The following is a 55,276-nucleotide window of genomic DNA, read 5'->3' on the forward strand; positions in this document are numbered from 1 at the left end:
CCGCCCCGCCCGCCACGGACGTACGGTTCGACCATCCGGCCACCGAGCCGGACGAGTACCCGCTGCAGGCCCCCGACCCGCGGGTGGCGGAGCTAGGCGGGCTGGGCGACGAGCCGACGCTGTGCGTGGCCTGCCGGGCGGGCCGGGTGGACGGCGACGGGTACTGCGAGAACTGCGGGCACGCCCAGCCGCGGGAGCGCGACCACATGGAGCAGGAGTGCGGCCCGATCGCCGCAGTCAGCGACCGCGGTCTGCGCCACCACCGCAACGAGGACGCGTTCGCCGTGGCCACGGCCGCGCTGCCCGACGGCACCCCTGCCGTGCTGGCCGTCGTCTGCGACGGCGTCTCCTCCGCGACCCGCCCCGACGAGGCCTCGCTGGCGGCGTCGCAGGCGGCGAGCGAGTCCCTGCTCGCGGCGCTGCCGCGCGGCACACACCCGCAGACGGCGATGCACGAGGCGATCGTCGCGGCCTCGCACGCCGTCAACTCCCTCGCCGACGAGCCCGAGACGGCCCGCGAGCACGCCCCGCACCAGAACGCCCCGGCCTGCACCATCGTCGGCGCGGTGGTGACCGCCGGGCTGCTGGTGGTCGGCTGGGTCGGCGACAGCCGCGCCTACTGGGTGCCGCTGGACCGCTCCGCGCCCGCCGCCCGGCTCACCGAGGACGACTCCTGGGCCGCGCAGATGGTCGCCGCGGGTCTGATGAGCGAGGCCGAGGCGTACGCCGACGAGCGGGCCCACGCGATCACCGGCTGGCTCGGCGCCGACGCGTACGAACTGGAGCCGCACACCGCGTCGTTCAAGCCGGACCGGCCCGGCGTGGTGATCGTCTGCACCGACGGCCTGTGGAACTACGCCGAGGCGGCCGAGGAGATGGCCGACGCCGTCCCGCAGGACGCGGCCGTACGCCCGCTGCACAGCGCCCGCGTTCTGGTCGGCCACGCCCTGGACGGCGGTGGCCACGACAACGTAACAGTGGCCGTCGTGCCGTTCCCCGCACCGCCCCAGGGGGCAGGATCGGCCTGAGGCTCGAAGGAGCCCGCAAAGCGCCGCACCACGCGTCACAGCACGTCACAGACAGACACCACAGACACAACGGGGAAGCAGCGGCGGGCCGGAGGGGACCGGCCCGCCCACAGTCATCGGCCCCGCCGCGGTGGGGCCGTCGAGGGGGATTCACCACGCATGGCCAATTTCTCGAAGTCGAACGTGCCGCAGTTCTCGGTGGACGTGTACCAGAACGAGTACCTGCCGGAGGACGGCCGGGAGGTCAACGCGATCGTCACCGTCACCGCGACCGGCGGCGGCACCATCGGCACCGCGGTGACCGCGTCCCACGTCTACACGCACGGCCACGGCCCGTCCGCCGCGGTGGCCCTCATGGTCGACTGCTCGGGCTCGATGGACTACCCGCCGACCAAGATGCGCAACGCCCGCGACGCCACGGCCGCCGCGATCGACACCCTGCGCGACGGCACGCACTTCGCGGTGATCGGCGGCACCCATGTCGCCAAGGAGGTCTACCCGGGCGGCGGGCGCCTCGCGGTCGCCGACGCCACCACCCGCGAGCAGGCCAAGCAGGCGCTGCGCCGGCTCTCCGCGGGCGGCGGCACCGCCATCGGCACCTGGCTGCGGCTCGCCGACCGTCTGCTGTCCTCCGCGGACGTCGCCATCCGGCACGGCATCCTGCTCACCGACGGCCGTAACGAACACGAGTCACCGGAGGATCTGCGCGCCGCGCTGGACGCCTGCGCCGGGCGTTTCACCTGTGACGCACGCGGCGTGGGCACCGACTGGGAAGTGAAAGAAGTCACAGGGATCGCCTCGGCCCTGCTCGGCACCGCCGACATCGTCGCCGACCCGGCGGGGCTCGCCGCCGACTTCACGCAGATGATGGAGACGGCGATGGGCAAGGAGGTCGCGGACGTCGCCCTCAGGCTGTGGACGCCGGTCGGCACGACCATCAAGTTCGTCAAGCAAGTCGCGCCCACCGTCGAGCAGTTGACCGACCGCCGCACCGAGGCGGGACCGCGCGCCGGGGACTATCCGACGGGTTCCTGGGGAGACGAGTCCCGTGACTACCACGTGTCCGTCGAGGTGCCGTCCGCCGGCATCGGCCAGGAGATGCTGGCCGCGCGGGTGTCCCTGGTGATCCCGCAGCCCGACGGCAGCGTGCAGAACCTGGGCGCCCAGGGCCTCGTACGGGCCGTGTGGACCGACGACATGGCCGCCTCCACGTCGATCAACCCCCAGGTCGCCCACTACACCGGCCAGGCAGAACTGGCACAGGTCATCCAACAGGGGCTGGATGCGCGCAAAGCGGGCGATTCTGATGGAGCAACGGCCAAACTGGGCCGCGCCGTTCAGCTCGCGAGCGCCTCCGGGAATGCCGATACTGCGAAACTGCTTGCGAAGGTGGTGGACGTGGTCGACGCGGCGACAGGTACTGTGCGACTGAAGGCGAAGGTCGCGGAGGCCGATGAAATGACCCTCGAGACCCGGTCCACAAAGACTGTTCGTGTAAAGAAGTAACGCCGTACGACCCTGTACGGCCCTTGTTGGACCCTTGCAGGACACGGAAGGAAAGGGGGACGCGCCGACATGCCGACCTGCCCGAACGGACACCAGTCGGGTTCCGACGACTGGTGCGAGGTCTGCGGTCACCGCATGGCCGGTGCCGTACCTCCGCCGCCGCCCCCGCCGCCCGCGCCGACCAGCGGCTACGGCTTCCCGCCGCCGCCTCCCGCACCGGGCGGCCCCGGCGGCGGGCCCGCCCCGCACCCGGGCGCGGTGCCGAACCGTGAGCCGGAGCTGTGCCCGCAGTGCCGTACGCCCCGTGAGGGCGGTGCGCCGTTCTGCGAGGAGTGCCGGTGGAACTTCCTCACCAACACGGCCACCTCGTACACCCCCGCGGCACCGCGCCCGCCGGCCGGTGGCCCGGGCGCGCCCTTCCAGCGGCCGCCCGCGGGGCCGTCGTACGGCGGCACGGACTCCTTCGACTACCAGGGCTCGCGCCCGTCCCAGATGAACCGGCCCGCCGAGCCGATCCCGCCCGGCCCGCCGTTCGGCTCCGACCCCTCGCGACCGGTACCGCCTCCGCCGGGACCGACGCCGGGGGCGCCGGGTATGCCCGGCGGTCCGGGGATGCCTGGTGGTCCGGGGATGCCTGGTGGTCCGGCCTCGGGTCCCGCGTTCCCGGGTGCGCCGGGGACGGGACCGGGTGGTCCGGGTGGTCCGGGTGGGCAGGGGGGTCCCGGTGGTCCGGGGGCTGCTCCGGGCGGTCCTGGCTCGGGTCCGACGTTCCCCGGGGCTCCGGGTCCCGGCGGCCTCGGCGGTCCCGGTGGTCCGGGGGCTGCTCCGGGCGGTCCTGGTTCCGGTCCCACGTTCCCTGGGGCTCCGGGTCCCGGAGGTCCCGGCGGTCCGGGCGGTCCCGGCTCAGGTCCCACGTTCCCCGGCGCTCCGGGTCCCGGCGGCCCGGGTGGCCCCGGCGGCCCCGGTGCTCCGCAGGCCTTCCACCGGCCCGGTCCGCCGCCCGCGCCTGCGTTCCCTCAGGAGAACGGCCAGCCGCACCCCGGTGGCGCCCCCACCGGCGGTGACGACGACTGGCTGCTCCCGCCGCCGTCCTCCACCGGCCCGGGTGGCCCCGGCGCCCCGCAGCCCGGCGGTTACGGCTACCCGCAGCCCGGCCAGGCCCAGGCCGCGCCGCCGCGACCGGCGACCTGGACGGCGACGATCGGGCCGGACCGCGAGTACTTCATGGCGATGATGCAGCGCTCCGGGCCCGAGGCCGCGGGGCTGAACCTGCCCGCGTACTCGCCGGAGCAGCAGCGCACGCTGACCGGCAACCAGCTCACCATCGGCCGGCGTCGGCACTCCACCGGGGAGACGCCCGACATCGACCTGTCGGTGCCGCCGGAGGATCCGGGTGTCTCGCATCAGCATGCGGTGCTGGTGCAGCAGCCGGACGGCGGGTGGGCCGTCGTCGACCAGAACTCGACGAACGGCACGACCGTGAACAACTCCGAGGAGCCGATCCAGCCGTTCGTGCCGGTGCCGCTGCAGGACGGCGACCGGGTGCATGTGGGCGCCTGGACCACCATCACGGTGCGCCGCGGCTGAGCTCCGAGCGCCATAGCCCTGCCGAATGGCCCCTTCAAGGGCGATTCGGCAGGGGCCAGCCGTACGGCCCCGTCGGATCGTCCAGCCACGCCCAGGCGTGTTCGCCGGACACGGTGATGCCGTAGCGCTGCCTCCCCGGCCGGCCCTCCCTCTCCCACAGGGCGTACGCCTCCTGCGGGTCGAGGGCCCCCAGGGTCAGGGCCAGCAGGAAGCGGAACAGGTCGTCCTCACGGGCATGCCTCGGGACGCCCGCCAGGGAGGCCGGGTCGGGGACGGGCCGGGTGCTGCCCCGTAGGGGGACGAAGTAGGCGGGGGTGTTCAGGAAGCCGCCCTCTGCGTGTGTGGCGTCGGTCACCTCCAGCAGGACGAGGCCGGTGGCGAGCGGGGTCAGTACACGGCCGCCGGGCCGGCACTGTTCCAGCCACGCCCCGGGGATGCTCGGCAGCGCGCAGGTGGCGATGATCCGGTCGAAGGGGGCGCGCCCCGGCACCCCGCGAGCCCCGTCACCGGTGACGACGAGCGGGTGATGGCCGGCCGCGTCGAGGTGCCGGCGCGCGGACTCGGTGATCTCCGGGTCGAGGTCGATGGTGGTGACGAGCGCGTCGTCGCCGAGGCGGTGGGCCAGCAGCGCGGCGTTGTAGCCGGTGCCGGCGCCGATCTCCAGGACCCGGTCGCCGTCGCGTACGCCGAGTGCGGCGAGCATCTCCGCCATGAGCGAGGGCTGGCTGCTGGAGGACAGCAGCTCCCCGTCGCGCAGCCGGGTGGCCAGCGGCTCGTCGGCGTACGCGCCGCGCAGCCAGCGCCGGCGTGCCGCGGGGTCGGGATGCTCGGCCCAGCGGCGTTCGTATCCGCCGGCGACGGTGACGTAGTAGAACGGCACGAACAGATGGCGGGGGACGGCGCGGAACACCTCCCGCCACACCGGGTCGGCGTCGAACGCCCCGCTCGCGTCGATCTCCCGCACCAGGTCCGCCCGTGCGACGGCGGCGAGATCCTCCAGGTTCACGTCGGCAGTGCCCATGCCTCCACTGTCCTGCGCATCCCGGCCGGGGGCGAGCACCGCGGGTCCTAAGCCTCGAGTCCTCGGTCCCCCCGTCTGAGACCATGGGGGACGTGAGAGAGATTCGGCGCGGCACGCTTCAGGAGCAGACCTTCTACGAGCAGGTCGGCGGGGAGGAGACCTTCCGCCGCCTGGTCCACCGTTTCTACGAGGGAGTCGCCGAGGACCCGCTGCTGCGGCCGATGTACCCGGAGGAGGACCTGGGTCCGGCCGAGGAGCGCCTGGTGCTGTTCCTCATGCAGTACTGGGGCGGCCCCACGACGTACAGCGAGAACCGCGGCCACCCGCGGCTGCGGATGCGCCACGCCCCTTTCACCGTCGACCGCGCGGCGCACGACGCGTGGCTGAGGCACATGCGGGTGGCCGTGGACGAGCTGGGCCTGTCCGAGGAGCACGAGCGGACGCTGTGGAACTACCTGGAGTACGCGGCCGCGTCGATGGTCAACACCGCGGACTGAGTCCGAGGGGCCCTCACGCCTGCCCGACCCTGAACTCCGAATTCCGGTCCCTCTGCGCCGATTTCCGGTCACAATCCGGTCAAGCCTGATCCACAAGCGCTTACCCCGGTCGCCGCCCTCTGACAGCATCGCCCGAAAGTCTGGCAACGGCGGGGGGCCGGGTGACGGGGTTCACGGGGGCTGCGGGATTCGTGCTGCTGCGCGCACGCGCGCACCGGCTGCTGCTGGCCGCCGCCCTGCTGACCGTCCTGCTGACCACCGCCGTGCTGGCGACCCTCACCGCCTACTCGGGCGCGATCGGTGACGCCGCCCTGCGGCACGCCCTGCGCGATCCGCGCAACGCCGCCGACACCGCCCTGATCGTCAAGGCGGACGTCCCGCGCGAGGACCGCGCCGCCGCCGACACCGCCGTACGCGACGGTGCGCGCCGTACCTTCGGCGGCCTCCCGGTGACCGTGCGCACCCTGACCCGCTCCGGCCCCTACGGGCTGCCGGGCGCGGCCGAGGGCGCGGAACCGGATCTGACGTACTTCGCCGCGCTGGACACCGCCCAGGTACGGCTCGTGTCCGGGCGGCTGCCGGGGCCGGCCGGCGGCGGCACGGTCGAGGCGGCCGTGCCGCAGAGCGCCGCCGAGCGCCTGGGCCTGGAGCCGGGCGACCGCCTCACCCTCACCGACCGGCTCGACGGCCCCGACGCGCGCGTGACCATCACCGGCGTCTACCGGCCCGCGCAGGCCGACCACCCGTACTGGGAGCTCGACGACCTCGGCGGCCGAGGCGTCAAGCAGGGCGGCTTCACCACGTACGGGCCGCTGCTGACGACCCTCGCCACCGTGACGGGCGGCCAGGTGAGCGAGGGCCCCATCGGCTGGCTGGCCTCGGCGGACTTCTCCACCCTGACCACCGACCGCGTCGACGCCCTGCGCGAGGCGGCCCGCGCCCACAGCGGCTCCCTGCGCGAGGAGCCCGCGCTGCGCGGCACCACCGCCGCCTCCACCGACCTGCCCGTGGTCCTGGACCGCGTCGAGCGCTCCCAGCTCGTCTCCCGCTCCACGCTCCTGATCGTCGCCCTGCTGCTGGTGCTGCTCGCCCTGTACGCGCTGCTGCTCGTGGCGCGGCTGCTGAGCAGCGAACGCGCGGGCGAGACCCGGCTGCTGCGGGCCCGCGGCGCCTCACGCGCCCGGATCGCCGGGCACGCCGCGCTGGAGGCGCTGCTGCTCGCCCTGCCCGCGGTCGTCGCGGCTCCGCTGCTGGCCGGGCCGCTGACCGAGCTGCTCGCCGGGCAGGGGGCGCTGGCCCGGATCGGGCTGCACCTGGACGCCCCGGGCGGTGGCGACCTCGGGGTCTGGCTGGTCGCGGGCGGCACCGCCCTCGGGTGCGCCCTCGCGGTGACGCTGCCCGCGCTGACCGCGCAGGGCTTCCGGGCGGGCCGGGCCCGGACGCTGCCCGCCCCGCTGCGCGCGGGCGCGGACCTGGCCCTGGTGGTCGTGGCCGGTGTCGCGTACTGGCAGCTCGACCAGCAGGGCTCCGGCGCGGTGACCGACGACGCCTCCGGCACCCTCGGCATCGATCCGCTGCTGGTGGCCGCGCCCGCTCTCGCCCTGCTCGCCGGCACCGTACTGACGCTGCGGCTGCTGCCGCCGATGGCCCGGCTCGCCGAGCGCCGCGCGGCCGGCGGCCGGGGCCTCGCGGCGGCGCTGGCGGGCTGGCAGCTCAGCCGCCGCCCGATGCGCGGCGCGGGCCCGGTGCTGCTGCTGGTGCTGGCCATCGCGCTCGGCATGCTGGCGCTCGCCCAGGGCGCCTCCTGGGAGCGCTCGCAGGACGACCAGGCCGACTTCCGCGCCGGGGCGCCGATCCGGGTGCTGGCCGCCGGGGACGCCGGGCTCGGCCGCACTGAGAGCTACGCGGGCGCCCCGCACGTCACCGGTATCGCCCCGGCCGTCCGCCAGACCCAGACCCTGTCCGGCGACCGCTCGGCGACCGTGCTCGCGCTGGACACCGCACACGCCGGCGACGCGGTGCTGCTGCGCCCCGACCTCTCCCCCGCGCCGGTACGCCGCCTGCTGTCCGGGCTCGGCCCGCGGCACGACCCGGCCGGGACCGTGGTGCCCGCGGGCACCACCCGGCTGCGGCTGACGCTGAGCCTCGGTGCACGTCCCGGCTCCGGTACGGCGGCTGATGTGACGGTCGGCCTGGTGGACGGCCACGGCGTCCCCTACCGGCTCCCCGCGCCGGCCGCCCTCCCCGCCGACGGCCGCCCGCACACCGTCACCGTCGACCTGCCCGCCGTACCCGCCGAGGTGCGGCTCACCGCCCTGGAGCTGGTCATGCCGCAGCCGGTCGGCGTCAGCGAGCAGCACCGCGTCATGCTGCGGGAGATCACCGCGCAGTCCGCCGACGGCACCGTACGGCCACTCGTACTGCCCCCGGCCTGGGACGCCACGGTGGCCACCGACGAGGAAGACCCCTTCCCCGACTCCCTCACCATCCCCACCGATCCGCAGGTGACCTCCGAGCGGCCCTTCACCGTCGAGTACGGCACCGGGCACACGCCTGCGGAGCAGTACGTCCTGCCCTTCACGCTGACCGTCCGGCTGGCCGTCCCTCAGCCCGAGGCACCCGAGCTGACCGCCGTCGCCACCGACGGCTACCTCACCGCGACCGGCGCCCACACCGGCGACCAGGTCGACCTCCCCTTCGGCGGCGACACCCTCCCGGTGAAGATCGTGGCCGCGGTACGGGCCCTGCCGACCACGCCCGCCGAGCACGACGGCGCGGCGATCCTCGTCGACCTGCGCTCGGTCAACCAGGTCCTCGCCGACCGCGACAACGGCATCACCCCCACCGAGTGGTGGCTCACCTCCGACAGCCCCCGCGCCGCAGCGGCCGCGCTGCGGGCCCGCCCCGACCTCGATCCGGCCCAGGTCCTGGTGCGCGACGAGATCGCCGCCGAACTGCGCGACGACCCCTTCGGCGCGGGCCCCGGCGCCGCGTTCGCGGCCGCGGCGATCGTCGCGGCGGCACTGGCCGCGGTGGGCTTCGCGGTGAGCGCGGCCGGGTCGCTGCGCGAGCGGGACGCCGAGTTCGCGGTGCTGCGCGCGCTCGGCGCGAGCCGCCGCCGGCTGGCCCGGACGATCGCCGCCGAACAGGGCGTCCTCGTCGGCCTTGCGCTGCTGGCGGGCGGGGCCCTGGGCGCCGTGCTGACCCGGGCGGTGATCCCGCTGATCGTGCTGACCGCGCAGGCCACCCGCCCGGTCCCGGAGTTGCTGGTGGAGCTCCCGCCCGGCCGGGTGGCGCTCCTGCTCGCGGCGGTGGTCCTCACCCCGCTGCTGGTCACGGCCGTACTCGCCCTGCGCCGCGCGGATCCGGCGACGGCGCTGCGGCAGGGGGGTGAGTGAGATGCGTTCCCTGTACGCCCCCTGGGTGCGCACCCGGCTGCGGGCCGCGCCCGGTGCCGCGTGGGCGCTGGCCGTGCTGGTGGCGCTGACCGCGTGCCTGGCGGCCACGTTCCCGCGCGCCCTGGACCGCTACCAGGACGCGGGCCTGCGCCGGGCGGTCGCGGACGCCCAGCCCGACCGCAGCACCCTCCGGCTGGACGCGCCGCGGCCCGGCCCGGACATGACGCCTGTGCAGCAGGAGAAGTCCATGCGGCCGGCCCGGCTGGCCACGGAGTACTCCGGCATCCTGGACAGCGTCCCCGCCCCGCTCGCCGTCGACCCGGCCCAGTCGTCGTACGGCGTGCGCACCGATGTCCCCATGGAGGTCCCGGACACCTTCCTCGCCCGCCCGCACGGAGTGCCCGCGCGCGTCACGCTGGCCGCCCAGAGCGGGCTTGCCGGCCACTCCCGGCCGGCCGAGGGCCGGCTGCCGCGCGCCGCCGCCGGGACCGTGCACCGCACCACGGCCGAGGTCGAGGCCGCGGTGACCGCCGAGACGGCCGAGAAGCTGCGCATCGAGGTCGGTTCGGTCGTCCACGTCCCCGGACTGGTGCGCGGCCCCGTCGCCGTGCGGGTCACCGGCATCGTCACCCCGCGCGAGCCGTCCGGCGCCTACTGGTCGACCGCGTCGCTCCTGCGCACCCCCGCCCTGGTCCACCTCCCGGGCGACCCCGACCGCCGGGCCTACTGGCTCGGCGCGCTGCTGCTCCCGCCCGAGGCCGGCCCGGTCCTCCTCGGCACCGCGGGAGACCCCGTCCGCTACTGGAACCTGGCCCCCGACCCGGGCGGCCTGCACGGCTACGACATGGACCGTCTGAAGTCCGCCCTGGCCTCCCTGGAGAGCGGCCCCGCCCTGCGCGAGGCCCGCCTGCACACCGACGAGCGCACGGAGGTCACCACCGACCTCGACGCCGTCCTCGGCTTCTACGAGCGGCTCGACGACGGCATCGCCCCGCTGATCGCCGTCGCCGCGTTCGGCGCGGGCACGGTCGCGCTGGTCGTGCTGCTGATGGCGGGCGGTCTCGCCGCCGACCGCCGCCGCGCCGAACTCGCCCTGCTGCGCGCCCGCGGCGCCTCCCTGCGCGGACTGACCGCCCGGCTGCTCGGCGAGACCGCGACCGTGGCGCTGCCCGCGGCCGCCGTCGGCCTCACCGCCGCGGTGCTCGCGGTGCCCGACGCCCGCCTCCTGCCCGCCGCGCTCGCCGCCCTCGCGGTCACCGCCGTCGCCGCGCTCGCCCTGCCGCTGCGCGCCGCGGCCGCCCACCGCACCGTCGGCGTCCACAGCGCCCGCACCGACATCACCGCCGTACGGCCCTCCCGACGCCGTACGGTCGCCGAACTCACCCTGCTGGTGCTGGCCGCGGGCGCGGTGGAGACGCTGCGCCGGCGCGGCACGGCCGACGGTGACGCGCTCATGTCCGCCGCACCCGTGCTGGTCGCGATCATCGCCGCGCTGCTGCTGGTGCGCCTCTACCCGCTGCCCCTGCGCGGCCTGGCCCGTCCGGCCGCCCGGCTGCGGGGCGCGATCGGCCATCTGTCCCTGGCCCGCGCGGGCCGCGGCGCCACCTCCGCGATCCTGCCGCTGCTCGCCCTGTCGACCGCCCTGACCACCGCCGCGTTCGGCGGCTCCGTCGTGGCGGGCGTGCGCGAGGCCCGGGACGCCGCCGCACTGCTCGCGGTCGGCGCCGACGCCCGCGTCGAGGCCGTCGAGGGCCTGCCGTCCGCACTGCCCGGCCAGGTCCGCCGTACGCCCGGCGTGTCCGGCCTGACCGAGCTGAGCATCGCCTACCAGGCCCGGCCGGGCGGCCGCCAGCAGACCCTGCCGGTCGCGGGCGTCGACCCCACCGCGTACGCGGCCCTCGCCGACCGCACGGACCTGGGCGCCTTCGACGTGGAGCAGTTGCGGCGGCCGGCCTCCGCAAAGGCCCCGCTCCCCGCGCTGGCCTCCCCGTCCACGGCCCAGAACTACGGCACCGCGCCCTTCGAGATCCGTATGCAGGACGGCACGTTCATCACCGTCCGCATCACCGTCGTACGGGACCGCACCCCGGCCCTTTCGGGCACCGACTTCCTGATCGTGGACCGCGCCGGGCTCAGCCGCGAGGCCGCCCGCCCGACAGTGCTGCTGCTGACCGGCGGCGGCCTGGACGGGGCCGCGCTGCGCCGGGTCGCGGAACCCCGCGCGGACGTCCGGCTGCGCGCCGAGGAACGCGACCTCTACGTCGACTCGCCCCTCCAGTCCGGCGCCGAGCGCGTCTACGTCGCCGCCGTCACGGCCGGCGCCGGCTACGCCGTCCTCACCCTGCTGCTGTCCCTGCTGCGCACCGCGCCCGAACGCCGCGCGCTGCTGGCCCGGTTGCGCACCATGGGCCTCACCCGTACCCAGGGCCGGCGCCTGCTGGTCCTGGAGTCCCTGCCCCAGGCGGGCCTCGCCGCACTCGGCGGCGTCCTCACCGGCTGGGCCACCATCCGCCTGCTCGCCCCGGGCATCGACCTGACGGCCCTCGCCCTGCCCCCTGCGACCTCCGCACCGGTGCCCGCCGAGCTGCACACGGACGTGCTGTCCCTCGCCGTACCCGCGACCGCGGTGCTGCTGGTCACGGTGGGCGTGGCCGCGGTGCAGGCCTGGTGGACGGGGCGGCGCGGGTCGGTGACGGAGTTGCGGGTGGGGGATGCGCGGTGACGGTGAAGGGCCGCTGCCTGTGGGGGACGCGCGATGCCGTGAAGGGCCGTTACCTGCGGGGGGACGCGCGATGACCGTACGAAGCCTTTACGCGTACGAAGTCTTTGTCCGGGAACGCCCGATGACCACGCCATGCCGCTGTGGAGGAGAGCCACGATGACGACGAATCCCACGCTCGCCGACCTGGCCCAGCGCGCCACGGCCGCCCGCGCCACGCCCGCCTACGGCCACGACGCGCTGATCACCTGCGACCGGCTGGTCCGAATCTTCACCACCGACGGCGTCGAGGTGCAGGCCCTGCAAGGGCTGGACCTGCTGGTCCGCGAGGGCGAGCTGATGGCCCTGGTCGGCGCGTCCGGCAGCGGCAAGTCCACCCTGATGAACATCCTCGCCGGCCTGGACACCCCCACCGCGGGCGCCGCCCGGGTCGCGGGCCGCGACCTGCTCACCATGACGGCCAAGGACCGCCTCGCCTACCGCCGCGAGGTCGTCGGCTTCGTCTGGCAGCAGACCTCCCGCAACCTGCTGCCGTATCTGACCGCCGCGCAGAACGTCATGCTGCCCATGCGGCTGTCCGGCGCGCATCGGCGCCGCCGTGCCCAGGCCCGACGCGCCCTGGAACTCCTCGACATGCTCCAGATCGCCGACTGCCGCGACCGGCGCCCGCACCAGATGTCCGGCGGCCAGCAGCAGCGCTGCGCCATCGCGGTGGCCCTCGCCGGCGACCCGGCCGTCCTGCTCGCCGACGAACCCACCGGCGAACTCGACACCCACACCGCCGAGCAGGTCTTCGGCGCCTTCCGCACCGCCAACGAACAGCTCGGCACGACCGTCGTCATCGTCACCCACGACCAGGCCGTCGCCACCGAGGTCCGCCGCACCGTCGCCATCCGCGACGGCCGCACCTCCACCGAGGTGCTCCGCCGCAGCCGCATCGACGAGGAGACCGGGCACGAGACGGTCGTGGCCCGCGAGTACGCCATGCTCGACCGAGCGGGCCGCCTCCAGCTGCCGGCCGAGTACACGAAGGCCCTGGGGATGCGGGACAGGGTGGCGCTGGAGCTGGAACAGACTCACATCGAGGTATGGCCGGATGACGCGTCGGACTGAGGGCAGTCAGGGGCGCGGGGAACTGCGCGAGAACCCAAGACGGCGCGAAAGCCGAGAGACGACAGTCAGCGCACGCTGATCCCAAGCGCACCGACACCGGCACGCCGCACGGCAACAGACCCAAAGGCAGTACGCAACCGAAGCCAGGCCCCGCAGGAGAGCAGCACGGGATCACCCCCGCGAAGGAACCCCAAAGCCTGCGCGGCATGAACGGCCCGCACGGGCAGCCCCGTGTCGGCGACGGTCCGCGACCAGATGTCCCGCCCGATCCGGTCGAGTTCGGTACGCGTACGAAGCTCGGGCGCCAACGACTCGGTACGGGACCGGAACTCAGCGACGACGGAAGCGACCATCGAGCGGAGCGAGTCCGCGGCCGGCAGCCCGGCCACGGCCGCCCACCCCCCACGAGGCGGCAGCACCCCGGCCCAGGGAGGCCCGGTCACCGCGGCCGGGACGACGGCGGTGGCGGCCGACTCCTCGATACCGTCGAGGAGTTCACCGGCGGAGACGGTGACATCGAGGGTGACGTCGAGCCCGTTCTCGTACGGCTTGGCGAGCCGCACCGCCCGGATCGCGAGCACCTCGAAGGACGGCGGCCGCCCGAAGACGGCCAGCGCGGTCCCGGCGGCCTGCAGCCGCACCGCGGCCGCGCGGTCGTAGTGGAGCAGCCGGGAGAGGAAGGCCGCGAGATCCGCGGCCTCCCCGTCGTCGGCCAGCTGGAGCACCGTCATGCGGCGACGGCCTCCTCCTCGGACGCGACGGTGTCGTCGACGTCGTCGGTGTACTCCTCCAGGAACTCCCGTTCCTCGGCGGTGATCCGGCGGGGCCGCTGCGCCTCGAAGTCGAACGGGACGATCACCGTCGAGGCGCGCACATAGACGACGTCGCCGTCCTTCACCTCGTAGGAGAGAGTGAAGGACGCCGCACGGATCTCCGTGACCCACAGCTCGATGTCCACGGGCGACTGCCGGTGGACGAGCTGCCGTTTGTAGTCGATCTCGTGGCGCGCCACCACCGACCCCTGCTTGAAGTCCTTCTCCGGGCGGAAGAGGAAGTCGATACGGGCTTCCTCCAGGTAGCGCAGGAACACCACGTTGTTGACGTGGCCGTACGCGTCCATGTCCGCCCAGCGCAGCGGGCAGCGGTAGAGGTGGCGCACGAGATCAGCCCCGGGTCAGCTTCTTGTAGGTGGCACGGTGCGGACGCGCGGCGTCCGCACCGAGCCGCTCGATCTTGTTCTTCTCGTACGACTCGAAGTTGCCCTCGAACCAGAACCACTTGGACTCACCCTCGTAGGCGAGGATGTGCGTGGCGACTCGGTCCAGGAACCACCGGTCGTGGGAGACGACCACGGCGCAGCCGGGGAAGTCCAGCAGCGCGTTCTCCAGGGAGGACAGGGTCTCGACGTCGAGGTCGTTGGTCGGCTCGTCGAGGAGCAGCAGGTTGCCGCCCTGCTTCAGGGTGAGGGCGAGGTTCAGCCGGTTGCGCTCACCGCCGGAGAGGACACCGGCAGGCTTCTGCTGGTCCGGGCCCTTGAAGCCGAAGGCGGAGACATACGCCCGCGAGGGCATCTCGACCTGACCCACGTTGATGTAGTCCAGCTCGTCCGAGACGACGGCCCACAGGGTCTTCTTCGGGTCGATGTTCTCGCGGCTCTGGTCGACGTAGGAGATCTTGACGGTGTCGCCGACCTTGATGGAACCGGAGTCCGGCGTCTCGAACCCCTGGATCATCTTGAACAGGGTCGTCTTGCCGGCGCCGTTCGGGCCGATGACACCCACGATGCCGTTACGCGGCAGCGTGAAGGAGAGGTCGTCGATCAGGACCTTCTCGCCGAAGGCCTTGGAGAGGTTGTTGACCTCGACCACGATCGAGCCCAGACGCGGGCCCGGCGGGATCTGGATCTCCTCGAAGTCCAGCTTCCGCATCTTCTCGGCCTCGGCGGCCATCTCCTCGTAGCGAGCGAGACGCGCCTTGGACTTGGCCTGCCGGCCCTTGGCGTTGGAGCGGACCCACTCGAGCTCTTCCTTGAGGCGCTTGGCCCGCTTGGCGTCCTTCTGCCCCTCGACCTTGAGACGGGTCTGCTTGGTCTCCAGGTACGTGGAGTAGTTGCCCTCGTACGGGTAGGCGCGACCGCGGTCGAGCTCGAGGATCCACTCGGCGACGTTGTCGAGGAAGTACCGGTCGTGGGTGATGGCCACGACGGTGCCGGCGTACTTGGCGAGGTGCTGCTCCAGCCAGTTCACCGACTCGGCGTCGAGGTGGTTGGTGGGCTCGTCGAGGAGCAGCAGGTCAGGGGCTTCGAGCAGCAGCTTGCACAGCGCCACACGCCGCTTCTCACCACCGGACAGGTTCACGACGGGCCAGTCGCCGGGCGGGCAGCCCAGCGCGTCCATGGCCTGCTCGAGCTGCGCGTCGAGGTCCCAGGCGTTGGCGTGGTCGAGCTCCTCCTGGAGCTTGCCCATCTCGTCGAGCAGCGCGTCGGAGTAGTCGGTCGCCATCAGCTCGGCGATCTCGTTGAACCGGTCGAGCTTGCCCTTGATCTCGGCGACACCCTCCTGGACGTTCTCCAGGACGGTCTTCTCCTCGTTCAGCTTGGGCTCCTGCATCAGGATGCCGACGCTGTACCCGGGCGAGATGAAGGCGTCACCGTTCGACGGCTGCTCGAGCCCCGCCATGATCTTCAGAACGGTCGACTTACCGGCACCGTTCGGACCGACCACACCGATCTTCGCGCCGGGCAGGAAGTTAAGCGTGACGTCGTCAAGGATCACCTTGTCGCCGTGCGCCTTGCGCGCCTTGCGCATGGTGTAGATGTACTCAGCCAAGAGAAACCGTCCGGCAGCTTGAAATCAGGCAGTGGGCAGATACACCCCATCTTGCCGGACTGCCACCCCTTGGGGGAAACCCGTATAGCCGGTCGCCTGTGACCTGGGCTTTCACCACCGGCGACTCCCCCTCCTCCACCGAGCAGAGCTACGGTGCCGCCATGACCAGCGCCCCACAGCGCCCCCTTCTCTTCCTGGACGTCGACGGCCCCCTCATCCCCTTCGGCGATGCCCAGGCCGTCACCGGCCCGAGCCCGGCCCCCGCCGACCGGGCAAACCCCCTGCTCAGCCGCCTCGACCCCGCCACCGGCAGGCGCCTGCTGGCCCTGGGCTGCGACCTCGTCTGGGCCACGACCTGGCAGGAGGAGGCGAACGACGTCGTCGCCCCACGCATCGGACTCCCCCGGCTGCCCGTCCTGGAGTGGCCGGCCACCTCCCCGGAGCCCGGCCCCCACGGCCTGCACTGGAAGACCCGCCCCCTCGTCGAGCGGGCCGACGGCCGGCCCTTCATCTGGCTCGACGACGAGATCAGCTCGATGGACCGCCAGTGGGTGGCGGCCGGCCACCCCGGCCCGTCGCTCCTCCACCGCGTGGACCCGACGAAGGGCCTCCGCGACACCGACTTCTCGGAGCTCACCGACTGGCTTCGCGGCGTGGTGTGGAGCTGAGGGCGTATGCCGCAGGCGCCGAGCGCCCTCTCACCGCCCGGCTAGGCCTGACGCCGACCGATCAGTCGCCCGTCCCCGGTCGCCGGTCCCGAAGCAGCACCAGGGCAGCCCCGCCTATGACCACCAGGCCGATGGCCGTGCCGCCGATGAGGGGCGTGATGTCGGTGCCGCCCGTTTCGGCGAGGTTGACGTCGGTGGTGGAGCCGCCGACGGTGGCCGGGCTGGGCTCGGTCATCAGCTGGGTGCGGTCGTCGGAGGTCGTGTCGCCCTGGGTGTGGCAGTCGAGGACGCCGCTGAAGCGCTTGGCGAAACCGTCGGGGCCCTCGATGGTGAAGTCGTAGGCCTGGTCCTCCTGGAGCGGCACGGTCACGGTGCGTGACGCGCCGGCCGGGATGGTGTGCTCGACACCCATGAGCTCGAAGGTGAACGGCTGGTCGCCGGAGTTGGCCGCGGTGATGTCCACCCCGTTCTCGGCGCAGTTCTCCCGCGACGACAGGGCCGGTATCGCCCCGGTCTCCGCCCAGGTCGCACTCGCCGTCGCGGAGACGGTCGACTCGCTGGAGCCGGCCAGGATCTGCGTCTGGCTGCGGCTCTCGGCGGCGAAGGCACGTCCGACCGGCACCGTGGTGGAGGCCTGCACGGTCAGCTCGGCGGAGCCGGCCGCCGCGTCCGCGGGCACCTCGAAGAAGATCTGGCTGCCGTCCCGGGCGGCGGTGACGTCCTTGCCGTCCTTGCCGACGATCCGCACCCCGCTGGCCATCGCGTCCACCGGCGGCGTCAGCGTCACGCCCTGGGCGTTGGTGTGCACGGTCACCGGGCCGAGCAGCCCTCCCGGCTGCCCGGACACCGCGGGCGGGTCCAGCGTCAGCGAGGCACGCGGCTCCGGCAGCGAGCGGGCGCTCTTCTCCAGGTAGTCGGCGAGACGCTCGGCCTGCGGATCGAGGGCCGCCACGTCCGCGCCGTCGGACCAGCGCCAGATCGCCACCTGCGTCCCGGCCGCCGCGTCCTGTTCGGTCAGGCCCCCGCCGATGCCCGCCCGGCGGGCCAGCGCCGCGAGGTCGTTCACCTGCGGGTAGGAGTTCTGCAGGATCCAGCGGATCCGCCCGGCGTCCTTGTTGGCGCCCAGCGAGGTCCCGCTCCAGGACGTCTCCCGGTACTTGGCCTCCCGCTGTGTGGGGTTGTACAGGTCGACGCAGTACGTCTGCAGGGTGCCGCCGCCCTCGACGGACATCTCGAACAGGCCCGCCGGGACCTCCTGGTCCCCGTCCTCGCCATGGATCACGGCCGTGCCGTACGTCTCCAGCCCGTCCATGGTGGCGACCGCCCCGCCCTGTCCCCGCACCGCCGCGTCCTCGGCGGTGGCCGGGCCCGCGCCCACCAGCGCACCGGCGGCGACGAGTCCGGACACCAGCGTCGCGGCGGCCAGGCGGCGCGCCGCGCCCCGCCTGCGCGCGGGTACCGCGGTCGGCGCGGAGAGCGAAGACATCACACGATTCCCCTTCGAGCAGGACCAGTTGAGCGGCACCGGAGGACCCGACCCGGCTCCCACCAGCGGCATCAGAAGCCCCAAGAGCTACGTCCCGCATCCTAGGGAGACAGCGGACCCCTCTTCCCCGTCAGATAGTCGGACCGGTGATCCGACTCGCAATCGTTATCGCCGGAACGGGCCTCCGAGCAGGGCTTATCGACAAATCCACCAGTTCGTCCACAGTGCATTCGCCGATAAGCCACCGGTCATCCACGCGTCATCACGATCGGCCTGACGTCATGTCACTGCTGCTGCGGCGGCGGGCAGTTGATCCTTGTGCCCCTTCTCCTCACCTTCCGACGAATCCTCCACCGGTGTCTCCCAGTTGGGCTCGGGCTGCTGGGCCGCCCCCGCCTCCCCGGTCTCCGCCCTGGCGCCGCCCCGCCGGAAGGCCGACGTGCCTCGCGCCAGGTCATGGCCGATCGCCACCGCGTCGATGTCGGCCGACGTCCAGCTCTGCCCCTCGCGCACGTCCTGGCGGACCTTCAGCCGGCCCTGGACGACGACGGGGTCGCCGACGCCCAGTGACGCCGCCGCGTTGGTGGCGAGCTGGCGGTTGGCCCACACCGTGAAGAAGTTGGTGTGCCCGTCCGTCCACACCTCCTTCTCGCGGTCCCAGTAGCGCGCGGTCGCCGCCAGCCGGAACCGCGCCGACGGCCCCGACGTCAGGTCCCGGTACACCGGCTGGGTCGCCACCCGGCCCACCACGCAGATCATCGTCTCGTTCATCGCGAACCCCTCCCGCGCCCGGCCCCGTGTGCCGGGCGGACTCGCGTACGGGCCAGTCCCGTACGGCTGCGGAGCCAGACTGCCCCGCACCGCACCCCCCTCGCCGGGCCCTGTGGATCACGCCCCCACCTGTGGAAAACCCCGCCACCCGCCCGAGTGAACCCCAGCGCGGACGAGATCACCCACAGGTGATCTCCGCGAGGATCGGCCCACCTCAGCGGCCCTCCGGGGCCCTCAACTGCGCCTCCCGGACCGCCAGCCCCCGCCGGGACCCATGCCGCACACCAGGACCGCCGGCCCCACCAGGACCCTCACCGCACCACCAGGACCACCACACCCCCATCCCTTCACCCTCAGCCCCTCACCCCACCCCCACCACCCGCCCGTACTGCTCCCGCACCTCCCGATACCGCAGCAACTCCGCCGCCACCGGATCCAGCACCCGCGCCCGCCCGCACCCCGCGGCCGCCTCCCGCAACCGGCGTTCGGCCTCCTGCCCGTAGCGCCGGGCAGGGCCCCGCGCGGCCATCCGGCAGCTCCACTCCACCAGCGGCCCGCCGACGATGCCCAGCACCATCAGCAGCACCGGCACGCCCAGATTGGGCGCCATGACGCCGACGATCTGCCCCGCCAGCCACAGCCCGCCGACCACCTGCAGCAGCGTCATCGCGGCCTGCACCAGCACGGCCACCGGCCACCACCCCGGCCGCGGCGGCCGTCCCGGCGGAAGCCCCGCACGGGCCGCCAGCTGGTCCAGCGCCTCGGGCAGCCCATGGGCGCCCCGCGCGGCCGCCTCGCGCACCGCCTGTGCCCAGGGCGTGGGCAGCCCGGACACGGCCCGGTCGGCCACGATCCGCACGGCCTGCTCCACGCGCTGCCGCGCGGTCGCCTCCTCGTCGGCCTGGGCCCGCAACGTCAGCCGCCCCGTGGGGGGTTCGCCCCGCTCGTGGTACCACCGCCACAGCCGCAGCCACGGCGTCCCGCACGCCCGGTTCGCGTTGCGCAACCAGGCGCGCTCGGCGGCCTCGCCCGCCGCCGTCGCGCCGACCGCGTCCGCGAGCCGGGCGGCGAACTCCTCGCGCGCCTCCTCGCTGAGCCCGGTCCGCCGCCCGGTCGCGTACACGGGCCGCAGCCCGGCCGCCGCCGCGTCCAGGTCCGCCGAGATACGCCGGGCGGGCGCCCCGCGCTCGGCGACGAACCGGCCGAGGCACTCGCGCAGTTCGCCGACGCCCTCCCCGGTGAGCGCGGACAGGGCGAGCACATGGGCGCCCGGTTCGCCGTGCTCGCCAAGGGCGATCCCGTCCTCGTCCAGCAGTCTGCGCAGATCGTCCAGGACCTGCTCGGTGGCCTCCCCGGGCAGCCGGTCGACCTGGTTGAGGACGACGAACATGACCTCCGCGTGCCCGGCCATCGGCCGCAGATAGCGCTCGTGCAGGACCGCGTCGGCGTACTTCTCCGGGTCCACGACCCAGATGATCGCGTCGACGAGAGCGAGCACCCGGTCCGCCTGCTCACGGTGCTGTACGGCCGCCGAGTCCAGGTCGGGCAGGTCGACCAGCACCAGGCCGCGCAACTGCGCCTCCCCCTCCGGGCTCTGCACGGGCCGTCGGCGCAGCCGTCCCGGAATCCCGAGCCGGTCGATCAGCGGCGCCGCCCCGTCGCTCCAACTGCACGCGATGGGCGAGGCGGTGGTCGGCCGGCGTACGCCCGTCTCCGAGATGGTCACCCCGGCGAGCGTGTTGAACAGCTGGGACTTGCCACTGCCGGTGGCGCCCGCGATCGCGACGACCGTGTGCTGCCCCGACAGCCTGCGTCGCGCGGCCGCCTCGTCGAGGACCCGGCCCGCCTCCGAGAGGGTCCGGTTGTCGAGCCGGGTGCGGGACAGCCCCACCAGCTCCCGCAACGCGTCCAGCCGCGACCGCAGCCCCCCGTCGTACGCCAGTGGCGCGGAGGTCTGCGGCACGGACGCCCGGATCTCCATCACCGAGGCCGCCGCCTGCTCGCCCTCGTTGACCCGCCGCGCGATCAGCCCGTCGTCCCAGACGTCCCCGGACTCACCCCGCGCGGCCTCGTCACCAGGACGAGGTGAGGCGTCATCACCGCTACGACGCGAGGTGTCGTCGTCGGTACGACGTGACGCACCACCGGTATCGGCACGGCTGCGCCGGTTTTCCCCGGCCACGCGCGCGTGCCCCCTGTCCGCCGACTTCTCCGACGCACCGGCCTCCGGCTCGGCCGCCTCCTCGCGCTCGACAGCGCGCTCCCCGCCACCTACCGCATCCTCATCACGAGCAGCACGGTCTCCGTTGTCGCCGCTATCGCCGACGTCGCTGGTGCTGTTGATGTCGCTGATATCGCTGGTGTTGCTGGTGTCGCTGTTCACAGCCATCTCCGGACTCCCCGTGTTCTCGGCGTGGTCCGTGTTCTCGGTGCGGTCGGTGCGGTCGGTGCGGTCAGTGCGATCGGTGCGGTCGATGTGATCCATGTGGTTCGTCTGGTCCGTGTGATCCTGATCGGCGACGGCGGTCACGGTCACCTCTCCTTCTGCAGTACGGACAGCGCGGCGATGAGCTCGGCCTGCGGCTCGGGATGGACGTCGAGCGCGTCCAGGGGTGCGAGGCGCCGCTCGCGTTCGGTGTGCAGCACGCGATCGACGTGCTCGGCGAGCAGCCGCCCGCCGCGGTCGCGCAGCCGCAGCGCCCCGTGCGCCCCGAGCCGCTCGGCGAGCCCCTCCCCCGCGGTCCGGGCCCGGCGCCCGCCGAGGAGCGCGGTGGCGACCAGCGCGGCGACCACCTCGGGGTCGGGGGCCTGGCCGCGGTCGAGGTCGCGGATCTCGTCCTCGGCGTACTCCTCCAACTCGCGCCGCCAGCGCCGTACGGCCATCCCGATACGGTGTTCCGCGCTCTCCGGCTCGGGATCGCGGGGCTGGAGCTCCGGCGCGTCGGAGGCCGGTTCGCGACGCCAGGCGTCGTCGATGCGCTCGTCGGCGGCGGTGACGGCACACACCAGCAGGGCGCCCAGGCTGTCCACGAGCGCGTCGAGCAGCTCGCCCGCGGTGCAGTCGAGGGGGAAGGCCCGCCAGCGCTTCAGCGCGCCACCGGCGAGGACGGCGCCGGACTGGAGCCGGCCGCGCACACGCGTGTGCTCGCTGTCGTAGGCGGCGTCGACGGCGGCGGTGAGCCGCAGGGCGGCCGCGTACTGGGCGGCGGCGGCACCGGCCAGCTCGGGCATCCGGGCCTTGAGGGAGTCCAGGACGCCGTACGCGGTACGGGCCATGGCGTGCTGCCGCGCGGAGGGGTCCTGGGCCTGATGGACGAGCCAGGAGCGCAGCTGGGCCACGGCGGAGGCGGGCAGCAGACCGCCGCCCCAGGCCGACTCGGGCAGTTCCGGCACGGTGAAGCGGGGCACGTCGCCGAGGCCGGCCTTGGTGAGCAGGGCGCCGTACTGCCGGGACACCTCGGAGACGACCTGGTGGGGCACCCGGTCGAGGACGGTCACGAGGGTGGCGTTGTACTCCTTGGCGGTGCGCAGCATGTGCCAGGGCACGGCGTCGGCGTACCGGGCGGCCGTGGTGACCATGATCCAGATGTCGGCCGCGCAGATCAGCTCGGCGGCCAGGACGCGGTTGTCGGCGACGAGGGAGTCGACGTCGGGCGCGTCCAGCAGGGCGAGGCCGCGCGGGAGGGAGTCGGCGGTCTCGACACGCAGCACGCGCGCGGGATGCTCCCCGGGCAGCAGCAGGTCGTCACCCGGCTCCTGATGGGGCACCCACACGCGGGTGAGGTCGGGCAGGACGCGCATGCCGCTGAACCAGTGATGGTCCTCCGGATGGCACACCAGCACCGGAGTGCGGGTCGTCGGCCGCAGCACTCCCGCCTCGCTGACCCGCCGCCCCACGAGGGAGTTGACGAGGGTCGACTTGCCGGCGCCGGTCGACCCGCCCACGACGGCGAGCAGGGGGGCTTCGGGGTCTCTCAGCCTGGGCACCAAGTAGTCGTCGAGCTGCGCGAGCAGTTCGTCGCGGTTGGCACGCGCGCGTGGCGCCCCCGCCAGGGGCAGCGGGAAGCGTGCGGCGGCGACACGGTCGCGCAGGGCGGAGAGTGCGTCGAGCAGTTGAGGCCTTACGTCCAAGGTCACCACATGCGAAGAATGCCCAATTTTAGGGGAATTCTGAAGCATATAGGCATCTCTGCGCGCCGACAGGACAGAAGGGGCGGAAGGTACGACCGGGACACCGGGCAAGGCCAGGCATAACGAGTGCACAACACCCGTGGTTCAACCCGCAAAAACCGCTGCACGATTCGTAACTGCCTGCGATTATCAGGACCGCTTCACCGAACCTCCACATCGAGCCACGGAGGCGAGGCGACAGGGACATGGATCGCGGAGCCCTATCCTTGTCCCCGGCGACGTCGGGGAACAGCCCTCACCGGGGCACCACGACACCAGGCCACCACACCGGCCCCCGTAGCTCAGTGGATAGAGCAGGCGCCTTCTAAGCGCTTGGCCGCAGGTTCGAGTCCTGCCGGGGGCGCAAGTCTCCGCCCTCCCTCCGGGAGGGCATTTTTGCTGGTCAGACCGGGTGAAGCCCGGCACACGTCAGCCCCGGGTCCCCTCTCGACGATCAAGAGCAGACTCCGGGGCTGTCCGGCCGTCACCGGGGTTTCGCGGGTGGCCGTGTCGAATACGTGTCGAAGTTCTCAGCCGAGGCCAGGTGCCTCCGGCAGGTCGCCCGCAGCTTCCAGGCGCCGCTTGAGATCCGGCAGCTGCCCGTCGATGCAGCGGGCGTACGTGGCCAGAAGCACGGCCACGCTGTTCCCGGCCCACTCCGCCACCTGGGCGGGCGGAATCCCGTCGTTGAGCCACTTCGTCAGGCGCGTGTTCCGGTTGTCGTAGACGCGCCGGCCGGTAGGCGACTCGACGACGTGCGGGGGAAGCACGGCCTTACGGGCACTGCGCCACGCCCGGCGAATGACGGAACCGGCGAGGATGCCACCCGCCTCCCCCTGGAAGAGGAGGTCACCCGGCTGGAGCTGTTCGTCCTCGATGTGCTGCCGCAGGATGCGCGTGAGGGCCGGATGCCCCGGCACAGTCCGGGTCTCGCCCTCCGCACGCCCCTTCAGGTCACGTCGCTCGTGGATCTCCCCCGTGTCGGTCCACTGCTTTCCGACCTCCGGGGTCGCCGTGTGGATCAGAAGCTCGCACCACTGGTCGTCGGCGTCGGGCGCGGGCAGGGTCACGTCCTCCACCCGCATGGCCACGGCTTCCTCGGGCCGGGGACCGCAGTAGTACAGGGTGGCGAAAAAGGCGTGAAGTCGCTTACCGCCACGCGGCCGGCTCCGTATCCAGCCGAGCATCGCAGCCGCCTGTTCGGGATTCAGCAACGATCGCTTGTCGACGGCGTTCGAGGTCTTCACGGCAGCCGTCGACTCCTTCCCCTTGGGCAGGGGGTTGGCCCGCAGGATGCGCCGCCGGACCGCGTACTTCATGGCGACGTTGAGAATCCGGCGATTGCGCTTCCGCGACCAGGCCGCCGCCTGCTTGCCGTCCAGCCGGGTATCGATCGCGCGCAGAACGTCGTCGACCTTCTCAGGGTCCTCCCAGGCCGAGACGGGCAGGGAGTTCCGCTCGACCCAACGGAGGATGGCCACCACGTCTCGCGGGGCGTCCGGGCGTCGGTTGGTGTTGAACGCCCACTCTCGCAGAGCGGTCCGCACGGCCGCCGGTTCGAACTGGGTCGGCTTGGCCTTCAACAGGGCAATGGTGGTCGCCGTCAGGGTCTTGGCCATGTTCTTACGGCTGTTGCCACCGAGCTGGGCCCAGCGGGCGTCCACGTACTCGACGGCGAACTTGTACCAGCTCATGGCCGCCGCCTTGGAGCGGTGGGACACCGGAAGCCCCGTGGCGACGACAAAGGCCTCGCCCTTGCCCGTCGCCCGGATGAGTTCGGAGCGGAAGCCCTCGGCGAGCGCGACCGTGTCGAAGGGCTCACGCCAGCGTTTCCCCGCGACGACCCACCGCACGGTGTACGTGGTCTTCCGCGCACCCTTGTAGGTGAGGATCTTGTAGACCTTGACGTCGTACGTCGTCTCCATCAGGCGGCGTCCTCACGGTCGTCGAGCCAGTGTTCGAGGTCGCTCCGCCGGACCCGGAGGTCACCGTTCGGGAGCTTGATGCAGCGCGGGGCACGACGCTTGGCCCGCCAGTCGTAGAAGGTCGAGCGGGAGATGGCCAGTTCCTCGCAGACCTCGGCGAGGGTGAGCATGCTGCGTGGCCGGACGGCCGTAGTCATTCCTTGCTCCCTTCGCTCAGGAGGGCTTCGCGGGCGGTCTCGCGGTTGGTCTGGAGGCCTCGGGCGATGGTCGCGGCGAGGGCAGCCTCGCCCGGCGTGTGGCCATGGCCGGCGTACTGCCAGTCCGTCAGGACGAGGACCGTGTCCGGCTCGGTGTCGTCCAGGCCGAGGGCTTCGCGCTCCTGGGCGGCCCGGTAGTCGGCGCGCTCCTGGCGGAGGGCGCCGAGGGTGGTGGAGTACGTACGCGACTTGGACGAGAAGTGCCCGCGGAAGCCGAGCATGTGCGCCCAGGCCCAGAGGCGCCGGTCCGGGTAGAGGCTGTCCAGGTCGCGGCACGCGGTGATGAGCCGGCGGGTGTGGTCGGGGACCTGGTGGCGGTCGAGTTCGGCGAGTTCGCCGATACGGCGGTCCAGGGTGCCGGTGTTCTCTGCGGCCTTGGTGGCGTACTTGGCTACGTACGAGGCCACGGCCTGTTCGGTGATGTCGGAGCCGTCACCGAAGGCCTTGACGGGGCGGATATCCAGTTGACGGCCCCAACGGAAGGTGCGGGCCGGTTGGTCCCCGGCAGCTGGGACCGAGACGGACGTGTACGAGTGCGCTGCTGCGGCGCGTAGGGCATCCGTGAGGAGGTCGACGGTTGCCCAGGCAGGCGGTGGCGTCCCGGGCCCCTCCGGGCCGTCCAGGCGTACTACGGCATGGAAGTGCAGGGCCCCGCGCTTCTGGAACTCGGCGACCTTGCCGTACGAGACGCGAACGTGTTCGGCGAGCTCCCGACGGGTCAGGCCGGCGCGGGCGGCGAGTTCGCGGCGGAGCCGGGTGGTGAAGCGCTGCCAGAGCTGCCCGCCGTAATTGTTGAACAGCACGGCGCCCGCGTAGTCGTACGTGTCCGGGTCGAGGGCGGTGCCCAGCTCGGGGGCGTCGGGCGCATGCTGAGTGCCGCAGCGGCAGTTGCCGTGATCGGGCCGGTTGTGGACCGGGCCGAACGACGGTGCCGTGAGCGTGGCGAAGACGCGCGGGTGATCGCGGACCGTGGCGGGGACGTCGCGGCGGTCGTCCCCGGCCAGACCGGCGCGGATGAGGTGGTACGTGTCGCCCGCGTAGGTCCAGGCGCAGGCGGGGCAACGGGAGGCACGCCGGTTGCCGCAGGCGAGGCGGAGGCGTCCGCCGGGCTCGTCCGCGGTGGAGTAGTGGTGCAGGGTCTCGCCGCTGGCCTTGTCCTTGTGGAGGACCCACCCCGTGAGGTGGATCGGATCGGAGCAGCCGCCAGTGCGGCGGATCTGGTCCTCCCACCGGGCGTAGTCGGAGGACGAGGCGACTCGGAGCACGTCGCCGAGGGTGATCGGGTCGAGCAAGGTGTCTGGCGTGGGCGCACTCGGTGTCGCGGATGAGGCGCGGTAGGCCATGCTGGGGGTTCCTTCCGGTTGCGAGATCGGGCGGGGACGGCGCCCGGGCGGCGGATGCTTGGCGGTATCGAGGCCGCCCGGGGGCCGGTCAGCGTCGCTTGGCGTCCGCGTTGACGAGCGAGCGGATCACCAGAGCGCAGATGGCGACCGAGACGCCGGTGACGGCGACGGCCAGGAGCATCGAGACGAGGACGGCTCCGAGGACCAGGACGACGGCGGTGCCGCCGCCGACAAGGGCGAGGGCGGTGCCGGGGGTGAGCTGGACCGTGGGCCGGGACGACGCCGAAGGCGTAGGGGTGACCGACAGCGGCGGCTCGGTGTTCGGGGTGCCGGTGGCCGGCTCGACGACGGCGGGCGGGGTGGTGAGGCCCGTCGGCATGGGCATGGTGGGGATCTTCGGACGGAACATCGGGGATCTCCTTTCGCGGGCTACTTGACGACGGTGTTGATCGCGGGAGCCAGGACGCTGTCGGCGAGGAGGAAGCCGCCGAGGAGCAGTACGGCGATGAGCCAGGCCGGCGGGCGGATGAGCTTGATGCCGAGGTAGCCGACGACGAGCAGCGCGAGCCAGAGCGGGACCTGCATGGCGGTGGCCTCCTAGCGGACGCGGCAGCGGTGGGTGCGGGCGGCGAGCTGGGCGGCGGACTGGCCGGAGTAGTCGGCGGACCAGCCGCAGCGGTCGGCGGTGCAGACGGCGGCGTGCTTGGTCTGGCCGTGGTGGTCGCGGTGGGTGCCGATCTGCACCGGGCCGATGCGCATCACGGAGTGGAAGTGGTCGCGGGCAGGCATGGCCGGTTCTCCTTCCTGGTCAGGTGAGGTGGGCGGCGATCGCGTCGGCCAGGTGGGGCGGGACGCCGAGGCGGGCCCGGAGTGTGTCGGTGTCGATCGGTGAGCCGGTGCGGATGTGGTACTCGTCGGCGACCTTGCGGGCGTGGTCGACGAGGACGGGGGGAACCGCGGGGGCCGGGGTCGAGGTCGGAAGGGCCGGTGTCTCGTCGGCTGCGGGGGCTGGGGGCTCCGGAGCCGTGTCCTGCTCCGCGGTGGTGTTGGGTTCGGGCTCGGAGGCTGGCGCGTCTGGCGTCTGATGCTTGGCGGAGTGGGCGAGGAGGGTGCCGCCGAGGAACGCGAGAGCGGGCCATCCGGCGATGCCGAGGCGAAGCAGCGCGGGCGGGTCAGCCAGGTCGAGGAATCCGGCGGTGGCGACGTTGGCGCCAAGCGAGGCGAACAGCGCGATGAGGAACCAGGACCAGGCGAGCCGGGAGGGTCCCTCACTGCGGAGCCGCCGCCAGGCTGCGACCAGGAGCAGGTCGACGCTGACCGGGTAGGCCCAGGCCTTCCAGCCGTCCTGTCCGGCAGCGGCCGCCAAGTCGTGCAGGTGGGCGAAGGACAGGGCTCCGGCAATGACGGCCTGGACCAGGACCGCATCGATGCGCAGACCGGCGCGGGTAGCCATCAGGAGTCCTCGGCGGCGGTGCCGGGCGGCTCGGGCAGCGAGGCGGCCAGCGAGGGGCTGACAGCTTCGACGAAGTCGAGATCCGCGCCGTTCATGTCGGCGTACAGGGCGAGTTGACCGAGGAGGAGGACGGTGCGGGCGAAGTCCTCGCAGTCGGGGCACATGGCGGGGTTCTCCCTTCATCAGGCACGGCGGGGGTAGGGACTTGGCGCGAAGGCGGTCGCGCTGACCGGAGAGGTGCGGCAGGTCAGGCCGTAACGGGGGCCGTCTTGGACAGCGGCGCGGAGACTGCGGCGGCGGTGCCGGTCAGCGCGGGGCGGAAGGGCGCCAGTTCGGGCAGTTCCGGGGTGCGGTCGGCGTGCCGGTTACAGATGTTGACGGCCTGGCGGAGTGAGGTGTGCGGGGCGCGGATGCGGTGCCACCCACCAGTCGAGTCACCGGCGACGGCGACGCCGCGCATCTCGGCGGGAATCTGGATGGCAGCCAGGACAGCATCCGGGGAGATGTCCCCGAAGGCCATGTTCGCGGAGGTCTCGTCGTTGACGCGGTGGGCGGTGCGGCCGGTGAGCTGGGCTCGGAGCATGGTGATGCCCTTGCCGAGTTCGGAGCCGAAGCGCTGGCCGCAGATTTCGAGGTAGATGCCGGCCGCGCGGCCGAGCTGGGCGAGGCGAGCCAAGGCTGTGATGATGCGGTCGCGCCGCTTCTCTTCTTCCTTGTTGGCGAAGAGAGCGAGTTCGGCGACCTCATCGACCAGGACGACGACGGGGGTCGGGCGGAGGTGTTCGGGCAGGTCCCAGATATCGGCGGCGATCTCGGCGTCCGGTACGTCGGCAGTAATGCGCTGCTCGGCGCGGATGAGTTGATAGACGTCCTTCATGCGGATCACGAGCGCGTCGAGGAGTTCGGCGGCGGTGTCGGGATCGTCGGCGAGGGCGGAGAATCGGCGAGCCAGCGGGAACAGCTCCACACCCTGCTTGCAGTCGATGCCGACCAGGGCGACGTCCATCGGGGCGAGCCCGGCAACGAGGTTGCGCTGGTAGACGGACTTGCCGGACTCGGTGGCGCCGAGGGTGAGGGCGTGGGGTATCGCCCGGTAGTCGCGGTAGTGGACGGCACCGTCTTCGCGCAGAGCGACCGGGACCCGCATCGGCCGGGTGTCGGTCCTGGAGGGCATCTGCACGCGCTTGAGCACGTCGTAACCGGTCATCCTCAGCTCAACCACGCCCGAGCGCAGCTCACGCGAGGTGACGCCGTACATCGAGAAGGAGTGGCGGAGCCGGTCGGAGGCGGCGGCGAAGTCGAACGCGTCCTGCCCGGGCCGGAGTTGGAGCCGGAGGACCAGCCCGGTGCGGGTGGGCCGTAACCGCAGGATGCGCGGCGGTCGCGACTCGGGCACGGGCCGGTTGGTCATCCGGGCGAACGTGAGGCGCCAGCGCGAGGGCGGGACGGTCAGCCCGCAGGCGTCCATGACCGAGGCGTACCGGATGAGGACGCGCAGCGTGGCGATGATGACTCCGAAGGTCAGCCAGTACCAGGCGGGACGCCGCCACCGCAGGAGACCCGCAGTGGCGACGACCAGCAGTAGCGCGACCGTGACGGCGGTCATGATCAGGCCGCCTTCGCGGCCGTGTCGACGAGCGAGGTCACGGCGACCGCGCGGAAGGCGATGCCGTGCCGCTTCTGGCCGTTGAAGTCGTTCTCCCAGGGCCGGGCGACGAGGCCGGTGAGGGCCACCGGGGTGCCCATGGCCAGCTCACCGGTGATGCCCGGCTCCGGGACGGTGACGGAGAGGATCTCAACCTCGTCGTTGGCCGCGAACATCACGTCGACGGTCATGAGCTTGGCGCCGGTGTCGGCGTCAGTGGCGATCTCTCCGGTGCGGCGGTCACGGACCTTGGGCTGCGGAGTCTTGGCGACCATCACAGTGGCGGCGGTGGTGTCGACAGGGATCTGACGCATGGCAAAGCACTCCTATGCAGAGGTGGGACTCCGTCACTCATGTATATGAGTGACATGAAGAAGAGCGCATGACTCCTATACATGAGTCAACCCGCCGCGAAGAAGAACTCGCGACGGGCTGCGGGGAGTTGAGGGAACGTCAGTCCTCAGCAGGGATGCGGTACTCGAAAACGAACTGGTCAGCGGCCATGAGCGTGTCGCAGACCTCGACCACGTGCCCCTCGGTCGTGCGAGCCTCACGGATCAGATGAACCACCGGCGAGCCGGGGCTGAGCGCGAGCTCCGACGCCTCCGCCTTGGAGGCCGGCCGCGCCTGCAACGTCTCGACGAACTCCGCGAACTCGTGCCCGTGGTCCTCAAGTCGGGCATAGATGCCGCCTCCGCCAGGGTTCTCGGCGAACAGCTCGGGGATCTCCTTCACCACGTCCCACGGAAGGTAGGAGGTGGCGGTCTCGACCGGAGTGCCGTTGCGGAAGTAGAGGCGGCGCCGAGCGAGAACCTGATCGCCGGCTTCAACACCCAGTCGCCGAGCAGCATCCTCAGGGGCCGACATCGGCCCGATGTACAGGACGCTGACCTTGGCCGTAGCGCCGGACTGCGCCGACTCAGCGAGGTAGGCCGCCTTGCCGCCACGCCGGAGCGAGCGCCGGAAGCGATCAGAGGAGCGGTGCCGCACCGGCGGCCGATCCTTCACGATCGAGCCCTTACCGTGCCTGGTCTCGACGAGCCCACTCGCCCGCACCTCGACCATGGCCTTACGGATCGTGCCCCCGGAGACGCCGTAACGATCGACCAACTCTGACTCACTCGGCACCATGTCACCAGGCTTGAGGACACCAGCCCGGATCTGCTGCACGATCTCGTCGGCGATCTGCACGTACCGAGGCCCCGACCTGCCCCCACCTGCTTCGGTTCCCATAGTCCTTCCCCGCCTCCTATGCTCCTGTATATGAGTACCCAGGATGCAACTTTGCCGCCACTCCACTCCGTCTCCGTCGCCGGGGTCGTAGTGCGCGAGGACGGCCGCCTCCTGGCGATCCGCCGAGCCGACAACGGCACCTGGGAACTCCCCGGCGGCGTACTCGAACTCTCCGAGACCCCCGAGGCCGGCGTCGCCCGCGAGGTCCTGGAGGAGACGGGCATCCACGTCGAGATCGACGAACTCACCGGCGTCTACAAGAACACAACCCGCGGCATCGTGGCCCTGGTCTTCCGCTGCAAGCCCTCGGGGGGAGTCGAGCGCACATCGAGCGAGTCGACGGCCGTGGAGTGGCTGACGCCTGACGAGGTCAGCGAACGCATGGCCGAGGTCTTCGCGATCAGGCTCTTGGACGCGCTGGACGGCAACGGCCCCCACGTACGAAGCCACGACGGCAAGCGCCTCATCCCAGCGGGATAAGACTTTCCCTACTTCATCAAGGCGGCTCGCTCCGCTCCCCGCGCGCGGCCCGTCCCCCGGCCGGGCCTGCGCTCCTGTCTCCGCCCCGCTCCAGCCCGGCCGGTGCCCGTGCCGCGCATACAGCAATCAGCCGCCTGAGGCCAGAGAAGGGATACGTCGTGGCTGGGGCGGTCGGCTCCACGGCTTTACGGAGCCACTTTGGCGCGAGCCTCGCAGATCATGGCCCCAACGTCGTGCTTTACCGGGCAGGTCCACAGACTGCCCGACGCGCCGGAAGCTTACGGGGCCATGATCACTCGCGCCAAAGCAGCGCCACCCCAAAGCCGCTCCACCGACCTGGATGGGCCCGCAGTGAGTCACTAATTGACGCTTTGATCATCGCCGCCTCGGCAGGCCTGTGTCAGGCGGTTCAGAGTCCGACCGCAACCCCAAACAAGCCGCCACCACCTCGGCACGGTGCTGCGATTGAGTTCCCGCCACGGCCACCTCAACCCTCCGCGTGTGCTCCGCCTCCCTCCGTATCACCACTTTGTACCTGAATGCGCGACGGATCACCTCCGACAGCATCACCAGCACAAACAGGGCCAGCAGCGCCCAGGGGCTGCCATCTGTTGCCGCTATCACTGCATCGACCGATGCCACGTCGTCTCCCCTCGGTCGTCCCACTCACCATGGGATCGATGCAGCAAACAGTCCCCGCGCAGCGCAGTTTCCCTCTAGCGTGGTGAAACTCTGCGGAAACTGATCAGGGGGGGACATGCCCGGTGGACGGCCAAGCAGGTCCAGCCAGCAGCCACAGCCCGAACTGGGCGAACTAGCTGACTGGTTCCGCACAGCCCTCCGCGACGCTGGACACGAGACAGCACATGCTTTCCTGAGCGCATCTCGGCGGCATCGGCAGGTCCCTCCCCCTGACAAGAACGCCGTTTACGACATCGTTGGAGGCAAGCGTCTCCGAGATCTCGAAACCACCCAGCGGCTTGCTGCGGCACTGGGGCAACCCGTCGACTCCGTCACTGTCACATGGCTCAAGGCCAAGCGGCTCCTAGATCAGAAGGAGTTGGCCGCGCGCCGGCATGGACCGACCGTAAGGGCCAGCTGGGCAGACATTCCCCTGCCTGATGCATGGTTTGAGGACCTCTTACGAAGCCAGGCTCGTGCAGCTGATCAATTCCCTTATGATCTACTAGGCGTACGCAAGCCGCCACTGTCTGACATTTTCGTCGAGCAGGACATTGAGCCCCTGTCACCTGGCTCCAGCAGGCAGGCACTGCGTGGCGGTGAGCCAGCACCCACCCTTGCCGCTGCCCTATCAGCACATGATCACCTTTTCATCACTGGGGGACCGGGGTCGGGCAAGACGACCCTCGGCCAGCATCTGGTGCGCCAAATCGCTCGCTACTGGCTGCGGGAGACTGACGCAGAACTGCCGTGGTGCACTGAAGCCGTCGCTTGCGTCCGCGTCACATCGGCAGATCTGCTTACACGCCATGCCTGGTACCAGCAGCTGAGTAATGCTGTAGCCCGCACCGGTACCTTGATGAGCCCGATTGGACCCGAACGCTTCATTCAGCGCCCACATGGCGTTCGATGGCTCATCATCGTCGACGGACTCGACGAGATGTCAAATCCCAGCAGTCGGGATAGCGTCCTGCAGACACTAGCAAGAGAGATCAGGCCGAATGGAAATTGTCGGCTTATCATAACGTCACGACCCCTCCCACAGGAGGAGCTAAAACCCTTTGAGAGCCTGCCGGGGATTGGCTTTTACACCCTCAAAGGATTCGATGAAATTCAACAGCTCGCTTTTGCTGAACGATGGTTCACAACCCAAGGGGATCATAACCCATCTTTAAGGGCTCAAGAATTCCTTGAAGAAGTCGACCAGGCAGCTCTGCAAGAAGTACTCCAAGTCCCTCTACTAGCAACTATCGCAACTGCATTTCGCAGCCGCAATCCGCGTTCACCGTTACCACAAGGGCGGATTGCGCTCTATGAGACTTTTCTTGACGACCTTCGTGCCGCACGGGAGGGAAGCAGGGATGTTGTTACTCGCTTCTGTGATAGATGGGAGGCCCGCGGGTTTGGTCGCCTTGCCTATTGGCTCCTGGAACATCGCGATGAATTAGTGACACATCTCGCATGGGAGAGCATTGAGGCTCAGCGACTAGCCCCTCGCCTGCTCGAAGCAGCTCAGAAGTGGTTAGCCTCACACCTGCCGTCGGGAATGAAATGGCCACAAGGAGCCCAGGGCGAACTTGGCAATTTTCTTGCACAGACAGGCGTAATGGCCTTCGACGGTACTGAGCTATCCTTTCTCCATAAAACGTTTGCTGAATTTATAGCGGCGCAGGATGAAGTCAAGGGGATCCCTTCGGACTTCCCGCATCTGGATACGTGGTCCGAGGCCATCACTAACGCTGCCAAACGCAATCGAGTCCTGTTCACCTTCGCTCTGTGGGCGCGGGAGCCTGGCAACGACGTAACTCTCGTCGTCCGCCACCTCCTGGCCGGGAACCTGCGTCATCGAATCATGGCCCTGCGTCTGGTCACGGCTGGGGTACCGCTGGGTCCCGCGTTGGAACGCTCAGTGATCGACCGCCTAATGGACTTCGCCGACTCGGATGACGACTTTTCCTCGCCGGAGAGTCAAGTCTTGTCGGAGCTCTCCCAGATTCGCGGGAATAAACGACTCGCAACCCACCTTCGGACGCTCGCGCAATCCGAAGGGCTTAAAACGAATCTACGAGCCAATGCTGCGGCAGCTTACGCAAATGTCGCCTGCTTGAGCGGGGGAATCGAGCTACTGAGAGAGATAGCCGAAAGCGCCTCACCTCGAGCCGCACTTAACTGCTGCCGCATACTTTCTTCTGTCGACCCCAAAGGGCAAGCATTTCGGGTCGAGGTTTTGCTGCGCGTATTAGGTGACCCTCAAGTTGAGAATTGGTACCGTCTCGATGCTGCTGAGCAGCTTCTAGCCCTAGGCGAGGTGGACGGCCTATTCGAATTCGCCCGCTCCATCTTGGGTGGTTCCGAGCAGAATTCGGGAGTGCTTGAGCGGGCGGGAGATTTACTGTTCACTATAGCTGGACAGACCGGCACTGAAGAGGTAAATAGCGCTGTCGCCAATAAGAAAGTCATCATCGCATGGTCCCTTAAGGGCCTGGCCATGACGTTGCTTCGATTTGGCCTCGTCGATGACGTGCCCCGGTTCGCGCAACGTTTGTTTAACGAATCTGCCGACGATGAAGAGATTGGTGAGCTCGTCAACGCCTGGGTCGACAACGCTGGATCGGACGCAGCAGACAAAATCGTCGAGATTATGCGTGACCACCCAGCCTGGAACACTGACGTACGTCCGGACGTAGCACGTGACCTGCTAGAGAGCGGGTTCAAAAGCCAGGCGGCCGAGTTAACCCGAATGAGCCTTGCTGCCGCACCACGCAGCCGATACTGGTTGAATCGGGAGCTCGGTCTATTGATCGACGCCCTTGGCGCGGAGGCGGGCCCCGAGGCTTTGGCCTGGTGCAAAAATCTCCAAGCTTCTCCCAATGAATACACTTCCGTGATGAATGCCCTCATTCGCGTTGGAGCATCACCACAGAACATTCTCCCACTGGCGCAGATGCTGCTGTCTCACCCGGGCACAGGAAACAACGCCTTTGTAAGTGCTACCAAGGCTATCTTCCGACACGATCACCATGACGGGTGCAGTGTAGTAATTGAGGCCCTGCGTGCTCGCCCGTACGGCGGTGCAGCTCTGCGTTCCCTGCTATTGCCAGTTTTGGCCGAGCATGGTGAAGACGCGGCTGTATCAGAACTCGCACTAGAGCTGCTCGCTGATCCCGGCGTGACGACGCCTGAGCTGACAGCGGTGATCCAAGCGTGGCTTACAACGATGGGCCGCGCGGCGATTCGGGAGATTATGGCCCGCGTCGAGGCCTCCGTTCCACTGACAGCTGACCAGATCATCGACATTGCGACGCTTCTTACCGACGAGGGGTTCTCTGACGAAGCAGCTCGTTTGTGGTGTCAAGTATGTACGGCGCCAGGCACAGCAGTTGAGACGCGATGGCGGGCACTGCAGCAGGTCATGGACCTTGGAGCAGACGGTCAGGCCGCTCAAGCCATTCAGGGAGTCCTGCTCAGGACACCTGAACCTGCCGAAGCCTTGATCCTTCGGCGGCTCCTTGCTTGGCTCACCGCCTCCGACTGAACCCACTCTGGTCCCAGTCCGCCTTAGCGCCGACTTGCCCACATCCGCTAGAGGTCAGATGTGAGGGATAGCCGGCGGCTGGTCAATGCCTCATCGAGACCGGCATTGCTGAAGTCAATAGCTCGCATGTACAGAGGTCGTGTGCAGGACGCATGGCGCACCACAAGCGCACCAGATACTGCGGGGAACGCCGGGGAACCACGGTGAAAGCAACTGAGCTCCGAGAGGCATGAGCCACACCGTCAGCGCAGGTGCGCGTCGTTGGTCTCGGGCATAGGCCCCCTATCTAACGGGCCCGCGGCCCACGCCAAGAGTCAGTGCCCTGCTCACGTGCCTCGCTGAGCGGCCGGTGCGAAAATTGCCAGACAGCCCGCGGAACACACCGTGGCGATCTTGGAAGCCAACCCTGGCGGCGGCCGGCGACCGCCTCCCGCCCTGCCAGGGCGTAGAGAACCAACGGAGGGCAGATGAATCCATCAGACCGCCAGGAGACGGGCGACCCCAGCGTGCGGGACTTCTTTATCAGCTATACGGGCGAAGATCGCAAATGGGCTGAATGGGCAGCCTGGCAGATTGAAGAGGCCGGACATACGACCGTTCTACAGGCCTGGGATTTTGAGGCTGGTTCTCATTTTGTTACTGAGATGCACAGGGCAACACGGATTGCGGAACGAACTATCGTCATACTGTCCAACGCATATTTGAATTCTTCATACGGGGAGGCGGAGTGGCAGGAGGCCTGGAGGGCTGACCCGCTCGGAGATCAGAGAAAGCTTCTAGTCTTTCGGGTCGAAGACTGCCCGCGGCCAGGTCTACTTGCGCAGTTGGTGTCTGAAGATCTTTTCGAGGTAAGCCCAGAGACTGCACGTTCACGTTTGCTTGCCGCTGTTCGTCGAGGCCGGCGGAAGCCTGCCGTGCCGCCAGAGTTTCCATTGCAGGAAGCTCCGGCAGAGGCTGTTCCATTCCCCGGCCGCCTGATTTCGGCACCAATCGATGCTGCCCTAGCAGCGGGAGGCCCGCTGACCCCCGACAATCCGTTTGCGGTCGCGTTGGCCTTTTGGTACATGGCTCTCGAAGATGACTACGCTAGCCTGCACACCGTAATAACGCCAGAGTCGCAAAGGCGGTGGAATCTGGGTGAAATACGCAGCAAGACTGAGAGTGGCGGCATTACCACGGGCGTCATGAAGCCATGTTATGACGTTGCATACGTAAGAATAGTCGTGGAAGTGAGGGACGAAGGCGAGGCTTTGGTCGTGGCTGGAGGCCTGCTACCTACAGAGGTAAGGGTTCTGACCCTCGTACTTCGACCGGAGCTCGGCGGCTGGCGAGTGCACAATTTCGGATTGCCGGGTGATCCAGCTGAAATGCCACGTACCTGGAGCCCAGAATAGGCTGCTGCTGTGACAGTAAGGCCTGTCGACCAACTACTCGTGCACCTGACTGCCCGCATCAGCACCGGCAGTGCTCGATAGAGTGTCAAGCGTACCCCGCCATTGAGTAATCGCCTTATCGATCAGCAAGGCGCTAGCTTGCCCGCAACTATAGCTTTGAACGAGAACGCCATTCGCTTCTCTATGCCTTGCACTACCAGCAACCGAACATGTGCACCGGTGTTTCCCCGCCCCGAGGATTAGCACTTTGGTGAGTGGCTAACTGCGTGACAACGCCGACGAGCACAGGCGGACGAGCGCGGACGTCTGCGGACTGTCAGTGCAGGTGAGAGGCCCACGAACCCAAGCGAGCACCCCGCCCAAGTGCAGCAGTTCCTGGCCGACTCGGCCAACCGGACCGTCGAGTGCTTCGGGACGAAGAGGTCATTACCCAATGCCCCACCACCACGGTCCGCCGTCGCAACTTACTCTGACGGACGACAACAAGTAACGCGGCTGAGGCCGGTCGCGGTGCGCTCGACATCGGACCTACAGTGACGATCGCGCTCACGGCTTGAGAGGGTGCCCGGGCGTCCTGTGGAGGAGCCGGTCGGAGCGCCACCCGGCGAAGGCCCCGTCACGCGAGCGTACGCCCTGAAGATCGCCATGGAAGAGCACCGCCGCCTCAGGTCTGCGCGCTGGAGGATCGGCCAGGTAGGCATTGATATGATCCCAGGTTTGCAGGTCAGCCGTGAGGTTTTCGTACCACGCCAAGCCGCGGGAGTTGCAGTTCCTGCACAGAAGCCCTCGTACGCATTGCCCACACGACGACTGCCCCGGACAGCAGGCGTGATCATGGTCGATATGCCACCAAGACAGCCCTTCCATCGACGGGCCGCCACCTAGGCCTTGGCACAGCGGGCAGGTGTCATCCTGAGCTCTGAGAATCGCATTGACGCGTGCAAGCGTCAGTCCGTGTCGACGCGCCTGCCGCATTGCATTCCGGCACTGTGGACATATCCTTCCCTTGGGGCCTGCGTCGATTCGCCATAAGTTGTCCAGACACACCACGCACGGCTCGCCCAGCGTTTCGACCCATGCGTAGAACTCTTCGTCGGTCTTCCAATCCACAGCCGCAGGCTAGACGTCGCCACTGACAGTCAGCGGACATGCCCAGTGTGAACGTTGCACCACAAGCGCACCAGATCGGGCGGGGAACAGCGGGGAATCACGGTGAAATGGACCGAGCCCGACGAGGCCCCGCCCCAACCCTTCGCCCAGGTCAGCGCCCGGACCGACCGAAATGACCGCAGGTTCCCAAGCTGAGGGCCCCATCCTGCGATCAGGCCTCCCAGGCCTCTTCGCCACCAGGACCGACCGCGACGGCATCGACGCCGGTGCCGATCAGATGCCATGACTCGAACTGCGGGTCGGGGTTGATGCACAGGCCGGCGCCATCCTGGAAGTCGATGGTCAGGGTGCCGAGGCCTTGGACGTCGACGGCCGCGACGGATTGGCCGAAGAGGTCGAGGACCGGTGCGAGGGCGATGCCCGTACCCGGCTCCAGTTCGTGCCAGATGCCGGACGCCTCCCGGAACAGAAACCGGGTTTCCAGGATCAGCTCGGCTTCGACGCCATGCCCACTGCCGCCCTTGGAGTTCAGCGTCAGGCGGACCTGATGGTCAAAGGCGGTGCGGTCCACCGTGGTACCTGTCAGGCCCCGGGGGACCTTCAATCCGGTTCGCATGCCGACCAACTTGCCATAGGGGTACGCCCAAGGGGCATCTGCGATGCCGGGTAGAGCGCACGCAGCAACATGACCAACGGGGAGAGACCGGGCTTTCGGCCTGGCTTCTCCCCGTCGGAGTGGATCGTGCGTGCGCCGCCAGCCGTCGCCGAACGCATTTGCGCTGTCAGGGACGATGAGGGTCCCTCACCGCCGGGAGGAGACCGCGGCTGGTTGCCACGCGGAGCACGGCACCGAGAGCCCCGGTCAGTTCCTTAGCCAGCCGGCGTAGGTCTTCTGGGCCCGTGTCCTGGTCGTCGAGCGTCTCCGAGGCATGCTCCAGGAGTTCCGTCGCTGTTCCGAGCTGTACCGCCTCGATGTTGTCCGCCAGGCGGGACATGAAGCCGCCCTTGTCGTCGGTGCTCAGATAGCAGGGCTTGCCCTCCGGTCCCGACCACGGGAGGAGGCGTAGGTCATTCGGTGGCGTCATGGTTGTGTCTGCCTCTCGTCCGTCACGTGGTGGGTGGTGAAGACCGCATCGACCCGGTCTCCCGGGAACACCAGGAGCGCGGCCTCCACCACTCGCCCGGTGGAGTCGGTCGCCACACGGGTGATCGCGAGGACTGGTGCGGTTGAATGGGTACGGAGGGTCGATGCTTCGTCCGGTGTCGGTGGGCGGGCGCGCGCCGTCTCCTGGACAGCAGCCGGCGGCGGGCCTAGCAGGGCAAATCTCCCGGCTACGGCCCGGCATGCTGACTCGTCGTCTAGTACTCCGGCCGGCGCGAGGTCGCGCGGGGTGTAGATGCAGGCCAGGCCGTGCGGGGAATCTCCCGCGTAGGTGATACAGCGGAGTTCGGCGAGAGAGCTGCCTGTAGGCACCTTCAGCAGCGTTGTCAGGTGTCCGTGTGCCTGAACTGTGGTGCTGTGGACGGTGACGCGGAGGGCCGCTTCAGTGGCCGTCCATGGGTCCAGCGTGCCCCATCCACCGACATACACGATCTTGCGGAGTGGGCGGCGAGCGAAGTTGCCCTTGCCGTGAATCTTCTCGACGAGGCCCTCTCCCTGGAGGACTGCGAGGGCACGCCGCAGGGTCACTGTGCTGACCTTGTAGCGGTCGGCGAGGGCTGTCTCGGACGGGAGGCGATCCCCGGGCTGGATGCGGCCGTTCGTGATCTGGTGGCGGAGGTCGTTGGCGATGTCGTGATGGCGAGGAGACACCGGCCGGTCACCGCCTTCTCAGCATGCGCACGGCGGCCAGCCTGGTTCGCGTGTGTATGGTCAGCAGCTCCCCCGTCTCGAAGAGGAGTTGCTTGGCTCCCTGGGGAAGTTGCCAGAGGTCACGCACACGGTGGGCCACACCGCCGAGTTGGATGATGTCGCCGCGCTGCACGGTGGCCGCCGTGACCTCGATGTTGGTGGCCAGCGCGCCGTGAGGGGCCCGTTCGATCACCGCTTCACCTCCCTGGGCGTGGGCCAGTCGGACACTGAGTGGCATGGGCAGTCGCACGCCTCGTAGACCACCGGGAAGTCGGTCGGCGCCGCGGCAGGGGTGGACTCTGAGCAGGTGGGGTGTGTGCCGATCCGGCATGCCGTCGATCTGTAGGGGGCTGCCGAGGCGGTCGCGATGTAGAACTGTCGGCGGTGAGGCATCAGTGCGCTCCCGCAAGGCTCGACCAGGCCTCAGCCGGTAAGTGGGGAGCGACGACCACGGGGCGCACATGCGCGCGCTTCTCCCAGGCCAGCACGTACGGGCGGACGAGCGCGACGTCCTCACCCGGGAGTGAGTGCCAGTGACTCCCGCTCACGGGAGCCGGACCCAGGACGGCCGGCACCCCGTCAGTCCCCGCAGGGGAGGCCGGAACGGTCGGCGGCCCAGAGGGCGTTAAGGAGCGGCGATGCCTGCCCCTCGGGAAGTACCGCGCCCTGGTGAGCGAGGCGGCACGGCGGATACGGTTGAGCACGCTGCTCAGCTCCTATCGCTGATGGCTCGGTCCCCCGACATCGCCCGTCGTGGGGACCGCTTTGTTGACGACCGCCCAGAGGGTGCGGCGGTGCAGGCTGGTGGCCAGGAGGCCGAAGCGATCGGCAACGGCCACCGCTTCCAGGACCTCCCGCCATAACTCGGCGGAGAGTGATTCCGGCAGCTCCACCTCGACCGTCGTGTAGCGGTCGTAGTCCTCCAGTCGTGCCGATAGCCCGACGGCGGACAGCCGGGCAGCGATGGCCGCCGCGCTAACTCCTGAAGCGGGCACAGGGCAGCCTCCGTCAACCGGCGATCACTTTCAGTGAAGCTAGTTAACTAGGTTAGAGCTAGTGGACTAGATTTTCCATATGCCTGAGCAGCCGCCCTATCTCCGCATCGCCGACGAACTCCGGCGGAGGATCGCGGAGCACGTATGGGAGCCCGGGGACCGCCTGCCGTCCCGCGCCCAGATCGGCCAGGAGTGCGGCGTGGGCGAAAACGTGGTTCGCAGGGCACAGGAGCTGCTGATCTCTCAAGGTGTGCTGGAGGGCCGCGCCGGGTCGGGCACCTACGTCGCCGAGCCTCGGGAGCGCGTGCGCATGGTGCGGTCGTCTGCGCGTGAGCGGCCCGATAGGTCACCGTTCCGGGCGGACATGAAGGCCGCTGGCAGGCAAGGGGATTGGGAGAGCCGGACCGACGCCAAGGTCCCGGCTCCGGCCGACATCGCTGCACGGCTCGGTATCGCCGAGGGCGACCTGTGCGTCCGCACCACTTACGAGTTCCTCGCCGATGGCAGGCCCCTGCAACTCTCCACGAGCTGGGAGCCGTACGACCTCACCGCCGGCACCCTCGTCGTCCTCCCCGAGGGAGGGCCGCACGCCGGGGCGGGTGTCGTGAACCGTATGGCCGCCATCGGCATCACGGTCAGCCATGCAGTCGAACAGCCCGAGCCCCGGCACGCGACCGCCGAGGAGGCCTCACTCCTGGGCATCCAGAAGTCCGCGCTCGTCACGCACATCCGGCGGACGTACTACAGCGACGAAGGGCGACCGGTCGAGACCGCGGACATCGTCGTGCCCGCCGCTCAGTGCGAGATCGTCTACGAGATCCCGATCAACGGTTCGTAGCGGTTGCTGCCCCAGGCCGATCGGGAGTTGTCGGTCACCTCCGGCGTTGGACGTACCAAGCCGCCGCCACCACGATGAGGATCGCGATTACGAACGCCCACACCGTCGTTGCACCGTGGTACGAGCGGTAAGCCGTCAGAGCGAGCATGTACAGGCGGATACCCGGGGCGGGCGCCTTCAGCCGACAGGCGTCACCCGCGCCTGGTCGAATGCGTGTCGAAGGTGTCGCCCAACCGCAGCCGTCGCCCGGATAACACGAGGTCACAGGGGGCGCGTTGGTGATCTCACCCAGTTCCTTCTAAGCGCTTGGCCGCAGGTTCGAGTCCTGCCGGGGGCGCAAACACCCTCTGACCAGCGGAAACGCTGGTCTTTTCAACACCTGGGCCCCCGCGCGACCAGGCTCAGGCCAAGCGCCGGTACACCCCCTCGCTCCGGCTCAGATGCTGAAGATCGACCAGATATCGCCGTAGCGTCACATGGTCGACGTCGCCGTCCTCGCACCAGGCGCGCAGCTTGTCGTTGACCACGCGCTCCGGATAGTCGACGTCCGGCACGAAGGTCTGCTCGGCGATGTAGCGCAGCACGAGCTGTTTGCGGGTCCACTGGGCCGGCAGGCGCAGCAGGCGGCCGTCGCGGACGAAGGTACGTACGAGGGTGTCGGTGCGCTCGTCGCCGGTGGCCGGGGCGTCGGCCGCGGGCTCGGGGCGTGCGGCGCGGGCGAGCTCGCGGAAGAGGTCGTAGCCGACGTGCAGGGCGCCGTCCTGGTCGGCCGTCACCGCGCCCTGCTCGCGCAGTCGCAGCAGAGCCGTGGCCGTCGCCTTCGGGGTGAGGCCGGCCCGTTCGGCCACCTCCGCGGGGCTCGCCGCGCCGAGGGCGACCGCCGCGAAGGCCCGCACCCGGTTCTCCTCCGCCCACAGCCCGATCAGCCGTACGGCGGACTGCTCCTGTGCCGCTCGTGTGTTCGTCGTCGTCATTCCGCGAGGCTAGTGGAGCGTCCCTGCCTGGGCTGAGTCGTTTTCCCACCGTCGCGGTCCTGCTTCAAAACGAGTGATCCGTCCGTCTGCGCCGTGACCCGCCCACACCCCTCGCGTTGAACGAGAAGTGCGGCGGCGAGTCCAGCTGTCGTGCTCATCGAGTCAAGAAGGAGAACGTGATGTCTCGCATCGCGAAGGCGGCCGGAGTCGCTCTCGGCACCGGCGCCATGGTCCTCGGCGGGGCCGGCCTGGCGCTGGCGGAGGCGGGCGCCCAGGGCGAGGCCGTCGGCTCGCCCGGCGTGCTGTCGGGCAACCTGGTCCAGGTCCCCATCCACGTTCCGATCAACGTGTGCGGCAACACCGTCGACGTGATCGGCCTGCTGAACCCCGCGTTCGGCAACACCTGCGCCAACATCGGCGGCGACCACGACGGTGGCTACGACGACGACAAGGGCGGCTACGGCAGCTGACCTCTCGCATCCGCGAACCGAGAGCCCCGGCACTCCGAGCGCCGGGGCTCTCCCCTGTTCCACGACCGGACCACCAGGCTCAGCCGTACCGGTACACCCGGCTGACATCCTCCAGCTGATCCGGCGTCACATCCCACGGCGGCAGCCGCTCGTGCCGGGCCACGACCCTGCCCTGCTGGCTGTGGCCGGACCCGGGCGGCGTGGCGGGCAGATAGCGGTGCGGGCTGTGGCGCCGCTGCCAGCGCTGCCACTGCAGGTCGATGAAGGCGTGGTGCAGCCAGAACACCGGGTCGTTGACGGAGGCGCCGCCCACCATCGCCCCGCCGACCCAGCGGTGCACCCGGTTGTGGGTGCGCCAGGCCGCGCTGCCCCGGCCGCTCCCCCAGCCCTCCAGCTTGTTGCGGAAGCCTCGGGTGGACGTCGAGTCCCAGGGCGAGACGTCGTACACCGGGTCGCTCAGCGCCCACTCCAGGTCGCTCTTGGTCGGCAGGGCGATCGGATCGCGGCGGCGGCCCAGGTCGCGGGTGAGGAACTCCCCGTCGGTCACGCCCTCCTTGAGCGTCCAGTTACCCGTGCGGTAGGCGAACGGGCCGGTCGTCACCTGCCGGTCCCAGCTGCGGCCGTTGCCGCCGAGCAGGTCGGAGGTCCACGGCACGGAGGACGCCGTACGGTCGCGCGTCCAGTCCCAGTACGGCAGCGACACCGACGCGTCGACCCGGCGCAGCGCCTTCTCCAGCTCCATCAGGAACTTGCGGTGCCAGGGCAGGAACGACGGCGCCATATGGGCCGTCCGCAGTCCGCCCTCGCCGTCGGAGACGTAGTGCTCGATGTGGATGCGCACGAACTCGTCGTACTCGCCGCGCCGTTTGAGCTCCAGCATCGCCTTGACGAACCGGCGCCGCTCGGCGCTCGTCAGGGTGCTGACGTCCCTACGGACGTACGCCATCGTGTCCCCCCTGGTGCATGTGCTCCTGTGCGTGCCGTCCGGTCTCCTCGCGCAGTTTCTGGGCCGGGCCCAGTTCGTCGACGGCCGCGCGGGCGGCCTCCAGCGGGGTGGCGTAGGAGGCGTAGTGGTCGACCATGGTCAGCCAGGTGCCGTCGGCGCGGCGCATCAGGTGCAGCGGGCGGCCGTCGACGGTGACATGCCACTCGCCGTCGCCGAAGGTGCGGCCGGGCAGGTTCTTGACGCCGCGGATGTGGTGGCCCTGGTACATCTCGTCGAACGTGTCGTCGCCCGGCAGGCCGTCACCCGGCCGGCCGTCGTCCGGCCGTTCGCGGTCGACGGGCCGGGAGGCCGCCACCACCGGGGCCAGCGTCAGGGCGGCCGCCGAGGCGAGCAGCCCGCGCATCACGTCCCGCCGGGTCCCGCTCACCGGCGCCGGCCCGGCCGGCCCCGCCGGTCTCCCGGGTCCCTGTTCCGCTCCGACCGGCACTCCGCCGACACCTACGACCATCACGCTCTCCTCGTCCGCTCGGGCTGTGCACTCCTATCGGTAACCGCCGATCGCCCCACCCGGTCACCGTCGGTACGTCCATATGAGGAACACCCCGGCAAACCCACGGGGCCCGGGCGCCGCCTGCCGCCCGGGCCCCGCACTCACGGCCGCACCTCTTCGGCCGTACGGCCGTACAGGCGAAGTCCCGTCCCCCGTACGGCCGTGTGAGGCTTACAGCCCCCCGCCGGCTCCCAGCTCGGCTCCCGGCACGGTCTGCAGGACCGGCGCGAGGAGGCCGGCCTGGGGGAGCTTGAGGTCGGGGAGGCCGAAGGCCTCGGGGTTGGGCGGGGTCAGGGGGGCGTCGAGGGTCAGGCCGGGCGCGAGGGTCTCCAGGTCGGACGCGGGGGTGCCGAGGGCGACGTGGTCGAAGCCGTCGCCGAGGACGTGCGGCACCGGGGCGCGCAGGCCGAGGCCGGGCAGGCCGCCGCTGACCGGCAGCTGCGGGACGGCACGCTCGGGCAGCAGGCGGCCCTCGACGTACTGCGGGCCCTCGGGGGCGCCCGGCATCAGCAGGGGCAGCTCGCCGCCGACTTCGGGCAGTTCCATGCCCAGGGACTGCTCGACGCCCTGCAGCGGCACGGGGACGGGGACCGTGCCGACCGCTGCGGCGGGGGTCGCGGCGGCGGCACCGACGGCGGCCGCGACGCCGGTGAGGACGGCGGCGAGGGTTCCTCGGGTGGTCGGCTTCATGTCAGGTACGGGCCTTTCCTGGATCGGCTTCTCAACGTCCGTACCTCGTAACGACTCCGTACGCGGCGAGCGCGCACAATTCCCCCGACTGCCGCAGTAGTACGAGTGGTCAGCTTGTCCAGAAGTCCCACCAACGCGTCAGCACCAGCATGCCGATCACCCCCAGGTGCAGCACGGGCGGCACCCAGGTGAACTCGTCGAGGAACGTCCTCGCCCAGGCAGGCGCGGGCAGGAAGCCGCGGCGGACGGTGAGGGAGAGGACGTACCAGAACAGGACGATCGTCGCGGCCCAGGCCAGACAGCACCACAGGCACAGCGCGTTGATCCGGTACAGCGACTCGAACTGGAGCCAGGAGACGAAGCCGACGCCGAACAGGCAGCCGGCCAGGAAGGTCAGCCAGTACCAGCGGGGGAAGGCGGCGCCGGCCAGCAGACTCGCGCCGACGCAGATCACGACGGCGTAGGCGACCAGGCCGAGCATCGGGTTGGGGAACCCGAACGCCTCGGCCTGGTCGCTCTCCATGACGCTGCCGCAGGAGACCACCGGGTTCAGGCTGCACCCCGGCGTGAAGCCGGGGTCCTGAAGGAGCTTGAACTTGTCGATGGTGATGACCCAGGAGGCCAGCAGTCCGGCCGCTCCCGTGATCACCAGCAGCAGGGCGAAGGCCCGGCCGGTGCCTTCCGCCCGCGCCTCCGCGGTGGCGGCGCCCACGCCGGTCAGGCGCGCAGGCTGCGTGCGGGCAGGACGACGTGCGCGGCGGCGGTCAGCGTCTCGTCGGCGCCCGCGAACGCGGCGAGCGCCTCGGGCTCGACCGGCTTGCCGGGCTCGGCCTCGGGCCAGGGCCGGGTGGTGAACACCAGGTAGGCGTAGCCGCGTTCGCCGACGGCGGCGAGCCACTCCGGGGGCGCGGGGCACTGGGCGTTGAGCGGCGGCAGGTTGAGGACGGCCTGGCCCGCCTCGACGAGCAGGCTGACCGGCAGGCTGGGCCTGGCGTTGCCGTCCACGAGGTCGCCGCCGACGGGCAGGCCGTTGTTGGCGAGCATCTGGGCGACGGCGGCGCTGGTCGCCTCCGGGCCGTCGGGGCCGTCACCGAGGGGATAGGCGAGCAGGTAGGGCATGTCGCTGCCGTCCGGGGCCTCGCCGCTCCAGGTCATCACGACGAGGGTGCCGAGGTCGGCGGGGCGGACGGGTGCGCTGGGGGTTGTGGTCACCGCGCGACCTTATCGGCGGGGCGGAATGCCGCCGGGCGTGTTCTCACCCGCCCGGGGGACGCTTTCCCGGCGCTCCACACGAACGAGGGACGCGTCTCGAACGCGGTCGCCGAAAAGGCGCTATGGGCGACGCCGAGAGCCGATTCCGTGGAGCCGGCTCGACGGAATCGGCTCCACGGAATCGGCTCTGCGGAATCGACTCTGCGGAATGCGGCGCCGCTTTCGAAAGGAAATGCTCAGCTCTGCAGCGGCAGGCCGCCGAGCAGGCCGCCGCTGGAGTTCAGCGCGGTGGTCGCGCCCTTCACGGTGTTCAGCACGGAGTCCTTGTTCTCCGTGTTGAGCGCGTCCGACTGGCTCTGCAGCGGCATCACGTCTTTGGCCGTGAGGTTACCGCTGGTCATGTGGTTCACGGCGCCGTCGGCGCTGGTGAGGGTGTTCACGGCGCCGGTGAGGCTGGTGGGCGTGAGGTCGGCGGGGCTCTGGGCGAACGCGGGAGCGGTGGCACCGGCGAGGGCGAGGGAACCGGCGACGACAGCGGCAGCCTTCAGGGACTTCATCATGTTCCTTTCCAGGAGGAATTCCGACGCCGTGCACAACGACCTACCCCGCGGGCCGGAAACCCCGTACGCAGAAAAACTTCTGCACCGCCGATCCCTCATACGAGATACGGCGTGGCCTCAGGTGCCGGGCAGTACGTCCGGCAAGGTCGGCAGCTGTACGTCGGCCAGAGTCGGCAGCTGTACGTCCGGCAGGTCCGGCGCGAGCAGGGCGCCGTCCGGCAGCAGGGCCGTGAGCAGGTCGACCAGCCCGGTCACCACATCGTCGGCCGCCGGGAGCACCCCACCGGCCTCGCCGGAGGTCGCGACCTCGAGCAAGGCGTCGACCGCCTCGTCCAGGGCGGCCAGCGCCTCGTCCAGGGCGTCGGCGTACGACACCGCGTCGTCGCTCGCGTCGAGAGCCGGGAGCACCTGCGCGGCGGGCACCGAGGGCGCAGCGGGCGACGAAGGCGCCGCCGGCAACGAGGGGGCGGCCGGCACCAACGGCGTGGCGGGCAGCGAGGGCGCGGCCGGCAGGGCGACCCCGGACGGTGCCGTGGACGGTGCCGTGGACGGCGTCACCGACGGCGTCGCGGACGGTGTCGTCGACGCGACCGGTGGCGTGGCCGGCGGTGGGGCCGGAGCCGCGGTCTCGAGGTCGTCCATGGCCTTCGCGACGGCGTCGGCCAGTGCCGAGGCCTGCTCCTTCGTCAGCTGGCCGTCGTCCGACCGGAGGGTCTCGGTGACGAGGTCACCGGCAGGGGTGAGGACGGAGCCGAATCCGCTCAGGCTCTCGGCCTGGGCGAGAAGCGCGTCCGCGCCGGGGAGGGACGCTCGGGACGCCGCCTGGATGCGGTCCTGGGCGGAGCCGCTGTCCGCCGCTGCCGCGGCCGGGCCGGCGATTCCGAGGACGAGGGCGGCGCACAGGGCGGTGGACGCGAGACGCCGTACGGGCAGACCACGCATGGGGGTTCCTTTCGATGGTGCATCGGGCCTTGGATCAACCGTGCGAGTGACGGTCACTTCCTGCAACCGAACGATCACCCCATGCACCCCATACGGCGCACACGACGAACCGGCCGCCCTCCGGACGAGGAGGGCGGCCGGTCGCGCAGGTACGCGTCGCGACGTCAGTCGTTGACGCAGGTGTTGCCGAACGCCGGGTTCAGCAGGCCCACCAGGTTGACGGTGTTGCCGCAGACGTTGATCGGCACGTGGACCGGAACCTGGAGGACGTTGCCCGACAGCACGCCCGGGGAGTGGGCGGCGGCGCCGGCCGCGTCGGCGCCGGCGGACGCGACACCGGCACCGCCGGCGACGGCCGCGACGGCGGCGGAGGTCAGGACCAGGCCCTTCGCGATACGCGACATGGAGAGGTGCTCCTTGGGGTTGACACAAACAGCCGGGCGGGGATGCCCGGCGCTGTGAAAACGCGCGACGCGCCGGGGAGTTGTGCCGCCAATGGGGTGATCCCACCGAGGGCCCGACTTCACCATTCGACACACTTGCCCGATATCAGGTGATTAATGCGGATGGCGGTTAGAGTTGCGGCTCTCCCGCCCCACACCTATAGCCAGCAAATCGCACGAAAGGACATCGCCGCTCATGCGCTCTCCCTTCGGTCCGCTGCTGCTCCGTCCGCATTACTCCCTGGTCGGCGCGTCGGGGGCGCGTATGCCGGCGTACGCGCGCACGCGCGGCCGCGCCGAGGAGGCATTCGAACGGGGCGCGGCTGTGCGGCGCGGCGGTGACCAGCCGGCCTTCCGGCTCGTTTCCTCACGGGACGCGGCGTGGGCCGGCGCGCTCTTCGCCGCCGTCGACGCTCAGCAGTGATGCGCGTTCCCGAACGTTGCCAGCGTCACCCGTGAGCGAGGAAGCCGCGCATGCACCCGTCAGCAACCGACCCTCCGTTGCGGGTCCTCCACGTCACGCAGCCCGTCGACGGCGGGGTCGCCCGCGTGGTCGCCCAACTGGTCCGCGCCCAGCTCGACACCGGTGCGCAGGTCACCGTGGCCTGTCCGGACAGCCCGCTGACCGCCGCACTGCGCGCGGCCGGTGCCGAGGTGCGGCCGTGGGCCGCGACCCGCTCGCCGGGGCCCGCGCTGGGCCGTGAAGTGCACTCCCTCGGCCGGCTGATCGAGGAGGTACGCCCCGAACTGCTGCACGTGCACAGCGCGAAGGCCGGTCTGGCCGGGCGCCTCGCGGTGCGCGGGCGGATTCCGACGGTGTTCCAGCCGCACGCCTGGTCGTTCGAGGCGGTCGGCGGCGCCACCGCCGCACTTGCCCTCAAGTGGGAGCGGTTCGGGGCGCGTTGGGCCCATCGCACGATGTGCGTGAGCGAGGCCGAGCGGGAGCGGGGCGTGCGCGCCGGGATCGCCGCGCGCTGGAGCGTCGTGGCGAACGGCGTCGACCCGCAGGTCTTCCACCCGGCCGCCGTGGACACCGTACGGGCCGCCCTGCTGCCGGACTTGGGGCCCGCGGGACCGCTCGTGGTGTGTGTGGGACGGCTGTGTCCGCAAAAGGGGCAGGACGTGCTGCTCGACGCGTGGCACACAGTCATACGGCAGGTGCCGGGCGCCCGGCTCGTACTCGTCGGGGACGGCCCCGACCGGGAGCAACTGGCCACGTCCGCACCGGAGTCGGTGCTGTTCGCGGGGGATGTGGCCGACACCGTGCCCTGCTACCAGGCCGCCGATCTGGTGGTGCTGCCCTCGCGCTGGGAGGGCATGGCGCTGGCTCCGCTGGAGGCGATGGCGTGCGGGCGGCCGGTGGTCCTGACGGACGTGGACGGCGCCCGCGAGAGCCTGCCGCCCGAGCTCGCGCCCCGCTGCCTGGTGCCCCCGGGCGACCCGGCGGCGCTCGCCGCCGCCCTCACCGGTCTGCTGCGCGACCCGCTGCTGCGGGAGTCGCTCGGCCACCGGGGGCGCCGGCACGTCCTCGCCGCACACGACGTGCGGCACACCGCCGCCGCGGCCTGGGACGTGTACCGCGAACTGCTGGACGGCGTACGGACCGCGGCGCGTGTCGCGTCCACCGAGTACAGGGAGTCCATCCACTCGTGACCGCGGAAAGCACCGTCCCCTCGCCCGGCGCCCAGCCGCGGAACCACCGATTCCCGCCCCGGTCGGTACTGCCCCCGCGCGGCCGCACCCCCGGCTTCCTCTTCCCCGCCCGCAGGCCCCCGGCCCGCCCCGTCTCACCCCTGCCGCTGCTGCTCGCCGACACCACCGCCGCGGCCGTCGGCGCCCTGGCCCTCGCCGGACGCCGCCCGATCCTGATGGCGCTGCTGATCGCCGCCGCGATGCTGCTGCGCCCGCACCGGCCACGGCGTGTCGAGGGCGTGCTCGACGAACTGCCCGCCGTCTGCGGCCGGATCACCGTGGCCTGGCTGGGCCTTGCCACGCTGGTCGCGGCGTACGCGCCGCAGGACGCGCTCGGCGCCCGCACCCTCGCCGCCGGTGTCGCGGCGCACTGCGCGGCGAGCTGCGCAGGACGGGCGCTCGTGCACCGGCGGCGGCGCGTCGCCCTGCTGCGCCGCCCGCGCGCCGCGCTCGTCGTGGGCCCCGCGGACACCGCGCAGCGCGTGGCCGCCGCGGTGCTGCGCAACCCGCGCTGCGGGGTGCGGCCGGTCGGGGTCGTCGCCGACCACCCCGACGGCACCGGCGGGCTGCCCGTGCTCACCAACGGCGCCGAGGTGCAGCGCGCCCTCATCCAGAACGCCGTACGCGACATCCTCGTCGTGCACCCCTCCGCGCGGATGCGGCAGGCGCCGCTGCTGCGGGCCCTCTCCGAATCGGGGTGCGCGGTGTGGGAGCTGGACGCCGACTCGCCCTCCCACGAGGCCCGGGAGCTGCTCGCCGGGTTCTCCTGCCGGCGGCTGCGGCTCGGCTCGGGCCTGCGCGGCAGCGCGGGCAAGCGCGCGCTGGACGTGGTGGTGTCCGGGGCGCTGCTGCTCGCGGTGAGCCCGCTGCTGCTGGTGTGCGCGATGGTGCTGCGGCTGACCGACGGGCCGGGCGTGGTCTTCCGCCAGGAGCGCATCGGCAAGGACGGGCGCCCCTTCACGCTGCTGAAGTTCCGCACCCACCGCCCCGTCGACGCGCACGAGGCCGCGACCCGCTGGAGCGTGGCCGGCCAGCGGGACATGCCGTGGTTCTGCCGCTTCCTGCGGCGCACCTCCCTCGACGAGCTGCTCCAGCTGTGGAACGTCTTCCGCGGGGACATGAGCCTGGTCGGCCCGCGCCCCGAACGCCCGTATTTCGTCAGCCAGTTCAGCCAGACCTATCCCGGTTACGCGGCCCGCCACCGCATGCGCACCGGCATCACCGGACTCGCCCAGATCAACGGGCTGCGCGGCGACACCTCCATCGAGGACCGGGCCCGCTTCGACAACGCCTACATCGACAACTGGTCGCTGTGGCAGGACATCTGCATCCTGCTGCGCACCGCGGCCTCGCTCGTGCGTCCGACCGGGAGCTGACACCGATGACCCTCGCCCTGCCGCCGGCTCCCCGTCGGACACCGTCGCCGGTGTGGCCGGTGGTGGCCGTGGTCGCCCTGCTCGGTCTGCCCCTCACGCCCGGCGCGGAGGGCGGGGCGGGCCCGGCGGACGCGCTGTCGGCGCTCGTCGTCGGCTTCTGCGTGGTCCGCCTGCTGCGCCGGCGCCGCCGCCCCTTGTCCCGTACGGCCGCGACGGTGTTGGGCCTGCCGGTGGTGGGGCTCGCGCTCGCCGCGGTCGGGGCGTCGTCGGCGGGGGCCGGGCTGACCGGCCTCGGCCGCTACCTCCAGGTGTTCGTGCTGGTCCCCGCCGCGGTCGTGCTGCTGATCCGCGACCGCGCCGACTTCAGGCTGCTGGCCTGGGCGTTCGTCGGGCTCGCGGGCTGGGAGGGGGCGGTCGGAGTCCACCAGTACGTCACCGGGACCGGCGCCTCCTACCAGGGCCAGCAGATCCGGGCCGTCGGCACCTTCGGCGTGGTGGACGTGATGGGCATGGCGACCGTGGTGTCGTTCGGCCTGATCTGCGCGGTCGGTCTCGCCCTCGGGCAGGCCTCCCTGCGGCAGCGGGCCGTCGCCGTCGTCTGCGCGCTCGCGCTTCTGGTGCCGCTCGCGCTGTCCTTCAGCCGCGGCGCCTGGATCGCCACGGCGGTGACCTGCACGGCCCAGCTGTGCTTGGCCGGGATGCGCAGGGCCCTCAAGGCGGGCGCGGTCGTGCTCGCGGCGGGCGTGCTGCTGGTCGGCGGGCTCGGCATCGGCACGGCCATGCTCCAGGAGCGCATCGCCAGCATCACCCAGGTCACCGACGCCCCCGACCAGTCCGTGACCGACCGGTACACCATGTGGGCGGCCGCGACCGGCATGTGGCGCGAGCATCCGCTGACCGGCGTCGGCCTCAAGGGCTTCCCCGAGCACCGCGACAGCCACGCCTCACTCGCGCTGTCCTCCGGCAGCGACACCGAGGGGGCCGGCGCCGCGTTTCGCCGGCAGCCGCTGCTGTCCCCGCACAACATGTACCTGCTCGTCCTCGCCGAGCAGGGGCTCGTCGGCCTACTCGCCCTCGCCGGCGGCTGGCTGGCTCTCCTGGTGTGCGCCCTGACCGGCCTGTGGCGCGCCCGCCGCACGGGCCTGGGCCCGGACTGCGCGCTGGTCTCCTGCGGCCTGCTGGTCTGGCAGCTCACCGACTTCGTGTACGCCGACATCGGCGGGCCCTCGACGGTCCTGACCGCGGTGGCCCTGGGGCTCGCGGCGTGGTGGGCGCTGGTCGGCGGGCGGGAGGCCGGGGACGGAGAGGCCGAGGGCATGACTCCGGCTCACGCCGCGCTGCGCGCGGAGGGTGCGACGCGATGACGGTCACGCCTTCCCAGCCGCCTCGCGCCGAGGAAACGACCGGCCCCCCGCACCAGCCCACTACTTGTGCGGAGGGCACCGCCCGGCTCCCATCCGCACAGCTTCCTTCCGCGCAGGTCCCGTCCGCGGAGGTTCCGTCCGCGCAGCCCCTTCCCGCGCAACCCCCTCCCCCGACCCACCCCACCACCCGAGCCGAAGGCACCGCCCAACTCCCCCAAGCCCGCCCCGATGACACGACCGACCACCCCAGCCCCAGCCCCAGCCCCAGCCCCAGCCCCAGCCCCGGCGAAACGACCGGCCGCCCCCGCCCCGAGGACGTAGCCGCACACCCCTCCCACCGCTTCCTCGCCCGAGCCGCCCTCGTCACCGCCTCGCTCTCCCTCGCGGGAGCCGTCCTCGGCCTGGTCCGTGATCAGGCGCTGGCGCGGCTGTTCGGGGCGGGCAGTGACACGGACGCCTTCCTGGTGGCCTGGACCGTGCCGGAGTTCGCGGCGACCCTGCTGATCGAGGACGGCCTGGCGTTCGCGCTGGTGCCCGCCTTCAGCGTGGCGCTGGCCCGGCGGGCGCGGGGCGGAGCCGGTGACCCGGTGCGGGCGCTGGTGGCGAGCACCCTGCCCCGGCTGGCGTTCGCCTTCGTCGCGGTCGGGGGCCTGATCGTGCTGGCCGCGCCCCAGGTGGTCCGGGCCCTCGCCCCCGGCCTGCCCGACCCGGACCTCGCGGTCGACTGCACCCGCCTGACCGCGACCTGCGTGCTCACCTTCGGGCTCGCCGGGTACTGCAGCGCGGCCCTGCGCGCCCACCGCCGCTTCCTGGCGCCGGCCGCGATCTACGTCGCGTACAACACCGGCATCATCACCGGGATGTTCGTCCTCGGCGGCCGCTGGGGGGTGCGGTCGGCGGCGATGGGCGTGGCGGTGGGCGGCTGCCTGATGCTGGCCGTGCAACTGCCCTCTCTCTTGGGGCAGTTGCGACGGAAGAGCCCTCGCATCCTCGGCGAGCGGCAGGAGCAGGAGCACCCGGTCGGCCTGGCCCTGATCGCGACCGTGCTGCTGTTCGCGCTGTGCCGTCAGTCCCAGGTCCTCGTCGAGCGCTTCCTCGCCTCCCAGTTGCCCTCCGGCGCCATCTCGCACCTGAACTACGCCCAGAAGGTGACGCAGATGCCGATGGTGCTGTCGCTGATGCTGTGCACGGTCACCTTCCCGGTCGTCGCCCGCGCCCTGGCCGACGGCGACACCGAGCGGGCCCGCGACCGGGTGGAGCGCGACCTCGTACTGACCGCGTGGGTGGTGCTGCTCGGCGCCGCGACGGTCGCCGCCTGCGCCCCGCAGATCGTCGAACTGCTCTTCCAGCGCGGCGCGTTCACGGCGAGGGACACGAACGCCACCGCCGACGTGATGCGGGTGTACGCGCTCGGGCTGCTCGGCCACACGTTGGTCGGCGTGCTGGTGCGCTCCTACTTCTCCGCCGCCCGCCCCAGCTGGTACCCGGTCGGCGCGATGGCCCTCGGCATCCTCGCCACCTCCTGGATCGGCGCCCTCACCGTCGGCCCGTGGGGCGTGCTCGGCATCACCGCCGCCAACGCCGTCGGCATCACCGTGACCGCCGCCCTGCTGCTGGCCGGCATGCGCACCCGCAGCGTCCCCGTCCGGGTCCGCCCGGTGCTGCGCGAACTGTCCCGTCCGCTGGGCGCGGCACTCGGCGCGGGTGTCGCCGGGGCGTTCGTCGCGAGCCGCTTCCCGGACCCGCTGCCCGGCCTCGCCGCGGGCGGCGCCACCGTCACCGTCGTCTTCGTCCTGCTCGGCCGGGCGCTCGGCGCCCGGGGCATCGCACCCGCACTCCGATCCGTACGTCCCGCGACCCGAAGGCACGCGCATGGCCGTAACCGCTGACACCGACAGACGACCGCCGGGCGCTTCGACCCCCTGGGTGGCGATGTACCACTCCGTGGCCGACTGCACCGACGACCCCTACCGCATCACCGTCACCCCCGAACGCCTCGACGGACAGCTGGCCTGGCTGCGCCGCCGCGGACTGACCGGCGTCTCCCTCGCCGACCTGCTCACCGCCCGCGCCCGCGGCGAGGCCCACGGCCTGGTGGGCCTGACCTTCGACGACGGGTACGCCGACTTCGTCACGGCCGCCCTGCCGGTGCTGCGCCGCCACCGCTGCAACGCCACCCTGTTCGTGCTGCCCGGCCGCCTCGGCGGTGACAACGCGTGGGATCCGCTGGGCCCGCGCAAGCCGCTGCTGACCGCCGACGGCATCCGGCGCGCCGCCGGTGAGGGCGTGGAGATCGGCTCGCACGGTCTGACCCACATCGACCTCACCCGGGCCGCCGACCCGGTCCTGGAAGCAGAGGTCACCGAGAGCAGAGCACTGCTCTCGGAGCTGACCGGTGCTCCGGTCGCCGGGTTCTGCTACCCGTACGGCGCCGTCGACCGCCGCGCCGTCACCGCCGTCGCCGAGGCCGGATACGCCTACGCCTGCGCCATCGACCCGGGCCCGCTCACCGGCCCGCTGGCGC

53 protein-coding genes and 1 tRNA gene (2 of these 54 running past the window's edge) are annotated in these 55,276 nt (G+C 71.1%); 20 read left to right on the forward strand and 34 right to left on the reverse strand.

The genetic code is table 11. The annotated features are described in order from the left end of the window. The 3 genes from ACIQ6Y_RS11290 to ACIQ6Y_RS11300 all read left to right on the forward strand — a co-directional run. Positions 1 to 1,028, forward strand: partial view of a PP2C family serine/threonine-protein phosphatase gene (locus tag ACIQ6Y_RS11290; RefSeq protein ID WP_404035732.1) — the 3' portion only. Its footprint begins 337 nt before the window's first position; the window shows 1,028 of its 1,365 coding nt (coding positions 338-1,365); the start codon falls outside the window, past its left edge; the stop codon is at positions 1,026 to 1,028. A 159-nt stretch (positions 1,029 to 1,187) separates the two neighbouring features. Continuing rightward, positions 1,188 to 2,534 (forward strand): VWA domain-containing protein, encoded by a 1,347-nt coding sequence (locus ACIQ6Y_RS11295; protein WP_404035735.1) that lies wholly within the window; start codon positions 1,188 to 1,190, stop codon positions 2,532 to 2,534. 69 nt (positions 2,535 to 2,603) lie between these two features. Beyond that, positions 2,604 to 4,121 (forward strand): FHA domain-containing protein, encoded by a 1,518-nt coding sequence (locus ACIQ6Y_RS11300; protein ID WP_404035738.1) that lies wholly within the window; start codon positions 2,604 to 2,606, stop codon positions 4,119 to 4,121. 34 nt (positions 4,122 to 4,155) lie between these two features. On the opposite strand, the gene ACIQ6Y_RS11305 is transcribed toward ACIQ6Y_RS11300, so the two are convergent. Next, a complete protein-coding gene (locus ACIQ6Y_RS11305) occupies positions 4,156 to 5,142 on the reverse strand; it encodes a methyltransferase domain-containing protein (protein WP_404035740.1) in 987 nt (328 codons plus the stop codon). Between the two features lie 83 nt (positions 5,143 to 5,225). On the opposite strand from ACIQ6Y_RS11305, the gene ACIQ6Y_RS11310 reads away from it, so the two are divergent. From ACIQ6Y_RS11310 to ACIQ6Y_RS11325, 4 genes are all read left to right on the forward strand, one after another. Continuing rightward, complete coding sequence (locus ACIQ6Y_RS11310) at positions 5,226 to 5,639, forward strand: globin (RefSeq protein ID WP_404035743.1); 414 nt, start codon at positions 5,226 to 5,228, stop codon at positions 5,637 to 5,639. A 161-nt stretch (positions 5,640 to 5,800) separates the two neighbouring features. Further along, entirely contained in the window at positions 5,801 to 9,037 is a 3,237-nt protein-coding gene (locus ACIQ6Y_RS11315) for an FtsX-like permease family protein (RefSeq protein WP_404035746.1), read from the forward strand. Between the two features lies 1 nt (position 9,038). After that, on the forward strand, positions 9,039 to 11,759 hold the full coding sequence (locus ACIQ6Y_RS11320; RefSeq protein WP_404035749.1) for an FtsX-like permease family protein: 2,721 nt from the start codon (positions 9,039 to 9,041) through the stop codon (positions 11,757 to 11,759). A 156-nt stretch (positions 11,760 to 11,915) separates the two neighbouring features. Next, positions 11,916 to 12,869 (forward strand): ABC transporter ATP-binding protein, encoded by a 954-nt coding sequence (locus ACIQ6Y_RS11325; protein WP_404035752.1) that lies wholly within the window; start codon positions 11,916 to 11,918, stop codon positions 12,867 to 12,869. Between the two features lie 65 nt (positions 12,870 to 12,934). Here the strand turns inward: ACIQ6Y_RS11325 and ACIQ6Y_RS11330 are convergent, their stop codons facing one another. Genes ACIQ6Y_RS11330 through ettA form a run of 3 tightly spaced genes read right to left on the reverse strand, consistent with a single transcriptional unit; the run spans position 12,935 to position 15,697 of the window. Next, entirely contained in the window at positions 12,935 to 13,600 is a 666-nt protein-coding gene (locus ACIQ6Y_RS11330; RefSeq protein ID WP_404035755.1) for a hypothetical protein, read from the reverse strand. Beyond that, complete coding sequence (locus tag ACIQ6Y_RS11335) at positions 13,597 to 14,028, reverse strand: acyl-CoA thioesterase (protein ID WP_404035757.1); 432 nt, start codon at positions 14,026 to 14,028, stop codon at positions 13,597 to 13,599. Before ACIQ6Y_RS11335 ends, ACIQ6Y_RS11330 begins: the two co-directional genes overlap by 4 nt. Before the next feature lie 4 nt (positions 14,029 to 14,032). Further along, positions 14,033 to 15,697 carry an energy-dependent translational throttle protein EttA gene (gene ettA, locus ACIQ6Y_RS11340; RefSeq protein WP_404035760.1) on the reverse strand — a complete coding sequence of 555 codons (1,665 nt, stop codon included), beginning with the start codon at positions 15,695 to 15,697 and terminating at the stop codon, positions 14,033 to 14,035. Between the two features lie 161 nt (positions 15,698 to 15,858). On the opposite strand from ettA, the gene ACIQ6Y_RS11345 reads away from it, so the two are divergent. Next, a complete protein-coding gene (locus ACIQ6Y_RS11345; protein WP_404035763.1) occupies positions 15,859 to 16,365 on the forward strand; it encodes an HAD domain-containing protein in 507 nt (168 codons plus the stop codon). A 61-nt stretch (positions 16,366 to 16,426) separates the two neighbouring features. Here ACIQ6Y_RS11345 and ACIQ6Y_RS11350 read toward each other — a convergent pair whose 3' ends face one another. From ACIQ6Y_RS11350 to ACIQ6Y_RS11365, 4 genes are all read right to left on the reverse strand, one after another. Beyond that, a complete protein-coding gene (locus tag ACIQ6Y_RS11350) occupies positions 16,427 to 17,851 on the reverse strand; it encodes a TQXA domain-containing protein (protein WP_404035766.1) in 1,425 nt (474 codons plus the stop codon). Between the two features lie 279 nt (positions 17,852 to 18,130). Further along, positions 18,131 to 18,622: a single-stranded DNA-binding protein gene (locus tag ACIQ6Y_RS11355; RefSeq protein WP_404035769.1), complete on the reverse strand. Its 492-nt coding sequence runs from the start codon at positions 18,620 to 18,622 to the stop codon at positions 18,131 to 18,133. 361 nt (positions 18,623 to 18,983) lie between these two features. Then, positions 18,984 to 21,152: a GTPase gene (locus ACIQ6Y_RS11360; protein ID WP_404035771.1), complete on the reverse strand. Its 2,169-nt coding sequence runs from the start codon at positions 21,150 to 21,152 to the stop codon at positions 18,984 to 18,986. Positions 21,153 to 21,154: 2 nt separating this feature from the next. After that, positions 21,155 to 22,762 (reverse strand): dynamin family protein, encoded by a 1,608-nt coding sequence (locus ACIQ6Y_RS11365; RefSeq protein ID WP_404035774.1) that lies wholly within the window; start codon positions 22,760 to 22,762, stop codon positions 21,155 to 21,157. Positions 22,763 to 23,083: 321 nt separating this feature from the next. On the opposite strand from ACIQ6Y_RS11365, the gene ACIQ6Y_RS11370 reads away from it, so the two are divergent. Next, positions 23,084 to 23,156 (forward strand) — tRNA-Arg (locus ACIQ6Y_RS11370). Between the two features lie 166 nt (positions 23,157 to 23,322). Here ACIQ6Y_RS11370 and ACIQ6Y_RS11375 read toward each other — a convergent pair. From ACIQ6Y_RS11375 to ACIQ6Y_RS11425, 11 genes are all read right to left on the reverse strand, one after another. Then, positions 23,323 to 24,717: a tyrosine-type recombinase/integrase gene (locus ACIQ6Y_RS11375; protein WP_404035777.1), complete on the reverse strand. Its 1,395-nt coding sequence runs from the start codon at positions 24,715 to 24,717 to the stop codon at positions 23,323 to 23,325. Next, a complete protein-coding gene (locus ACIQ6Y_RS11380) occupies positions 24,717 to 24,914 on the reverse strand; it encodes a helix-turn-helix transcriptional regulator (protein ID WP_392274722.1) in 198 nt (65 codons plus the stop codon). The genes ACIQ6Y_RS11375 and ACIQ6Y_RS11380 overlap by 1 nt, the downstream gene beginning before the upstream one ends. Further along, positions 24,911 to 26,317 (reverse strand): replication initiator protein RepSA, encoded by a 1,407-nt coding sequence (gene repSA, locus ACIQ6Y_RS11385; RefSeq protein WP_404035782.1) that lies wholly within the window; start codon positions 26,315 to 26,317, stop codon positions 24,911 to 24,913. Before repSA ends, ACIQ6Y_RS11380 begins: the two co-directional genes overlap by 4 nt. 88 nt (positions 26,318 to 26,405) lie before the next feature. Next, complete coding sequence (locus ACIQ6Y_RS11390; protein WP_404035785.1) at positions 26,406 to 26,726, reverse strand: SpdD-like protein; 321 nt, start codon at positions 26,724 to 26,726, stop codon at positions 26,406 to 26,408. A gap of 20 nt (positions 26,727 to 26,746) precedes the next feature. After that, the gene (locus ACIQ6Y_RS11395; RefSeq protein WP_404035788.1) at positions 26,747 to 26,902 is read right to left on the reverse strand and encodes a hypothetical protein; all 156 of its coding nucleotides are present in this window, start codon (positions 26,900 to 26,902) and stop codon (positions 26,747 to 26,749) included. Positions 26,903 to 26,914: 12 nt separating this feature from the next. Next, positions 26,915 to 27,106, reverse strand: coding sequence for a mobile element transfer protein (locus ACIQ6Y_RS11400; RefSeq protein WP_404035791.1), 192 nt, complete (start codon positions 27,104 to 27,106; stop codon positions 26,915 to 26,917). 19 nt (positions 27,107 to 27,125) lie between these two features. Further along, positions 27,126 to 27,770 (reverse strand): DUF2637 domain-containing protein, encoded by a 645-nt coding sequence (locus tag ACIQ6Y_RS11405; RefSeq protein WP_404035793.1) that lies wholly within the window; start codon positions 27,768 to 27,770, stop codon positions 27,126 to 27,128. Beyond that, on the reverse strand, positions 27,770 to 27,934 hold the full coding sequence (locus ACIQ6Y_RS11410) for a hypothetical protein (protein WP_404035796.1): 165 nt from the start codon (positions 27,932 to 27,934) through the stop codon (positions 27,770 to 27,772). Before ACIQ6Y_RS11410 ends, ACIQ6Y_RS11405 begins: the two co-directional genes overlap by 1 nt. A gap of 83 nt (positions 27,935 to 28,017) precedes the next feature. Further along, the gene (locus ACIQ6Y_RS11415; protein WP_404035798.1) at positions 28,018 to 29,376 is read right to left on the reverse strand and encodes an FtsK/SpoIIIE domain-containing protein; all 1,359 of its coding nucleotides are present in this window, start codon (positions 29,374 to 29,376) and stop codon (positions 28,018 to 28,020) included. A gap of 2 nt (positions 29,377 to 29,378) precedes the next feature. After that, positions 29,379 to 29,729, reverse strand: coding sequence for a hypothetical protein (locus ACIQ6Y_RS11420; protein ID WP_404035800.1), 351 nt, complete (start codon positions 29,727 to 29,729; stop codon positions 29,379 to 29,381). Positions 29,730 to 29,868: 139 nt separating this feature from the next. Next, a complete protein-coding gene (locus ACIQ6Y_RS11425; protein WP_404035803.1) occupies positions 29,869 to 30,648 on the reverse strand; it encodes a GntR family transcriptional regulator in 780 nt (259 codons plus the stop codon). A gap of 18 nt (positions 30,649 to 30,666) precedes the next feature. Here ACIQ6Y_RS11425 and ACIQ6Y_RS11430 point away from each other — a divergent pair, with 18 nt between their 5' ends. The 3 genes from ACIQ6Y_RS11430 (at position 30,667) to ACIQ6Y_RS11440 (ending at position 36,738) form a co-directional block, all read left to right on the forward strand. Then, positions 30,667 to 31,128, forward strand: a complete 462-nt coding sequence (locus ACIQ6Y_RS11430; protein WP_404035806.1) for an NUDIX hydrolase — start codon at positions 30,667 to 30,669, stop codon at positions 31,126 to 31,128. 757 nt (positions 31,129 to 31,885) lie between these two features. Further along, positions 31,886 to 35,344, forward strand: coding sequence for an NACHT domain-containing protein (locus tag ACIQ6Y_RS11435; RefSeq protein WP_404035809.1), 3,459 nt, complete (start codon positions 31,886 to 31,888; stop codon positions 35,342 to 35,344). 467 nt (positions 35,345 to 35,811) lie between these two features. Beyond that, the gene (locus ACIQ6Y_RS11440) at positions 35,812 to 36,738 is read left to right on the forward strand and encodes a toll/interleukin-1 receptor domain-containing protein (RefSeq protein ID WP_404035812.1); all 927 of its coding nucleotides are present in this window, start codon (positions 35,812 to 35,814) and stop codon (positions 36,736 to 36,738) included. 546 nt (positions 36,739 to 37,284) lie between these two features. Here ACIQ6Y_RS11440 and ACIQ6Y_RS11445 read toward each other — a convergent pair. From ACIQ6Y_RS11445 to ACIQ6Y_RS11470, 6 genes are all read right to left on the reverse strand, one after another. After that, positions 37,285 to 37,713, reverse strand: coding sequence for an endonuclease domain-containing protein (locus tag ACIQ6Y_RS11445; protein ID WP_404036397.1), 429 nt, complete (start codon positions 37,711 to 37,713; stop codon positions 37,285 to 37,287). A gap of 346 nt (positions 37,714 to 38,059) precedes the next feature. Then, on the reverse strand, positions 38,060 to 38,464 hold the full coding sequence (locus tag ACIQ6Y_RS11450) for a DUF6188 family protein (RefSeq protein ID WP_404036400.1): 405 nt from the start codon (positions 38,462 to 38,464) through the stop codon (positions 38,060 to 38,062). A gap of 166 nt (positions 38,465 to 38,630) precedes the next feature. Further along, complete coding sequence (locus ACIQ6Y_RS11455; protein WP_404035815.1) at positions 38,631 to 38,933, reverse strand: hypothetical protein; 303 nt, start codon at positions 38,931 to 38,933, stop codon at positions 38,631 to 38,633. Continuing rightward, a complete protein-coding gene (locus ACIQ6Y_RS11460) occupies positions 38,930 to 39,661 on the reverse strand; it encodes a GntR family transcriptional regulator (RefSeq protein WP_404035818.1) in 732 nt (243 codons plus the stop codon). The genes ACIQ6Y_RS11455 and ACIQ6Y_RS11460 overlap by 4 nt, the downstream gene beginning before the upstream one ends. A 7-nt stretch (positions 39,662 to 39,668) precedes the next feature. Next, positions 39,669 to 39,893, reverse strand: a complete 225-nt coding sequence (locus tag ACIQ6Y_RS11465; protein ID WP_404035821.1) for a hypothetical protein — start codon at positions 39,891 to 39,893, stop codon at positions 39,669 to 39,671. 523 nt (positions 39,894 to 40,416) lie between these two features. Next, positions 40,417 to 40,695, reverse strand: coding sequence for a hypothetical protein (locus ACIQ6Y_RS11470; RefSeq protein ID WP_404035824.1), 279 nt, complete (start codon positions 40,693 to 40,695; stop codon positions 40,417 to 40,419). A 79-nt stretch (positions 40,696 to 40,774) separates the two neighbouring features. Between ACIQ6Y_RS11470 and ACIQ6Y_RS11475 the strand changes: the two genes are divergently transcribed. Beyond that, a complete protein-coding gene (locus tag ACIQ6Y_RS11475) occupies positions 40,775 to 41,533 on the forward strand; it encodes a GntR family transcriptional regulator (RefSeq protein ID WP_404035827.1) in 759 nt (252 codons plus the stop codon). A 401-nt stretch (positions 41,534 to 41,934) separates the two neighbouring features. On the opposite strand, the gene ACIQ6Y_RS11480 is transcribed toward ACIQ6Y_RS11475, so the two are convergent. After that, the gene (locus tag ACIQ6Y_RS11480; RefSeq protein WP_404035830.1) at positions 41,935 to 42,507 is read right to left on the reverse strand and encodes a DUF2087 domain-containing protein; all 573 of its coding nucleotides are present in this window, start codon (positions 42,505 to 42,507) and stop codon (positions 41,935 to 41,937) included. Between the two features lie 179 nt (positions 42,508 to 42,686). Here ACIQ6Y_RS11480 and ACIQ6Y_RS11485 point away from each other — a divergent pair, with 179 nt between their 5' ends. After that, the gene (locus tag ACIQ6Y_RS11485; RefSeq protein ID WP_404035833.1) at positions 42,687 to 42,977 is read left to right on the forward strand and encodes a chaplin; all 291 of its coding nucleotides are present in this window, start codon (positions 42,687 to 42,689) and stop codon (positions 42,975 to 42,977) included. A gap of 79 nt (positions 42,978 to 43,056) precedes the next feature. Here ACIQ6Y_RS11485 and ACIQ6Y_RS11490 read toward each other — a convergent pair whose 3' ends face one another. From ACIQ6Y_RS11490 to ACIQ6Y_RS11525, 8 genes are all read right to left on the reverse strand, one after another. Further along, positions 43,057 to 43,923: a tyrosinase family protein gene (locus ACIQ6Y_RS11490; RefSeq protein ID WP_404035836.1), complete on the reverse strand. Its 867-nt coding sequence runs from the start codon at positions 43,921 to 43,923 to the stop codon at positions 43,057 to 43,059. Then, positions 43,907 to 44,431 carry a tyrosinase family oxidase copper chaperone gene (locus tag ACIQ6Y_RS11495; protein WP_404035839.1) on the reverse strand — a complete coding sequence of 175 codons (525 nt, stop codon included), beginning with the start codon at positions 44,429 to 44,431 and terminating at the stop codon, positions 43,907 to 43,909. Before ACIQ6Y_RS11495 ends, ACIQ6Y_RS11490 begins: the two co-directional genes overlap by 17 nt. 213 nt (positions 44,432 to 44,644) lie before the next feature. Next, the gene (locus ACIQ6Y_RS11500; protein ID WP_404035842.1) at positions 44,645 to 45,163 is read right to left on the reverse strand and encodes a hypothetical protein; all 519 of its coding nucleotides are present in this window, start codon (positions 45,161 to 45,163) and stop codon (positions 44,645 to 44,647) included. Positions 45,164 to 45,272: 109 nt separating this feature from the next. Continuing rightward, positions 45,273 to 45,875 (reverse strand): vitamin K epoxide reductase family protein, encoded by a 603-nt coding sequence (locus tag ACIQ6Y_RS11505; protein ID WP_404035845.1) that lies wholly within the window; start codon positions 45,873 to 45,875, stop codon positions 45,273 to 45,275. Positions 45,876 to 45,880: 5 nt separating this feature from the next. Further along, positions 45,881 to 46,318, reverse strand: coding sequence for a DUF5949 family protein (locus tag ACIQ6Y_RS11510; protein WP_404036403.1), 438 nt, complete (start codon positions 46,316 to 46,318; stop codon positions 45,881 to 45,883). Positions 46,319 to 46,611: 293 nt separating this feature from the next. Beyond that, positions 46,612 to 46,932 carry a hypothetical protein gene (locus ACIQ6Y_RS11515; RefSeq protein ID WP_404036406.1) on the reverse strand — a complete coding sequence of 107 codons (321 nt, stop codon included), beginning with the start codon at positions 46,930 to 46,932 and terminating at the stop codon, positions 46,612 to 46,614. A 120-nt stretch (positions 46,933 to 47,052) separates the two neighbouring features. After that, positions 47,053 to 47,877 carry a hypothetical protein gene (locus ACIQ6Y_RS11520; RefSeq protein WP_404035848.1) on the reverse strand — a complete coding sequence of 275 codons (825 nt, stop codon included), beginning with the start codon at positions 47,875 to 47,877 and terminating at the stop codon, positions 47,053 to 47,055. A 164-nt stretch (positions 47,878 to 48,041) separates the two neighbouring features. Further along, a complete protein-coding gene (locus ACIQ6Y_RS11525; RefSeq protein WP_404035850.1) occupies positions 48,042 to 48,281 on the reverse strand; it encodes a chaplin in 240 nt (79 codons plus the stop codon). 235 nt (positions 48,282 to 48,516) lie between these two features. On the opposite strand from ACIQ6Y_RS11525, the gene ACIQ6Y_RS11530 reads away from it, so the two are divergent. The 6 genes in view from ACIQ6Y_RS11530 to ACIQ6Y_RS11555 are tightly spaced (at most 50 nt apart) and all read left to right on the forward strand, a layout consistent with a single transcriptional unit that may run on beyond the window. Beyond that, complete coding sequence (locus ACIQ6Y_RS11530) at positions 48,517 to 48,744, forward strand: hypothetical protein (protein WP_404035852.1); 228 nt, start codon at positions 48,517 to 48,519, stop codon at positions 48,742 to 48,744. A 50-nt stretch (positions 48,745 to 48,794) separates the two neighbouring features. Continuing rightward, on the forward strand, positions 48,795 to 49,973 hold the full coding sequence (locus ACIQ6Y_RS11535; RefSeq protein WP_404035855.1) for a glycosyltransferase: 1,179 nt from the start codon (positions 48,795 to 48,797) through the stop codon (positions 49,971 to 49,973). After that, the gene (locus ACIQ6Y_RS11540) at positions 49,970 to 51,388 is read left to right on the forward strand and encodes an exopolysaccharide biosynthesis polyprenyl glycosylphosphotransferase (RefSeq protein ID WP_404035858.1); all 1,419 of its coding nucleotides are present in this window, start codon (positions 49,970 to 49,972) and stop codon (positions 51,386 to 51,388) included. Before ACIQ6Y_RS11535 ends, ACIQ6Y_RS11540 begins: the two co-directional genes overlap by 4 nt. A 5-nt stretch (positions 51,389 to 51,393) precedes the next feature. Further along, positions 51,394 to 52,752: an O-antigen ligase family protein gene (locus tag ACIQ6Y_RS11545; RefSeq protein ID WP_404035861.1), complete on the forward strand. Its 1,359-nt coding sequence runs from the start codon at positions 51,394 to 51,396 to the stop codon at positions 52,750 to 52,752. After that, complete coding sequence (murJ, locus tag ACIQ6Y_RS11550) at positions 52,749 to 54,641, forward strand: murein biosynthesis integral membrane protein MurJ (protein ID WP_404035864.1); 1,893 nt, start codon at positions 52,749 to 52,751, stop codon at positions 54,639 to 54,641. Before ACIQ6Y_RS11545 ends, murJ begins: the two co-directional genes overlap by 4 nt. Beyond that, positions 54,625 to 55,276: the 5' portion of a polysaccharide deacetylase family protein gene (locus ACIQ6Y_RS11555; protein ID WP_404035867.1), read on the forward strand. The gene runs 101 nt beyond the window's last position; 652 of the gene's 753 nt are visible here — the first part of the coding sequence; the start codon lies at positions 54,625 to 54,627; its stop codon lies off the right edge, out of view. The genes murJ and ACIQ6Y_RS11555 overlap by 17 nt, the downstream gene beginning before the upstream one ends.

Origin of the sequence: Streptomyces sp. NPDC096205, from assembly GCF_044763135.1 — a bacterium.
Classification (GTDB): domain Bacteria; phylum Actinomycetota; class Actinomycetes; order Streptomycetales; family Streptomycetaceae; genus Streptomyces.

Excerpts from the sequence above, each read along its gene's own strand:
- ACIQ6Y_RS11530 (WP_404035852.1), top strand. The coding sequence starts at position 48,517 with ATGCGCTCTCCCTTCGGTCCGCTGCTGCTCCGTCCGCATTACTCCCTG.
- ACIQ6Y_RS11390 (WP_404035785.1), bottom strand. The coding sequence starts at position 26,726 with ATGTTCCGTCCGAAGATCCCCACCATGCCCATGCCGACGGGCCTCACC.
- ACIQ6Y_RS11515 (WP_404036406.1), bottom strand. The coding sequence starts at position 46,932 with ATGAAGTCCCTGAAGGCTGCCGCTGTCGTCGCCGGTTCCCTCGCCCTC.
- ACIQ6Y_RS11375 (WP_404035777.1), bottom strand. The coding sequence starts at position 24,717 with ATGGAGACGACGTACGACGTCAAGGTCTACAAGATCCTCACCTACAAG.
- ACIQ6Y_RS11405 (WP_404035793.1), bottom strand. The coding sequence starts at position 27,770 with ATGGCTACCCGCGCCGGTCTGCGCATCGATGCGGTCCTGGTCCAGGCC.
- ACIQ6Y_RS11330 (WP_404035755.1), bottom strand. The coding sequence starts at position 13,600 with ATGACGGTGCTCCAGCTGGCCGACGACGGGGAGGCCGCGGATCTCGCG.
- ACIQ6Y_RS11425 (WP_404035803.1), bottom strand. The coding sequence starts at position 30,648 with ATGGGAACCGAAGCAGGTGGGGGCAGGTCGGGGCCTCGGTACGTGCAG.
- repSA (WP_404035782.1), bottom strand. The coding sequence starts at position 26,317 with ATGGCCTACCGCGCCTCATCCGCGACACCGAGTGCGCCCACGCCAGAC.
- ACIQ6Y_RS11395 (WP_404035788.1), bottom strand. The coding sequence starts at position 26,902 with ATGCAGGTCCCGCTCTGGCTCGCGCTGCTCGTCGTCGGCTACCTCGGC.
- ACIQ6Y_RS11545 (WP_404035861.1), top strand. The coding sequence starts at position 51,394 with ATGACCCTCGCCCTGCCGCCGGCTCCCCGTCGGACACCGTCGCCGGTG.
- ACIQ6Y_RS11415 (WP_404035798.1), bottom strand. The coding sequence starts at position 29,376 with ATGACCGCCGTCACGGTCGCGCTACTGCTGGTCGTCGCCACTGCGGGT.
- ACIQ6Y_RS11495 (WP_404035839.1), bottom strand. The coding sequence starts at position 44,431 with ATGGTCGTAGGTGTCGGCGGAGTGCCGGTCGGAGCGGAACAGGGACCC.
- ACIQ6Y_RS11510 (WP_404036403.1), bottom strand. The coding sequence starts at position 46,318 with ATGACCTGGAGCGGCGAGGCCCCGGACGGCAGCGACATGCCCTACCTG.
- ACIQ6Y_RS11440 (WP_404035812.1), top strand. The coding sequence starts at position 35,812 with ATGAATCCATCAGACCGCCAGGAGACGGGCGACCCCAGCGTGCGGGAC.
- ACIQ6Y_RS11535 (WP_404035855.1), top strand. The coding sequence starts at position 48,795 with ATGCACCCGTCAGCAACCGACCCTCCGTTGCGGGTCCTCCACGTCACG.
- ACIQ6Y_RS11435 (WP_404035809.1), top strand. The coding sequence starts at position 31,886 with ATGCCCGGTGGACGGCCAAGCAGGTCCAGCCAGCAGCCACAGCCCGAA.
- ACIQ6Y_RS11500 (WP_404035842.1), bottom strand. The coding sequence starts at position 45,163 with ATGAAGCCGACCACCCGAGGAACCCTCGCCGCCGTCCTCACCGGCGTC.
- ACIQ6Y_RS11445 (WP_404036397.1), bottom strand. The coding sequence starts at position 37,713 with ATGCGGCAGGCGCGTCGACACGGACTGACGCTTGCACGCGTCAATGCG.
- ACIQ6Y_RS11380 (WP_392274722.1), bottom strand. The coding sequence starts at position 24,914 with ATGACTACGGCCGTCCGGCCACGCAGCATGCTCACCCTCGCCGAGGTC.
- ACIQ6Y_RS11430 (WP_404035806.1), top strand. The coding sequence starts at position 30,667 with ATGCTCCTGTATATGAGTACCCAGGATGCAACTTTGCCGCCACTCCAC.
- ACIQ6Y_RS11450 (WP_404036400.1), bottom strand. The coding sequence starts at position 38,464 with ATGCGAACCGGATTGAAGGTCCCCCGGGGCCTGACAGGTACCACGGTG.
- ACIQ6Y_RS11355 (WP_404035769.1), bottom strand. The coding sequence starts at position 18,622 with ATGAACGAGACGATGATCTGCGTGGTGGGCCGGGTGGCGACCCAGCCG.
- ACIQ6Y_RS11485 (WP_404035833.1), top strand. The coding sequence starts at position 42,687 with ATGTCTCGCATCGCGAAGGCGGCCGGAGTCGCTCTCGGCACCGGCGCC.
- ACIQ6Y_RS11490 (WP_404035836.1), bottom strand. The coding sequence starts at position 43,923 with ATGGCGTACGTCCGTAGGGACGTCAGCACCCTGACGAGCGCCGAGCGG.
- ACIQ6Y_RS11305 (WP_404035740.1), bottom strand. The coding sequence starts at position 5,142 with ATGGGCACTGCCGACGTGAACCTGGAGGATCTCGCCGCCGTCGCACGG.
- ACIQ6Y_RS11410 (WP_404035796.1), bottom strand. The coding sequence starts at position 27,934 with ATGTGCCCCGACTGCGAGGACTTCGCCCGCACCGTCCTCCTCCTCGGT.
- ACIQ6Y_RS11475 (WP_404035827.1), top strand. The coding sequence starts at position 40,775 with ATGCCTGAGCAGCCGCCCTATCTCCGCATCGCCGACGAACTCCGGCGG.
- ACIQ6Y_RS11520 (WP_404035848.1), bottom strand. The coding sequence starts at position 47,877 with ATGCGTGGTCTGCCCGTACGGCGTCTCGCGTCCACCGCCCTGTGCGCC.
- ACIQ6Y_RS11320 (WP_404035749.1), top strand. The coding sequence starts at position 9,039 with ATGCGTTCCCTGTACGCCCCCTGGGTGCGCACCCGGCTGCGGGCCGCG.
- ACIQ6Y_RS11455 (WP_404035815.1), bottom strand. The coding sequence starts at position 38,933 with ATGACGCCACCGAATGACCTACGCCTCCTCCCGTGGTCGGGACCGGAG.
- ACIQ6Y_RS11420 (WP_404035800.1), bottom strand. The coding sequence starts at position 29,729 with ATGCGTCAGATCCCTGTCGACACCACCGCCGCCACTGTGATGGTCGCC.
- ACIQ6Y_RS11310 (WP_404035743.1), top strand. The coding sequence starts at position 5,226 with ATGGGGGACGTGAGAGAGATTCGGCGCGGCACGCTTCAGGAGCAGACC.
- ACIQ6Y_RS11400 (WP_404035791.1), bottom strand. The coding sequence starts at position 27,106 with ATGCCTGCCCGCGACCACTTCCACTCCGTGATGCGCATCGGCCCGGTG.
- ACIQ6Y_RS11480 (WP_404035830.1), bottom strand. The coding sequence starts at position 42,507 with ATGACGACGACGAACACACGAGCGGCACAGGAGCAGTCCGCCGTACGG.
- ACIQ6Y_RS11325 (WP_404035752.1), top strand. The coding sequence starts at position 11,916 with ATGACGACGAATCCCACGCTCGCCGACCTGGCCCAGCGCGCCACGGCC.
- murJ (WP_404035864.1), top strand. The coding sequence starts at position 52,749 with ATGACGGTCACGCCTTCCCAGCCGCCTCGCGCCGAGGAAACGACCGGC.
- ACIQ6Y_RS11300 (WP_404035738.1), top strand. The coding sequence starts at position 2,604 with ATGCCGACCTGCCCGAACGGACACCAGTCGGGTTCCGACGACTGGTGC.
- ACIQ6Y_RS11525 (WP_404035850.1), bottom strand. The coding sequence starts at position 48,281 with ATGTCGCGTATCGCGAAGGGCCTGGTCCTGACCTCCGCCGCCGTCGCG.
- ACIQ6Y_RS11350 (WP_404035766.1), bottom strand. The coding sequence starts at position 17,851 with ATGTCTTCGCTCTCCGCGCCGACCGCGGTACCCGCGCGCAGGCGGGGC.
- ACIQ6Y_RS11345 (WP_404035763.1), top strand. The coding sequence starts at position 15,859 with ATGACCAGCGCCCCACAGCGCCCCCTTCTCTTCCTGGACGTCGACGGC.
- ACIQ6Y_RS11295 (WP_404035735.1), top strand. The coding sequence starts at position 1,188 with ATGGCCAATTTCTCGAAGTCGAACGTGCCGCAGTTCTCGGTGGACGTG.